General features: G+C 47.0%; 55 protein-coding genes (2 of these 55 cut by a window edge). 25 read left to right on the top strand and 30 right to left on the bottom strand.

Translation table 11 applies throughout. The features are described 5' to 3' along the window. Nucleotides 1-157 carry the end of a class I SAM-dependent methyltransferase gene (locus FE296_RS12755; protein WP_150365133.1) on the top strand. Its footprint begins 611 nt before the window's first position, so the window shows 157 of its 768 coding nt (coding positions 612-768); the start codon falls outside the window, past its left edge; its stop codon occupies nt 155-157. Between the two features lie 273 nt (nt 158-430). Here the strand turns inward: FE296_RS12755 and FE296_RS12760 are convergent, their stop codons facing one another. Together FE296_RS12760 and FE296_RS12765 are read right to left on the bottom strand one after the other, a co-directional pair. Next, nucleotides 431-1,465, bottom strand: coding sequence for an NADH:flavin oxidoreductase/NADH oxidase (locus FE296_RS12760; protein WP_150365134.1), 1,035 nt, complete (start codon nt 1,463-1,465; stop codon nt 431-433). A 48-nt stretch (nt 1,466-1,513) separates the two neighbouring features. Continuing rightward, complete coding sequence (locus FE296_RS12765) at nt 1,514-1,705, bottom strand: tautomerase family protein (RefSeq protein ID WP_017691642.1); 192 nt, start codon at nt 1,703-1,705, stop codon at nt 1,514-1,516. A 411-nt stretch (nt 1,706-2,116) separates the two neighbouring features. Between FE296_RS12765 and pepT the strand changes: the two genes are divergently transcribed. Next, nucleotides 2,117-3,355: a peptidase T gene (pepT, locus tag FE296_RS12770; protein ID WP_124116752.1), complete on the top strand. Its 1,239-nt coding sequence runs from the start codon at nt 2,117-2,119 to the stop codon at nt 3,353-3,355. Between the two features lie 137 nt (nt 3,356-3,492). Here the strand turns inward: pepT and FE296_RS12775 are convergent, their stop codons facing one another. Continuing rightward, nucleotides 3,493-4,185 carry a Crp/Fnr family transcriptional regulator gene (locus FE296_RS12775; protein WP_150365135.1) on the bottom strand — a complete coding sequence of 231 codons (693 nt, stop codon included), beginning with the start codon at nt 4,183-4,185 and terminating at the stop codon, nt 3,493-3,495. Between the two features lie 664 nt (nt 4,186-4,849). On the opposite strand from FE296_RS12775, the gene FE296_RS34025 reads away from it, so the two are divergent. Further along, nucleotides 4,850-5,308, top strand: coding sequence for a methyl-accepting chemotaxis protein (locus FE296_RS34025; RefSeq protein WP_223868868.1), 459 nt, complete (start codon nt 4,850-4,852; stop codon nt 5,306-5,308). A gap of 149 nt (nt 5,309-5,457) precedes the next feature. Here the strand turns inward: FE296_RS34025 and FE296_RS12785 are convergent, their stop codons facing one another. Then, a complete protein-coding gene (locus FE296_RS12785) occupies nt 5,458-6,894 on the bottom strand; it encodes an alanine/glycine:cation symporter family protein (protein ID WP_150365136.1) in 1,437 nt (478 codons plus the stop codon). A 330-nt stretch (nt 6,895-7,224) separates the two neighbouring features. Between FE296_RS12785 and FE296_RS12790 the strand changes: the two genes are divergently transcribed. Continuing rightward, entirely contained in the window at nt 7,225-8,154 is a 930-nt protein-coding gene (locus tag FE296_RS12790) for a response regulator (RefSeq protein ID WP_124116756.1), read from the top strand. Between the two features lie 173 nt (nt 8,155-8,327). Here FE296_RS12790 and FE296_RS12795 read toward each other — a convergent pair whose 3' ends face one another. Next, the gene (locus FE296_RS12795) at nt 8,328-8,504 is read right to left on the bottom strand and encodes an aspartyl-phosphate phosphatase Spo0E family protein (protein ID WP_124116757.1); all 177 of its coding nucleotides are present in this window, start codon (nt 8,502-8,504) and stop codon (nt 8,328-8,330) included. 435 nt (nt 8,505-8,939) lie between these two features. Here FE296_RS12795 and FE296_RS12800 point away from each other — a divergent pair, with 435 nt between their 5' ends. Further along, on the top strand, nt 8,940-9,563 hold the full coding sequence (locus tag FE296_RS12800; protein WP_150365137.1) for an acetate uptake transporter: 624 nt from the start codon (nt 8,940-8,942) through the stop codon (nt 9,561-9,563). A gap of 211 nt (nt 9,564-9,774) precedes the next feature. Next, nucleotides 9,775-10,287 (top strand): acyl-CoA thioesterase, encoded by a 513-nt coding sequence (locus FE296_RS12805; RefSeq protein ID WP_124116913.1) that lies wholly within the window; start codon nt 9,775-9,777, stop codon nt 10,285-10,287. A gap of 41 nt (nt 10,288-10,328) precedes the next feature. On the opposite strand, the gene FE296_RS12810 is transcribed toward FE296_RS12805, so the two are convergent. Then, entirely contained in the window at nt 10,329-11,405 is a 1,077-nt protein-coding gene (locus FE296_RS12810; RefSeq protein ID WP_150365138.1) for an anthranilate phosphoribosyltransferase, read from the bottom strand. Nucleotides 11,406-11,423: 18 nt separating this feature from the next. After that, complete coding sequence (locus FE296_RS12815) at nt 11,424-12,017, bottom strand: ANTAR domain-containing response regulator (RefSeq protein WP_150365139.1); 594 nt, start codon at nt 12,015-12,017, stop codon at nt 11,424-11,426. A 589-nt stretch (nt 12,018-12,606) separates the two neighbouring features. Here FE296_RS12815 and nirB point away from each other — a divergent pair. From nirB to cobA, 4 genes are read left to right on the top strand one after another with little or no spacing between them, the layout of a single operon-like run. Further along, nucleotides 12,607-15,048 carry a nitrite reductase large subunit NirB gene (gene nirB / locus FE296_RS12820; protein WP_150365140.1) on the top strand — a complete coding sequence of 814 codons (2,442 nt, stop codon included), beginning with the start codon at nt 12,607-12,609 and terminating at the stop codon, nt 15,046-15,048. A gap of 16 nt (nt 15,049-15,064) precedes the next feature. Continuing rightward, nucleotides 15,065-15,382 carry a nitrite reductase small subunit NirD gene (nirD, locus tag FE296_RS12825; protein ID WP_036612155.1) on the top strand — a complete coding sequence of 106 codons (318 nt, stop codon included), beginning with the start codon at nt 15,065-15,067 and terminating at the stop codon, nt 15,380-15,382. A 37-nt stretch (nt 15,383-15,419) separates the two neighbouring features. Continuing rightward, complete coding sequence (locus tag FE296_RS12830; RefSeq protein WP_150365141.1) at nt 15,420-16,301, top strand: formate/nitrite transporter family protein; 882 nt, start codon at nt 15,420-15,422, stop codon at nt 16,299-16,301. Continuing rightward, nucleotides 16,298-17,068, top strand: coding sequence for a uroporphyrinogen-III C-methyltransferase (gene cobA, locus FE296_RS12835; RefSeq protein ID WP_150365142.1), 771 nt, complete (start codon nt 16,298-16,300; stop codon nt 17,066-17,068). Before FE296_RS12830 ends, cobA begins: the two co-directional genes overlap by 4 nt. A gap of 9 nt (nt 17,069-17,077) precedes the next feature. Here the strand turns inward: cobA and FE296_RS12840 are convergent, their stop codons facing one another. Beyond that, on the bottom strand, nt 17,078-17,716 hold the full coding sequence (locus FE296_RS12840; RefSeq protein ID WP_091012478.1) for a TetR/AcrR family transcriptional regulator: 639 nt from the start codon (nt 17,714-17,716) through the stop codon (nt 17,078-17,080). 195 nt (nt 17,717-17,911) lie between these two features. On the opposite strand from FE296_RS12840, the gene FE296_RS12845 reads away from it, so the two are divergent. Beyond that, nucleotides 17,912-18,679, top strand: coding sequence for an SDR family NAD(P)-dependent oxidoreductase (locus tag FE296_RS12845; protein ID WP_150365143.1), 768 nt, complete (start codon nt 17,912-17,914; stop codon nt 18,677-18,679). A gap of 434 nt (nt 18,680-19,113) precedes the next feature. On the opposite strand, the gene FE296_RS12850 is transcribed toward FE296_RS12845, so the two are convergent. The 3 genes from FE296_RS12850 to FE296_RS12860 form a co-directional block, all read right to left on the bottom strand. Further along, nucleotides 19,114-19,368 (bottom strand): hypothetical protein, encoded by a 255-nt coding sequence (locus FE296_RS12850; RefSeq protein ID WP_150365218.1) that lies wholly within the window; start codon nt 19,366-19,368, stop codon nt 19,114-19,116. Between the two features lie 158 nt (nt 19,369-19,526). Beyond that, a complete protein-coding gene (locus FE296_RS12855; RefSeq protein WP_150365144.1) occupies nt 19,527-20,879 on the bottom strand; it encodes a sensor histidine kinase in 1,353 nt (450 codons plus the stop codon). Then, nucleotides 20,879-21,556, bottom strand: a complete 678-nt coding sequence (locus FE296_RS12860; protein WP_150365220.1) for a response regulator transcription factor — start codon at nt 21,554-21,556, stop codon at nt 20,879-20,881. The genes FE296_RS12855 and FE296_RS12860 overlap by 1 nt, the downstream gene beginning before the upstream one ends. A gap of 483 nt (nt 21,557-22,039) precedes the next feature. On the opposite strand from FE296_RS12860, the gene FE296_RS12865 reads away from it, so the two are divergent. Genes FE296_RS12865 through FE296_RS12875 form a run of 3 tightly spaced genes read left to right on the top strand, consistent with a single transcriptional unit; the run spans nt 22,040 to nt 25,858 of the window. Beyond that, nucleotides 22,040-22,864, top strand: a complete 825-nt coding sequence (locus FE296_RS12865; protein WP_150365222.1) for a polyphosphate polymerase domain-containing protein — start codon at nt 22,040-22,042, stop codon at nt 22,862-22,864. After that, on the top strand, nt 22,857-23,537 hold the full coding sequence (locus FE296_RS12870) for a DUF4956 domain-containing protein (protein ID WP_100528189.1): 681 nt from the start codon (nt 22,857-22,859) through the stop codon (nt 23,535-23,537). The genes FE296_RS12865 and FE296_RS12870 overlap by 8 nt, the downstream gene beginning before the upstream one ends. A 38-nt stretch (nt 23,538-23,575) precedes the next feature. Next, complete coding sequence (locus FE296_RS12875; RefSeq protein WP_150365223.1) at nt 23,576-25,858, top strand: carbohydrate-binding domain-containing protein; 2,283 nt, start codon at nt 23,576-23,578, stop codon at nt 25,856-25,858. Between the two features lie 174 nt (nt 25,859-26,032). On the opposite strand, the gene FE296_RS12880 is transcribed toward FE296_RS12875, so the two are convergent. Further along, entirely contained in the window at nt 26,033-26,611 is a 579-nt protein-coding gene (locus FE296_RS12880) for a class I SAM-dependent methyltransferase (protein WP_150365145.1), read from the bottom strand. A gap of 26 nt (nt 26,612-26,637) precedes the next feature. Further along, a complete protein-coding gene (locus FE296_RS12885) occupies nt 26,638-27,309 on the bottom strand; it encodes an FHA domain-containing protein (RefSeq protein WP_150365146.1) in 672 nt (223 codons plus the stop codon). A gap of 225 nt (nt 27,310-27,534) precedes the next feature. Here FE296_RS12885 and FE296_RS32730 point away from each other — a divergent pair, with 225 nt between their 5' ends. Further along, nucleotides 27,535-27,690, top strand: a complete 156-nt coding sequence (locus FE296_RS32730) for a hypothetical protein (protein ID WP_190945196.1) — start codon at nt 27,535-27,537, stop codon at nt 27,688-27,690. A 337-nt stretch (nt 27,691-28,027) separates the two neighbouring features. Here the strand turns inward: FE296_RS32730 and FE296_RS12890 are convergent, their stop codons facing one another. Beyond that, the gene (locus FE296_RS12890) at nt 28,028-28,816 is read right to left on the bottom strand and encodes a DNA-binding protein (RefSeq protein ID WP_150365147.1); all 789 of its coding nucleotides are present in this window, start codon (nt 28,814-28,816) and stop codon (nt 28,028-28,030) included. A 321-nt stretch (nt 28,817-29,137) separates the two neighbouring features. Between FE296_RS12890 and FE296_RS33330 the strand changes: the two genes are divergently transcribed. The 5 genes from FE296_RS33330 to FE296_RS12915 all read left to right on the top strand — a co-directional run bounded on the left by FE296_RS33330 (nt 29,138) and on the right by FE296_RS12915 (nt 32,010). Further along, a complete protein-coding gene (locus FE296_RS33330) occupies nt 29,138-29,854 on the top strand; it encodes a hypothetical protein (RefSeq protein WP_223868862.1) in 717 nt (238 codons plus the stop codon). A 9-nt stretch (nt 29,855-29,863) separates the two neighbouring features. Further along, nucleotides 29,864-30,064 carry a hypothetical protein gene (locus tag FE296_RS12900; RefSeq protein WP_150365148.1) on the top strand — a complete coding sequence of 67 codons (201 nt, stop codon included), beginning with the start codon at nt 29,864-29,866 and terminating at the stop codon, nt 30,062-30,064. Between the two features lie 324 nt (nt 30,065-30,388). Beyond that, nucleotides 30,389-30,757: a hypothetical protein gene (locus FE296_RS33335; protein WP_223868863.1), complete on the top strand. Its 369-nt coding sequence runs from the start codon at nt 30,389-30,391 to the stop codon at nt 30,755-30,757. A gap of 377 nt (nt 30,758-31,134) precedes the next feature. Continuing rightward, on the top strand, nt 31,135-31,620 hold the full coding sequence (locus tag FE296_RS12910) for an SMI1/KNR4 family protein (RefSeq protein ID WP_150365149.1): 486 nt from the start codon (nt 31,135-31,137) through the stop codon (nt 31,618-31,620). A gap of 63 nt (nt 31,621-31,683) precedes the next feature. Next, complete coding sequence (locus tag FE296_RS12915; RefSeq protein WP_150365150.1) at nt 31,684-32,010, top strand: hypothetical protein; 327 nt, start codon at nt 31,684-31,686, stop codon at nt 32,008-32,010. Nucleotides 32,011-32,142: 132 nt separating this feature from the next. On the opposite strand, the gene FE296_RS12920 is transcribed toward FE296_RS12915, so the two are convergent. Both FE296_RS12920 and FE296_RS12925 read right to left on the bottom strand, forming a co-directional pair. Continuing rightward, the gene (locus FE296_RS12920) at nt 32,143-34,731 is read right to left on the bottom strand and encodes a DUF2339 domain-containing protein (RefSeq protein ID WP_150365151.1); all 2,589 of its coding nucleotides are present in this window, start codon (nt 34,729-34,731) and stop codon (nt 32,143-32,145) included. Nucleotides 34,732-34,995: 264 nt separating this feature from the next. Next, nucleotides 34,996-36,039, bottom strand: coding sequence for an LCP family protein (locus tag FE296_RS12925; RefSeq protein WP_406881449.1), 1,044 nt, complete (start codon nt 36,037-36,039; stop codon nt 34,996-34,998). 112 nt (nt 36,040-36,151) lie between these two features. On the opposite strand from FE296_RS12925, the gene FE296_RS12930 reads away from it, so the two are divergent. Continuing rightward, nucleotides 36,152-37,126, top strand: a complete 975-nt coding sequence (locus FE296_RS12930; RefSeq protein ID WP_150365229.1) for an aldo/keto reductase — start codon at nt 36,152-36,154, stop codon at nt 37,124-37,126. A 141-nt stretch (nt 37,127-37,267) separates the two neighbouring features. Here the strand turns inward: FE296_RS12930 and FE296_RS12935 are convergent, their stop codons facing one another. The 3 genes from FE296_RS12935 to FE296_RS12945 form a co-directional block, all read right to left on the bottom strand. Further along, a complete protein-coding gene (locus FE296_RS12935; RefSeq protein ID WP_124116772.1) occupies nt 37,268-37,729 on the bottom strand; it encodes a MarR family winged helix-turn-helix transcriptional regulator in 462 nt (153 codons plus the stop codon). A gap of 134 nt (nt 37,730-37,863) precedes the next feature. Next, the gene (locus FE296_RS12940) at nt 37,864-38,541 is read right to left on the bottom strand and encodes a TIGR00266 family protein (RefSeq protein ID WP_017691614.1); all 678 of its coding nucleotides are present in this window, start codon (nt 38,539-38,541) and stop codon (nt 37,864-37,866) included. A gap of 2 nt (nt 38,542-38,543) precedes the next feature. After that, a complete protein-coding gene (locus tag FE296_RS12945; protein ID WP_124116773.1) occupies nt 38,544-38,933 on the bottom strand; it encodes a winged helix-turn-helix transcriptional regulator in 390 nt (129 codons plus the stop codon). 164 nt (nt 38,934-39,097) lie between these two features. Here FE296_RS12945 and FE296_RS12950 point away from each other — a divergent pair, with 164 nt between their 5' ends. After that, nucleotides 39,098-40,312 carry an MFS transporter gene (locus FE296_RS12950; protein WP_150365152.1) on the top strand — a complete coding sequence of 405 codons (1,215 nt, stop codon included), beginning with the start codon at nt 39,098-39,100 and terminating at the stop codon, nt 40,310-40,312. A 192-nt stretch (nt 40,313-40,504) separates the two neighbouring features. After that, nucleotides 40,505-41,362, top strand: a complete 858-nt coding sequence (locus FE296_RS12955) for an aldo/keto reductase (RefSeq protein ID WP_150365153.1) — start codon at nt 40,505-40,507, stop codon at nt 41,360-41,362. Between the two features lie 154 nt (nt 41,363-41,516). Here the strand turns inward: FE296_RS12955 and FE296_RS12960 are convergent, their stop codons facing one another. From FE296_RS12960 to FE296_RS13000, 9 genes are all read right to left on the bottom strand, one after another. Continuing rightward, nucleotides 41,517-43,616 (bottom strand): glycosyl hydrolase family 18 protein, encoded by a 2,100-nt coding sequence (locus FE296_RS12960; RefSeq protein ID WP_150365154.1) that lies wholly within the window; start codon nt 43,614-43,616, stop codon nt 41,517-41,519. Beyond that, nucleotides 43,617-45,188: a chitinase gene (locus FE296_RS12965; RefSeq protein WP_150365155.1), complete on the bottom strand. Its 1,572-nt coding sequence runs from the start codon at nt 45,186-45,188 to the stop codon at nt 43,617-43,619. A 385-nt stretch (nt 45,189-45,573) separates the two neighbouring features. Continuing rightward, nucleotides 45,574-46,629, bottom strand: coding sequence for a pectinesterase family protein (locus FE296_RS12970; RefSeq protein ID WP_150365156.1), 1,056 nt, complete (start codon nt 46,627-46,629; stop codon nt 45,574-45,576). After that, entirely contained in the window at nt 46,626-47,738 is a 1,113-nt protein-coding gene (locus FE296_RS12975; protein WP_150365157.1) for a glycoside hydrolase family 88/105 protein, read from the bottom strand. The genes FE296_RS12970 and FE296_RS12975 overlap by 4 nt, the downstream gene beginning before the upstream one ends. Before the next feature lie 71 nt (nt 47,739-47,809). After that, nucleotides 47,810-48,778 (bottom strand): LacI family DNA-binding transcriptional regulator, encoded by a 969-nt coding sequence (locus FE296_RS12980; RefSeq protein ID WP_190945198.1) that lies wholly within the window; start codon nt 48,776-48,778, stop codon nt 47,810-47,812. Between the two features lie 39 nt (nt 48,779-48,817). Continuing rightward, nucleotides 48,818-50,413: an extracellular solute-binding protein gene (locus FE296_RS12985; RefSeq protein ID WP_124116781.1), complete on the bottom strand. Its 1,596-nt coding sequence runs from the start codon at nt 50,411-50,413 to the stop codon at nt 48,818-48,820. A 68-nt stretch (nt 50,414-50,481) separates the two neighbouring features. Beyond that, on the bottom strand, nt 50,482-51,363 hold the full coding sequence (locus FE296_RS12990) for a carbohydrate ABC transporter permease (RefSeq protein ID WP_150365159.1): 882 nt from the start codon (nt 51,361-51,363) through the stop codon (nt 50,482-50,484). A 29-nt stretch (nt 51,364-51,392) separates the two neighbouring features. Beyond that, nucleotides 51,393-52,310, bottom strand: a complete 918-nt coding sequence (locus tag FE296_RS12995; RefSeq protein WP_036612224.1) for an ABC transporter permease — start codon at nt 52,308-52,310, stop codon at nt 51,393-51,395. 280 nt (nt 52,311-52,590) lie between these two features. Next, nucleotides 52,591-53,394, bottom strand: coding sequence for a helix-turn-helix domain-containing protein (locus FE296_RS13000; RefSeq protein ID WP_190945200.1), 804 nt, complete (start codon nt 53,392-53,394; stop codon nt 52,591-52,593). 117 nt (nt 53,395-53,511) lie between these two features. Here FE296_RS13000 and FE296_RS13005 point away from each other — a divergent pair, with 117 nt between their 5' ends. Together FE296_RS13005 and FE296_RS13010 are read left to right on the top strand one after the other, a co-directional pair. Beyond that, nucleotides 53,512-54,735, top strand: a complete 1,224-nt coding sequence (locus FE296_RS13005; protein WP_150365161.1) for an MFS transporter — start codon at nt 53,512-53,514, stop codon at nt 54,733-54,735. A 78-nt stretch (nt 54,736-54,813) separates the two neighbouring features. After that, a complete protein-coding gene (locus FE296_RS13010) occupies nt 54,814-55,596 on the top strand; it encodes an ABC transporter ATP-binding protein (RefSeq protein WP_124116785.1) in 783 nt (260 codons plus the stop codon). A 199-nt stretch (nt 55,597-55,795) separates the two neighbouring features. Here the strand turns inward: FE296_RS13010 and FE296_RS13015 are convergent, their stop codons facing one another. Together FE296_RS13015 and FE296_RS13020 are read right to left on the bottom strand one after the other, a co-directional pair. Further along, nucleotides 55,796-56,524 (bottom strand): class I SAM-dependent methyltransferase, encoded by a 729-nt coding sequence (locus tag FE296_RS13015; RefSeq protein WP_150365162.1) that lies wholly within the window; start codon nt 56,522-56,524, stop codon nt 55,796-55,798. Nucleotides 56,525-56,677: 153 nt separating this feature from the next. Next, on the bottom strand, nt 56,678-57,671 hold the 3' portion of the coding sequence (locus tag FE296_RS13020) for a glycosyltransferase family 2 protein (RefSeq protein ID WP_150365163.1). Its footprint extends 302 nt past the window's final position; 994 of the gene's 1,296 nt are visible here — the last part of the coding sequence; its start codon lies off the right edge, out of view; it ends in the stop codon at nt 56,678-56,680.

Here is a 57,671-nt window from a genome sequence, read left to right on the forward strand (position 1 = left end):
ACAACTCACTCTACGTTGGTACGGCATAGAAGAGTTACGCCTCATTCTCGAAAACATTGGTTTCTCTGACATTAAAGTGTACGCCGACTTTAACCCGGATCAGCCACCCACACAGTCGAATCAAAAATTCGTATATGAAGCAACTCGAAGAGCGTAGTCAACCATCCATAATTGGATGCTATGCTTCCCACTATACAAAATTAGGCCACAGCATAAGGTGTAACCCCTGCTGTGGCCTTTTTTACTATATAAATTTGTCCTAACATTTACACGAAAACGAAGAGGACAGAAATAACATGAAGAAGCGGAGCGTTCGCCTTTATCCTCAGATTTTCACCTTTGAAAAAGTGATTCAAAAAATCTGAGGATAACAGCGATCGGAAGGTTATTCTGTCCTCGGAGTGGCAAGTGTAAATATATTTAGAGCAAATTAGTATCCACGAGAATATTGCTCCGCAATGGCAGCTTGATCCTTGCTGACACCCAGTTCCAGAGCGGCATGGTTCGCCCAGTACGGATCACGCAGCATGCCTCTGCCCACGGCAACCAGATCCGCGTCGCCGTTTCCAATCACCGCCTGAGCCAATGCTGCATCCTCCAGCATACCCACTGCGATGACAGGAACGTTAAGTTCTTCACGGAAGCGACGGGCAAATGGTACCTGATACCCCGGATAGTTCCCCGGTTTCCGCTGTCCCGAAGGTCCTTCGCCACCTGAACTGATATGGAACATGTCTACCCCAGCATCTTGGTAGGCACGAGCGATATTGATGGTGTGGTCGATATCATACCCGCCATCCGCGTATTCGACAGCTGAAACCCGCATAATCAGCGGCATGTCTGCTGGCATTTCTTTTTTCACTGCCCGAATGACTTCAACGCCGAAACGGGACAGATCCTGCCCATATACATCCTCACGATGGTTCATCAGCGGGGAATGGAACTGGTGGATCAGGTATCCGTGTGCGCCATGCAGCTCAATGGTATCCACTCCAGCCTGGACTGCGCGGCGAACACCGTCTGCAAACTTCTGCACCATAGCTTCTACCTCTTCCGTGCTTAACGCACGCGGCTCCTTGTACTTTTCTCCCGGGAATGTGACTACCGAAGGAGCAACCGGCTGCGTTGCATCCTCTGCTTTTCGTCCCGCATGTGCGATCTGAATGGCTACTTTGGAGCCGTAGGCATGGATTCCGTCTACCAGTTTGGTGAAGGCAGGCACATGCTCATCTGACCATATACCCAAGTCATTATCCGTAATACGACCATCCGGATCTACATCGGTCATCTCGATTACAATCAGTCCTGTTCCCCCAACCGCACGGCTCACATAGTGAACCTGATGCCAATCGTTCGGAATGCCGTCCTTCGCAGTGACAGAATATTGGCACATTGGTGCCATGACGACACGGTTATTTAATTGCAGACTCTTGAATTGATAAGGGGAAAATAATTGTTCAGTCATTGATGTTACATCTCCTGTTCCATGATCATGATATATATGAAGCCTTTCTTATTTGTCTAAGTCCGAAAACAGTTTTCCGTTCTTACCGTAATTGTCCTTCTCCAAATCCTCAATGAAGATAAAGACTTTGCTCGGATCAACATCCAGTGTCTCACAAGCCACCTGAGTCATACGTTCAATCAACTGACGTTTCTGCTCGACCGACTTGCCTTCCAGTACCTTAACCGTGATAAATGGCATGTCTAGAACCCATCCTTTCTTCATCATTTATTATGAACCTGACGTATGGAAACACAAGTACGTACATTTTTGTGCCTTGGTACCCTTTTTGATACCTAATCATCCTCCTATTTCCGATCTACCCCATTCTGGAAATGACTGCAAAACATGATATGATAACCATAGAGAACCACAATAATTACTATACCCAATTTACATAAGTTGTGACTAACGGTTACACGATAACGGAGAGGGCAGAAATAACCTGTAGAAGCGGATCGTTCGCCTTTATCCTCAGATTTCACCTTTGTAAAAGTGGATCAAAAAATCTGGGGATAACAGCGATCAGTAGGTTATTCTGGCCTCATAGTGGATCAGTGTAAAACAAGTAGCTCAACTTAAATACTACTCAAGCTAGGGAGAGGTTATTATATGAAAGATATATTAATTCAAAGACTGAGTACTTATGTTCAGATGGATACCCAATCCGATGAAAATAGCGAGACATGCCCTTCCACACCCGGCCAACTGGCCTTGGGCAAACTGCTCGTTGAAGAATGTACCTCCATTGGTCTGCAAGATGTGACGATGGATGAGAATGGTTATGTCATGGCTACACTGCCATCCAATACCGACAAGGATGTTCCCGTAATTGGTTTCCTGGCTCACCTCGATACAGCGACCGACTTTACTGGCAAAAATGTCAAACCACAGGTTATCGATAACTATGATGGTGCTGACATTGTGCTGAACTCGGAGCTGGATGTAGTACTGTCTAACAAGGATTTCCCGGAACTGCACGAGTATAAAGGCCACACCCTGATCACAACCGATGGTACAACGTTGCTTGGTGCAGATAATAAGGCAGGCATTGCCGAGATTATGACCGCGATGGCCTATCTGATTGAACACCCGGAAGTGAAACACGGTAAGATTCGGGTTGCTTTTACCCCGGATGAAGAGATTGGCCGTGGACCGCACAAGTTTGATGTAGCTGCTTTTGGAGCCAAATATGCGTACACGGTCGATGGCGGACCGCTGGGTGAACTGGAATACGAGAGCTTTAACGCAGCTGCCGCTAAAATCACTGTACGAGGCACCAATGTGCATCCCGGAACAGCGAAGGATAAGATGGTGAACTCCCTGAAAATTGCGATGGAATTGAATCGACGCCTGCCTGTGGAGGAAGCTCCTGAATTCACGGACGGTTATGATGGTTTCTACCATCTGTTGTCTCTGGAGGGTGACGTTGAACTGACAAAGATGAGCTACATCATCCGTGATTTCGACCGGGAGAAGTTTGAAGAGCGCAAAACAAATCTATTGAATATCGCGAACGAACTGAAGACCAAGTATGGAGAGAAAAGCATCACGGTTGAATTGAATGACCAGTACTATAACATGCGTGAGAAAATTGAACCCGTACGCCAGATCGTCGACATTGCCCATGAAGCCATGACACGACTGGACATCGAACCTGTTATTCGCCCCATCCGGGGAGGAACAGACGGTTCCCAACTATCCTATATGGGCATGCCAACACCAAATATCTTCACTGGTGGTGAGAACTACCACGGCAAATTTGAATATGTATCGGTAGACAATATGGTGAAGGCCACCCGTGTCATTGTAGAGATCGCTCAATTGTTCGAGCAACGCGGAGATATCTAATTCACTTAAAGTGCAGAGCAAAAAGAGCACCCCTTGGTATATTCGGGAGGGTGCTCTTTGTTGTGCCGTATTGTATTTTGTTGTGTTGCGTTATGTCGCATAGATATTGCAGGCTTGGTCTTTATTTTAAAATGCCATCACTCATATATATTGCCTCCTGCGATGACACGCAACTGTTCAAGATCACAGATCACTAGCTTTCGCTGCACTTTGCGAATAATATTTCGATTACACAGATCTTGAACAACTCTATTAAGATGTCTATAGCTGGTGCCCAGCATATCGGCCAGTTCGGTGAGCTTGGAAGTCTGGATCTCTTCCGAAGAAGACTCGTCCTGGCCCATTGTGGACAACAGATAGCTGGCAAATCGGCTCTCGACCGGATATAACATATTCAGACTCGACAGGTTGGAAAAAGTATACAATTTGTGCGTAACTTGACTCAGCATAAAGTGGAGAAATTTAGGATTCTCTGCATACGAATTCTGGAGAGAGCGGTAGCTGATACCCAGCAGCAGGCTTTTGCTCACAGACTCTACCGTATTCATAGCCTCCTTGCCATTCACCAATTCCAAATCTCCCACAAGCGCAAGTGGTGTACTGAAACGAAGCAACAGAGAATTCCCGTTAGGCAAGGTGGTATAGATCTTGAGCTTGCCCTGCACGAGAAAATACAATCGCTCGGGTCGTTCACCTTTGGCACATATCATCTCGCCCTTCGCAGCCTCAAGTAGTCGCAACTCAGCGAGTGCAGGCTCGTCCAGCACCTGATCCAACCCATTCTCACGAGCGAGTTGCCGCACAAGTCCAAAGTCCATGATTTCTTTCATTCCGACTTCCCCTCCGTTGTCGTATATAACGTATGTAAAAGGACATATGTCCCATAATTAATATACATTCGTACAAATATCTTGATATAAAAATAGTTACAACTAACACTTATATCCAGTAAAACAGTTCAACTGGGAAATATTTTAAAATTTAATCATAAAATGTTCATTCTTTCATGCAAAATGCCGTTCACGAATAGCCATTTCCGTCCGATGAAAGATAGAGCATTCCATAGATCGTTAAAAATAATACATTCAAATATTGAAAGGATGGTCCTCTTCCATGAACGTTGTAGATGCCCTGCTTAAAGTAATGCCTTATATCAGCCTGATCCTTAGAGAACCAGCTAGTTTAACTGTATATGATCACGAAAAGGTATTGGAGGTTATTACCACCGACAAGTTTGACCTTGGTTTTGAAAAAGGAATGCCACTCTTGGAATCGTATCAAAACTTTGCCATCTTAAAAAACGGAAGAGAAGCTACCCTCGCTACTCTCTCTAAGGACGTTTATGGTATCGAACTGGATATTCTGAACATTCCGATCTTTGATGATCACCAGAAAGTTGTTGCTGTTTTCTGTGTATCTTACGACCAATCTAACCAGAACCAACTTGAGGATATTATACAAGAAAATCAAACCATCAATGGTAACCTCGTTGATATGGTGCAGCATGTCGCTGCTCATGCCGAAGAATTGCAAGCAACCAGTGAACAGATCTTGCAGAACACAAGACTTGCTGTTCAGAACTCTTCCCAAATCAACAAAGTAGCCGGGTTCATTCGTGAAATCTCTGAGCAAACCAACTTGCTTGGCCTGAATGCCGCTATTGAAGCCGCTCGTGTTGGTGAAGCTGGTGCCGGCTTCGGTGTGGTTGCTTCGGAAGTTCGCAAACTCTCTGTGGATGCCAAACAAGCTACAAGTGATATCGATACCAGTCTGAGAGATGTACAACTGGTCATCAAACAAATGGAAGTTGAAGTCTCTCAGATTGCAGCCTCTTCACAGGAACAAGCAACGCTTGTATCCTCCTTTACGGATGTGATTGAGCAGCTTAATGAAACAGGCGAGCGAATGAAAGCTCTGTCCGAGCAACTGATTAGCTATTCGGTTAATAAATAAATTATATGTATATCCAGATGGACTTCAACTCGTGTGAAGATACATCTTATATGCAACAAACAGGACTCGGGTTGCCCATGATGGATAATCCAAGTCCTGTTTTTTTGTTATGTCCATTTGTATATAACCAACGGTATTCAGATGAAATCTTAATTGGCTACATGTATTGATTTATCTCCAATAACTTCTTCTTCCGACTGCCAGCATTCCACTTCACCCGGAATGTGAATCCGGTCACGCGTAAAGACGGGGTCACGCCCTTCAGCCTTCTGTTTCTTGTAGTCCTTCAGCGCTTCAAAGGTTACCTTGGATAACATCAGGATGGCAATCAGGTTCACCACCACCATCAGCCCCATGAACAGGTCAGCCAAATCCCACACTAGCTGAACTTTGGCAACTGCGCCAAACACCACCATCACGATGACGCAAATACGGTATACCCACAGCCAAACTTTGTTGGATTTGATAAACTCAATGTTGGTTTCTCCGTAGTAATAATTTCCGATTAGTGTACTGAAGGCAAACAGGAATACCATAACCGCTAGGAATCCCGATGCCCATGAACCAATATGTACACTTAATGCAGCCTGAGTTAACTCAATGCCACCCAGACTGGAGCCTTTGTACACTCCTGATAGCAAAATAATCATGGCGGTGCTTGTACATATCACCAAGGTATCTGTCAGCACGCCAAACGCCTGAATAAGTCCCTGTTTCACCGGATGTGTCGTATCCGCTGTTGCAGCAGCATTCGGGGCACTACCCATGCCTGCCTCATTGGAGAACAATCCGCGTTTCACACCGTTCATCAGTGCAGCGCCCAACGTTCCGCCAGCCACCTGTTCGATGCCGAAGGCACTTTTCACAATTAACGCAATCATGGCCGGAAGCTGGGTAATGTTCGCCAGCACCACAAAAGCCGCCACCCCAATGTACAATACAGCAAGCACAACGACGATGTATTCCGACGCTTTTGCAATACGTTTGACACCGCCCATAATAATTCCTGCAAATACCACAGCCATAATGATCCCTATCGTTAAGCGATCCGTACCAAATGAGTTCTCAAATGCAACGGTAATCGTGTTAGACTGCACCGCATTAAAGACCAAACCAAATGAAAGCGTAATGAGAACGGCAAATAAAATCCCCATCCAGCGTTTGCCCAACCCACGTTCCATATAATATGCAGGACCGCCGCGGAATCCGCCCTTATCCTTCACTTTATAGATCTGAGCCAACGTACTCTCCACAAAACTGGAGGCTGACCCGATAATTGCAATGATCCACATCCAGAATATAGCACCAGGTCCCCCCAGTGCGATAGCCAGTGCAATACCGGTAATATTCCCTGTACCTACACGGGCCGCCATACTAATACAGAACGCCTGAAAAGGTGAAATTTTCCCTGGTTCCTTGCTTTTCGGCTCTAGAAGCACCTTCACCATATCTCCAATCATGCGGAATTGCATGAACCGGGTCTTGGTGGTGAAGTATATACCACATACTACCAATAGTATAATTAACACTTTGGACCATAGAAAATCATTGAAAATGCCGACAATATCTTGTATTGTTTGCTCCATCGGTATGCCCCTTTTTATGATGAATTTCAAGCACAGAGATGAGTCACGTGAAAAGTTTGTACCATTCTGCACAACACTAGCCCCAGACTTTGGGATGTTACTTATACTACAAGGGCATCTACGGAAATCGACAAATACCTACATGCAATTTATACATTTATTTTAAAAATGGGCTTTGATCGCCCAATCATTGTCATTTAACCTGACATGTCAGGTTCTATGCAAGAAGGAAAGGAACGATTACACTGGAACGAGAGTTCATGGCGGACATAACCGCCTTTACCATAGATTTATCAATCACACCATTCGCAGAGAAAGGGAATGACTGACATGCGTTATTTTATCGTGGATGATGATCCTGGCGTTCGTTCCATGTTGATGGATATTATTGAGGATGAAGGCCTTGGCGATATTGCCGGGGAAGCTGAGGACGGAGCACATATTCACGCGGAACTGTTGGAACTGCATAAGGTGGATGTTCTTCTGATTGATCTGCTGATGCCACAACGAGACGGGATTCAGACCGTGCAGGCGCTTGAAGGAAGGTTCGAGGGCAAGATCGTCATGATCTCCCAGATCGAGTCGAAAAATATGATCGGCGAGGCCTATTCGCTAGGCATTGAATATTATATTACGAAGCCGATTAACCGGTTAGAGATTCTATCTGTTCTGCGGCTGGTGAGCGAAAGGCTTCGAATGCAGCAATCCATCGCTGATATTCAGCGGACATTGCAGGGATTGTCCGGTTTGAATTCTACCGAACGTGCTGCTGCTCCGGTTCCGGACAAAACAATTACGACTGCAGGACATTTCCTGCTGTCCGAGATGGGCATGATCGGCGAAGCGGGCAGCAGGGATCTGCTGGACATGCTGGAATATCTGGAGCAGGTAGAGACAGATGAGCATAAGCTGTCCCCTTATACGTTCCCGTCTCTCAAAGACATCTTTCAGAACGTAGCGATACGCAAGCTGGGAGAGAACGCCACACTTGCAGAGATTAACAAGGAGATCAAGGCATCGGAACAACGTGTTCGCAGGGCCATCTTCCAGACGCTGAGCCATGTGGTTTCTCTGGGATTAACCGATTATACACATCCCAAGTTCGAGAACTATGCATCCAAATTTTTTGATTTTACCGAAATTCGCAAGAAAATGCTGGAGCTGCAAAACAATGTGGAGCCTTCCTTGTCCCAGACACGCATTAATACAAAAAAGTTCGTACAGGTATTATATTTGGAAGCCAAACGGTTGCTGCATTAAACAGATGCATGATGGATACGATACAAAAACAAACGGGCATGAATATTACGCCGGTAGGATACCGCCTCTTCAACTGAGGCTGTCCATACCGGCTATATTCATGCCCGTCTGTACGATCAAGCGTTACAATCTATGTGATTTGTTCCATGTATAGAATTAAAATCGCTTTGGGTTCAGACCCGTGAATGGTTTCGGCTAATTCGGTTATACTCATTAATCAATTCGTCCAATGCCATAGACTGCCGAATCACATCGGGATGCCCAAGACCACCTTTGTTATGCTCTACCAGCATATGAAGGTTATGTCTGGCCTTTTCTATTTTAATTTTCAAATCCAAACTCATAACCATGACCCCTGATACCTCCTTATTCTGTGAACCATTTTAGTTTTTCCTGTCAATCTATAGTTGGATTAACATATGGCATGGGAGACAAGGATGTTTTGTATTCTTCTCCAAATTTTGATAAAGATTATTCTATCATACAAGAGCTTATCCGAAAATGGCTGATATGACGCAATTTTAGTGGTATTATCGAGGGTTGGATTTTAGCGTCTGGCCCCATCATTCACCGCCAGAACGGATTGTGTCGTAAATGTGTATATTGAAAAAACCAAAAGTCTATTGGTTCAAAAGGTAATAAAATCCCTTTCCATAATGGGGTCATTCAGGTACAATAGGGCGATGTGTGTGTCCGGACCCGGCGGATACAAATGATGTAATTTAGAGGACGGCCAACGACGGCCATTGATCCTGATTTGATATTATTGGAGGCTTATCATCACCATGCAGACCGATTCACAGACTAAAGTCAAAATTGTTAACGCCGATCCCAGCGCAATGGGATTATTTGGGTTGGCTATCGTAACCCTGGTCGCTTCTTCCCAAAAGCTTGGCATTACAGAAGGACTTAGCTACGCTATTCCTTGGGCGATCTTCCTGGGTGCTTTTGCCCAGCTATTCGCATGTATTCAAGATTCCAAACGCAACAATACCTTTGGCACAACGGCTTTTGGCGCGTACGCATTCTTCTGGTTTGCCATGGCTGCCAACTGGATGATCAAAATGGGCGTATTTGGCTCCACTCTCGCTGAACAGGCCGATGGCAAGCAGCTCGGATTTGCTTTTGCCGGATACCTCGTATTCACCCTGTTCATGACGATCGGTGCGATTGAAGCGAATAAAGTATTGCTTATCATCTTCATTCTGATTGACTTCCTGTTCCTTGGTTTGACCTTTGACGCTTTCGGCGTAGCTCCTCACATTTTCCACACCATTGCAGCATACGCTGAAATGGCTATCGGAATTGTGTCCCTGTATGGTACAGGTGCTTCGGTACTGAACGCTCACTTCGGTTATGCGTTCTTGCCGATCGGCAAACCGTCCGGCATTTTCAAACCCAAGGCTTAATATACAGCAGTAAACCGCCAGCGCGCCGGTCCGCGCCTGGCGGTTTTTTTGCAGTCCAAACTTCATTTGAATATGTATCTGACCGACACCTATACTAGGGATAATAGATCAGAAATAGACCCTGCAACACCTGAAATGAAATGTCACAGCAGCCATACTGTAAGGAGGAAAAAACATGAGAGAGATACCGAAACCTACGGAGATGGATCAGGTGGAGAAAAAATATGTACGCGAAACACGTTGTTTCAAGACGGCAAGGGTGTTCCCAACCGATGTCAACAATCATAATACGCTATTCGGTGGCAAGCTGATGTCCTACATCGATGATATTGCATCCATCGCCGCTTCCAAGCTATGCCGGGTCAATACTGTAACAGCTTCAACCGACTCTGTCGATTTCCTGTATCCGATTAACCCAACAGATTCCGTTACACTTGAATCGTTCGCGTCCTGGACAGGACGAAGTTCCATGGAGATTTTTGTGAAAGTGATTCGAGAGGATCTGAAGACCGGAGAGAAGAAAATTGCAGCGACTGCATTTCTGACCTTTGTGGCCCTGGACGAAAATAATCGCAAACTGATCGTACCCCGCATTATCCCGGAGACGGAAGAAGAGAAGAAACTATACGAGACCGCTCCGGATCGGGCGGCCATGCGGAAAAGACGGCGGGAAGAGAGCAAGAAATTCGCTGACTTCCTGACCGTTACTTATCCTTGGGAATAAAAACACGCTTAACCATTACAAGATTGAACACCAGCATTACATTATCTGGACGATGCCGGATAGATGGACACTGCTCTGCTATCCGGCAGTTCACCACCCATGGAGACACACCACTGCTGATAGATGCGATACGCTGCACCACTCTCCAGCAAGCCCTGACACGTGTATATGCCCTCTTCGATGGAATTGACACGCCCCGCCGCATACAAGCGGAAACCTCCATTTAACAAGACCTGATTCACAAAAGCAATATGACCATCACCGCTTAACACACTTTCCGCCACTTCAAGCTGCTTCGCAGCCGTCCAGACCAGTTGCGGCACGGGCATATCCAGTTCATAGGCTGCCGGATCAACCAATTCCAGCTTCATATCGCCGTCTTCCACGGCGTATACGCGGGTTGGCCGATCAATATACAGGTCCTCAGAACCTTCCATCCCCTGTACAACATAAGCACGACGATAGTTAAACCGGGTGAGCAACTTCGCAATCCGATCCAGAAAGGTATTATGAAACACACCAAACACCAAATACGGTGAATGGTTATAATCAATCAGTTTCTCTGCTGTGTTAAACACCGTTCGAAAACCCAACTCTTCCCGTAACGGACGAAGCTTACGAAGAGGTGCGCACCAATCCTCGGAGGACACGTACATGACACCCGAACGCAATGCAGCGCTCCTGGCATCTTCCCGATCCATCTTGTGTGTCTCAATACCCACTTCCTTCAAAAGTACCGACAACGTGACGCCCCACTTGGGTGGTAAAGGATCACTCCCGTGCAAAGTCACCGGCAACCCGGCCGCCGCGAGTGCAAATGCAACCGGAAACGTGGCCATGAACGACTTTGTCCGTCCATCATAAGGACCCGCGCAGTCCAATCCATCCTGAAATATGGAGAAACGTTCCGCACTGTTACGACATGCATGAACAAAAGCTTCCAGTTCCTCAACGTTTTCCATTTTCATTCGTTCAGCCATTAGAAACGCAGCCGTCTGGGCAGGGGAAACCTCCTGTTTCAAGATTTTCTCTGCAACGGTCAGTGCTTCTGTATAATTCAGATCACGCGAGCCTCGTTTCCCACGTCCGACCTCTCGGAGTATCTGAGACATATCCATGGAGAATCCTCCTTCCAATTAAGACTGGAGCAGTTGATGGGCCTTCACAATCGCTGTGGCTACATCGACCATCCGTTTGCGTTCATCCATCGCTTTCTTGCGTAATAGGTCATAGGCTTCGGCCTCCGAGATCTGCTTCAGATCACTAAGAATAGCCTTCGCCATATCAATCCACTTCCGATCCTCCAGCCTGGATTGCAACTGCTTCCGTTCCTGCTCCCACTGTTTGCGTTCCATGTAGCGCCGGGCTGCAAAGTGAAGAGTCCAGTGAATCTCGGGCCCAGTCATGGATGGTGTAATTATTCCATCAAATGAAGTTTCGACCTCGCAGGATTCTGCGGAGGAAGAGGCTGTATCTGGCGCGCACCACCAAAGCAGCGGTGAATCCGACTTCCCCTTTCCCAGGCAGTTCACCCAGTACTCCACATCATCCAGCGACAGATGCAAGATGGACGCTTCGGCCGCACGAGCTAGCTTCACCGCTTCCGCTTCACTGCCCGCCACCTGTACATGGTACCCGTTTGCTCCCAGCAGCCTCTCCGGTGTCAGAGGGATTGCATCGGATGAGGCGGCTATCGTTGGTTGAACACGGATGACCAATAAAGATCGCATGATGGATCAATCCCTCCCTATTGCATATAATCAGAGTCCACAAAATTCAAGACGTTAATACATGAAAGCAATAAACATGTTATATTACCTAACAAAAATTAAGTAGTGATGATTATGCGTCTTATTTTTAACATTAGAATGATCTTTTCATGCCTCATCATGTTGCAATAAAAAAGGGTAAAGCACTATACGTGGCACCTTTTCTACAATATTTATTGTATCTAGCGCACTAAGTTTATCTAAATCCTTCAAACTAAGAAGATATACTCGTGAAACTTCGTCGTCCATTCGATATTCCAATAAACTCATGTAAACATAATTAACTTTAAATTTCAAATACTTTTTTATGTTAACTATCTTGACATGGTCAGATCGATCTTTTATAGTTAAGCCATAACAACTCCATATTTGAATCGATCACAGTTACAACGGCGTAGCTGGTTGAAACGGCAATGAAGCCTGTTTTGCAATCTCGGAGCAAGGGATGCGTATGTATATGCGCAGTCCTCCGAGGCATAACAGGCTTTTTCGATTTTAGAGACAAGGTTTTGAGGCAGTTTGCAGAATGGACCTAAGGGGGCTAATCATAATGAGTACAACGAAAAAACTGGTGCTGGTCGGCAATGGCATGGCGGGAATCCGCACAATCGAACATATCCTTAAGCTTGCTCCACACGCTTATGAAATTACAGTCTTCGGCGCAGAGCCGCATCCCAACTACAACCGGATCATGTTATCTTCTGTACTGGCTGGCGGAACATCCATCGAAGATATCGTAATCAATGAGTGGAGCTGGTACGAAGATAACGGCATTCGGGTGTACCCGGGTGACCCGGTCGTTCAGATCGATCCCAAGCGCAAAGAAGTTGTATCTCAAAATGGTGTACGCGCAACCTATGATGAGCTGATTATGGCAACCGGTTCACAAGCGTTCATCCTCCCTCTTCCCGGCGCTAACAAGGAAGGCGTTATCGGATTCCGCGATATTAAAGACTGCGAGACCATGATGGCAGCATCACAAAAGTATCGCAAAGCTGCCGTTATTGGAGGCGGATTGCTAGGACTGGAAGCAGCACGGGGGCTGCTCAATCTGGGCATGGATGTCACGGTCATCCATATTAACGGTCATCTGATGGACCGGAACCTGGATCTCCCGGCAGGACTGATGCTCCAGCGGGAGCTTGAAGAGCAAGGTATGAAGTTCCTTTTGAACAAACATACCGAAGAAATCACAGGCAAACATCGAGTAAAGGCCATTCGTTTCACGGATCAGACCGTACTTGAAGCTGACCTGGTTGTCATGGCTGTCGGGATTCGCCCTCAGATTGAACTGGCTCGGAATGCCGGCCTCGATGTCAATCGTGGTGTCATCGTAGATGATTATATGCATACCAGCATTCCTGGTATCTCTGCCGTCGGCGAATGTGCAGAACACCGCGGTATTGCCTATGGACTGGTTGCTCCATTATATGAACAAGGTATGGTGCTCGCAAAACGTCTGGCTGGTGCGGCAACCGAAGGATACGCAGGTTCGGTCACGTCCACGAAGCTCAAAGTATCTGGTGTGGACGTATTCTCTGCCGGACAATTCAAAGACGCTGCAGATACGCGCAGCATTCGCATTCAGGATGACGTTGATGGTGTGTACAAAAAGATGGTGATTAAGGATGGGCAGCTCATTGGAGCTGTATTGTTCGGGGATACCACGGATGGCGCATCGCTGTTTTCTCTCATTAAGAGTGGTGAGAACATCAGTGGTCGGGAGAAAGAAATTTTGCTCGGTGTACCTTCCGGTGGTTCAGACTCGAGTCCATCTGTCGCAGAACGCATGGCAAGTATGCCAGATGACGAGATCGTCTGTGGGTGTAACGGTGTTACCAAAGCTTCCATCGGGGACGCTGTTCTGAATAAAGGCTGTAATACACTCGGTGCAATCAAATCCTGTACCAAAGCTTCCGCTTCTTGCGGTGGATGTAAACCGATTATCGAAAACCTGCTCACGTATTATGCCGGTGATAATGTAGGTGAACAGACCAAAGAAGGCATATGTGGTTGTACATCCTATGATCGGGATGAGATTGTTGCACAGATCAAGGAAATGGGACTCAAAAGCGTCAAGGAAGTTATGAACGTTCTCGGTTGGGATGAGCCGGAAGGCTGCTCCAAGTGTCGCCCTTCCCTCAACTATTATCTCGGTATGATCTGGCCGGCAGAATACACGGATGAGCGTGTATCCAAATTCACCAATGAACGTTATCACGCCAATATCCAGAAGGACGGTACCTACTCCGTTATTCCACGGATCTATGGTGGTGTCACTTCCCCGGCGGAATTGATCAAGATTGCAACTGTCGCAGAGAAATATGATGTGCCGTTGGTGAAATTCACGGGTGGACAACGACTGGATCTGCTCGGTGTACAGAAGGAGAACCTGCCGAAGATCTGGGAGGAACTCGATATGCCTTCGGGTTTTGGTTATGGCAAGGCGCTTCGTACAGTGAAGACTTGTGTTGGTAATACATTCTGCCGATTCGGCACACAGGATTCCATTGAGATGGGTATTCGTCTGGAGAAAAAACTCGACAAGATGGTAGCTCCAGCCAAAGTGAAACTCGCTGTCTCCGGATGCCCGCGGAACTGTGCTGAAGCGACCATCAAGGATCTCGGTGTTGTCGCCATTGATGGTGCTTGGGAGATTCATGTTGGCGGTAACGCAGGAGTCAAGGTTCGTGCAGCCGAGTTGCTCTGTACGGTGAAGACCGATGCGGAAGTGGAAGAGTGGACTTACTCTTACCTGCAATATTATAGAGAGAATGCAAAATGGAATGAGAGAACAGCGGCATGGATTGAACGGGTAGGTCTGGATCATGTGAAAGAAGCATTGGCGGATCGGGATGTACGTCTCGCTCTGGTTGAACGTCTGGAAGTTACACTGGGTCACACGGTTGATCCTTGGAAAGAAATCATTCAAGACGAGAAATTGCGTAAAAACTTCACCCCACTGTCCGGTGCCGAGCCGGTAACCCACTAGAAGAGGAGGAACAGCGATGAACAAATTCCGGATTGGACACCTTGCAGATATTGATGAAAAGGGAGCACGGACCTTCCTGATACAAGATACCGAAATTGCAGTCTTCAAACTGAGCGACGGAAGTCTGCACGCCGTCGAGAATCGCTGCCCTCACAAGGGCGGCAAGTTGTCGGAAGGCATGGTGTGCGGGACAGCAGTTCATTGTCCTTTGCATGATTGGAAGATTGATCTGCGTAACGGTAAGGTACACGAGCCGGATGAAGGCTGCTTGAATACCTACAAAACAGAAGTGGACGGCAACAGTGGAGAAATCTTCATCACAATTGCGGGTTAAAGGCTACAGATACCCTGACATCAAGGAGGCGTGCGCTATGGATTTTGTTAAACCTGCAGAAGTGCTGCAATCGATGGTCGAAGCTGGTGAGAGCAAAGCCAGAATGAATCGGGTACAGATGCTGATCCGCGGTTTTCTGGCAGGGGCTATCCTTGCCTTTGCAACCACATTGGCATATACAGCTGTATCTCAAACTTCCGTTGGTTTGGCAGGTGCACTGATATTCCCGGCTGGATTTGTCATCATTATTCTGCTGGGTCTCGAATTGGTGACAGGAAACTTTGCGATGCTTCCACTCGCAGTGTTGAAACGCAGAATTACATGGATGGATATGCTCCGAAATTATTTCTGGGTGATCACAGGACATCTGCTCGGATGTGCATTCTATGCTCTGTTATACGGCTTGACCATTACCAAGATGGGTACGGATATGAGCAACCCTCTAATTCAAACGCTAATCCAGACCAGTGAAACCAAAACATTGGGATATCAGCATTTGGGCGGAGCAGGCATTGTTCTGGTGATCATCAAGGCCATTCTATGTAACTGGATGGTCACACTCGGGGCAGTGATGGCAATGACGTCCACTTCTACACTGGGTAAAATCGTAGCGATGTGGCTGCCCATTACGATATTTTTCGCTCAGGGATTTGAGCATGCTGTGGTAAATATGTTTGTCATTCCGGCAGGCATGATGCTCGGCGCACAGGTGAGTGTCGCTGACTGGTGGCTGTGGAATCAGATCCCGGTGTTGGTGGGTAACCTCATTGGCGGAGCTGTATTTACAGGCCTTGGTCTATATGCTGCCCATCACTGGGGGAAACCGGTGAAGCTATCAACCAAACTGGCAACCATTCAGGGTGGTCGTTCAGCATTGGCAAGTTCAGATGTGGCACCGAAATTGGGGACACGATCATGAGCCGGGGCCTGGTTAGTATTGTTGGCGCTGGTCCTGGAGATCCGGATCTGATAACGGTAAAAGCTCTGAAACGTATTCAGTCCGCAGATGTCATTATGTATGATCGGCTTGTGAATGATCAATTGCTCGCTGAGGCTCGCGAAGGAGCACTCCGCATCTACTGCGGCAAGGCCCCCGGCCTGCACTCCATGAGTCAGGAGATGATTGGACGGATGCTGGCTGCACATGCAGCGGAAGGCAAACAAGTTGTACGACTCAAGGGTGGTGATCCGTTTATCTTTGGCCGTGGTGGTGAGGAAGCGCTTGTGCTGGCGGAAGCAGGGATTGCATTTGAGATTATTCCTGGCATCACTTCAGCTGTAGGTACATCCGCTTCATCCCTTATTCCGTTAACCCATCGCGGGGTTGCTTCATCCTTCGCATGTGTCACGGGAACCGGCAGTGACGGAAGTGTATCTTCGGTACGCTGGGACCTGCTAGCCCATAGCGTGGATACACTGGTCATCTACATGGGCATTAGCCAACTCCCCCAGATTCAACATGAATTGCTTCACCATGGCAAAAGTGGACACACCCCTGCGGCTCTAATCGAACGGGGAACCACTTCGGAGGAACGTATTATTACCGGCACACTTGCCGAACTCCATTCCCTCGCCCTGTCACATCAAGTGAATAACCCGGCATTAATTATGGTCGGAGAGTCCGTCCTGATCCGCGAACAACTGCTTCAGATGCAACAGGCCGCGAACGCCTCCATGACCGGATAATCCGGGACTTTAATCCAACAGCATACGCTCGTGAATAGTCCGACCCTTCTGCCCTGGTTCAATCAGCAGACGGGTCGGTTTGATGTTAATCAGCGCCGTAAGTTGCTCTCCCATATAATGCGCAGAATATTTGAATCCAATCTCCGCCCAATGCATGATTACGCCTACAGTTGCAGATACCAGATAACTTAACATGATGTCGTAATTAATCGTCCACTCACTATCCTCGGTCACCAATACAAAATCTTCGGTTAGATACGTTCTAAACATATTGCACAGCCGGGAACCCATATCCGAATGCATCGTTATTAATGCACGAAAGATATCCTGATGGGCTTCAATATATTCGAATACAGGCATCGTGGATGGCAGCAACACAGTCATGTCCACTTCCTTGAGCTGTGCGTATGGTTCTGCATAAGCTCGCCCCACTCCCTGCATGAAATCATCCAGAATGAACTGCAACAACTCCGGTTTGCCGGGAAAATGCAAATAGAAGGTTCCACGGTTGTAATCCGCCCGCTCCGTAATGTCCCGAATGGTTAAAGCGTCTGCTCCCTTCTCCAATATCAAAGAAACCGCCGCAGCGATGATCGCATCCTGTGTTCTTCGTGCTCTCCGGTCCTGAGGATGTTCAATGATCAACATTCTCGCCTCCTTTGTTCATTATTGTAATATAAATAAACACCGCTTACACCTCTGTCCGATAGCTGACATATGCGCTGTCAATGATTATTGTCACATTGCTATGTATATCTTAACATTGAGACAGGAAAGATAGACGACAGGTTGAAACTTTTTTTGAGAAATACCTGCCAATAATGAATAAGGAGCGAATATATCATGAGTACAACGTATACACATACAGCCGTAATTACAGGAGCAGCCGGAGGCATTGGTAAAGAATTGGCACGCCGCCTTGCAGAGCGAAAAATCAACTTGGTTCTGGTGGACCTGAATGAAGAAGCCATTCAACAGACGATTACTGATCTGAACCTCGACAAAGAGCACGTAATCGCCGTAAAAGCGAACGTATCCCAAGAAGCAGACGTGAAAAACTATGTGCAAAAAGCATTGGATGCTTTTGGCCGAATCGATTATTTTGCCAACAATGCCGGAATTGAAGGTCCAACAGGGCTGATCGAAGACCTGAGTGTTGAAGCACTGGATACGGTCTATAACGTCAACATTCGTGGAGTATTCCTGGGTCTGCAAAATGTCATTCCGGTGATGAAAAAACAAAAATCCGGTGCGATTCTCAATACCTCTTCCCTTGCGGGTCTGATGGGTGCACCTGCTGTGTCTCCATATATTATGTCCAAACATGCCGTAGTTGGTCTCACGCGTACCGCTGCAAATGAATTGGCACCTTATAATATTCGGGTTAACGCTGTATTGCCAGGCACAATCAACACACGCATGATGCGCCAGATCGAAGCAAATTCCGGTAATGTGGAAGATTATCAATCAGCAACCGTGTCCAGCATTCCAATGGGCCGTTACGGTGAACCGGAAGAAGTTGCTGCGGTAATGAACTTCCTGTTGTCCGAAGAAGCATCCTATGTAACAGCTTCCCTCTACACTGTAGATGGCGGCATGATGGGTCAATAAGAAACTGTAAACTGTAGGAGTTATACCGACAAGTATCCCCCAAGGGATGCCTGGTCGCTACAATCTAAAAAAAGACCTCAACACCACAGTAACGTGGAGTTGAGGTCTTTTTTACAGTACGATACTTAGACTTAAACTTAGCATGTTGAAGGCTGCGCATATGAAATGTTACTTTTGGAACAGCCATTTAACGCCTCGCCGTTGCCCTTGTGATCACTCACGCTAACGAACCCAGAACACCTTATTTCGGCTAAAAGTGCTTATTCCCCGAACTAACGAATCTCAGACACGCTTATTCCGCGGAAATGCTTTAACTGCATGGGAAAGTCCTAAAATTCAGAGAATAACACGTCTCAGATTCGTTACATTCCCAAACGAGCGAGAAATACCCGTATAAGGCGTGTCAGGTTCGTTAGATTTTGCCTACGCTTAACTTAATCGACGTATCCCGCGTGACCCTTGTCCATCAAGTAGTCCATCTCAGCATCCAAAATGCTTTCCACGGTCAGCTCATCCAGCTTCACATCTTTGCGACCAAGGATGTAGTCAGCCAGATCATCGCCGTCAATATCCACATCGTTACCTTTGGCATTTTCGTGCGCCTTGTTGATGTACGCTTGCTCATGCTTCAGCACAAGAGCGATGTTCGCTTGGCTTGCCTTCGTTTTATCTGCAATATATTGCATCATTTCTTGTTCATTAATTGCGTTTGTTTCTGCCACATTCAGTCATCTCCTTGATTCATACATACTGTTGCCATTGTAGCATAGGTTAACCCATTACAGGCAGAACTTATGCCTGAACGCCGCGGCACTTTGCATATATCCCAAGAGGTAATCACTCTATCCTATGATAATCGCACGTAAAATGTAGCGCCCTCTCCGACTACACTTCGAGCGTACAGCTCTCCTTTGTGTTGATCCACAATAGAACGAGCAATCGCCAGCCCCAGACCATGCCCACCATGTTTGCGTGCTCTTGACGAATCGGTACGGTAGAATCGATCGAAGATTCGATCCAGATGTTCCGGTGCAATGCCTTCCCCTGTGTTGGACACGGCCAGCATAACATCATTATTTTGTCTCTGGAGCGTAACGTTAACAGATCCTTTGGGACCGGAATACTTCACAGCATTATCGAGCAGGATCAGAATGACCTGTTTGATCTGCTCACTGTTCCCATGAACCGTAAGATTCGGCTCAATGTTGTAGTCGAGGGAAATGTTTTTCTCAAAAATAACTGCTTCCATCGGCAAAATAATACTCTCTACTGCATCGCTCATATTAAACTTCGCATGAATCATCGTGGAGCGTGAGTCATCCATCTGTGTCAGATAGAGCAGATCATTCGTAAGTCCGGTCATACGCTCGGTTTCCGACTTGATATAGTGAAGCCACTTCGCCTGGTTTGCTATGGTATCCTCCTGATTCGCAAGCAGTACGTCGGTATTGGTATTGATGATCGCCAGAGGTGTCTTCAGCTCATGTGAAGCATCACCGATGAATTGTTTTTGCTTCTCAAATGCTTCTCTGACTGGTGCAATGGAACGATTGGCAAAATAACGGCTCAGGAAGTAGATCACAACCAACATGACCAGTCCGACAACAGCAAATGTATAGATCAGATTCGTCAGAATACCCTGTTGTGCCGTCACATCAATAAATACGATCATGTGCCCGTCACCGCTCGGATCAACCACATAGGCCCAGTCCGTTCCATCCAGCGCAAATTGTCCAGTCTGCCGTTCCGTCTCACCAACTTTATTCTGGTTAACCTTTTGCAACGCCTCGGTGTAGAACGTATCTTCCATATCAAATCGGGAATGCGTATCCGTAATCTTCCACTGGTCATCCGTCTTAATCATGAACGACACGGAACGGGCCGGAGGTGAGTTGGGATCACCTCCCGGGCCTCCATTATCACCATTCATGGCATTGGAAGGTAGCGAATCTGAACCGGGACCTGAAGCACCTGTATTAGAACTTGAACCTGATCCAGAACCCTGCCCTTCCCCGCGCGGCATCTTGGATGAATTATAAGGACCATGATAGAAATCAGACACCTTGTACAACTCCATATTTGTCTCACGTTGCACATTCTGATATGTAATCGTATAGATCGTCGCAAATGCCACCAGCATCATAATCGATATGGACACCAGATTCACGATCAGGAATCGATTCCGGAGTTTCTTGAACATCAGGACGTCACCTCAAGCACATACCCCACACCCCGAATCGTGTTAATGCGGACGGCAGAGTTCAGGAAGGTTAATTTTTTGCGCAAAAACGAGATGTACACCTCCACATTGTTATACTCCACTTCCGAATCAAATCCCCATAACTTCTCAATAATCTGCTCTTTGGAGGTAATCGCCTGTTTGCGAGCAATCAACAGTTCCAGTAGTTCATTCTCCTTCAGATTCAGCTTAATCTCCTTACCCTGAACACTCAGCTTCAACTGAGTTGTATTCAGCTCCATGTCGCCAAACTTCAGCCCATCCTCGGGAACCACTTCACCCTTCCGCCGTAAGGCTGCACGAATACGGGCCAGCAGTTCCTCTGTGGCAAAAGGCTTGGCGATATAATCGTCGGCACCATAATCAAGTCCTGTGACTTTGTCCGATAGTTCACCCTTGGCAGTAAGCAGAATGACAGGCGTATGATTGCCTTCACTGCGAAGTTTCTTCAGGACGGTGATCCCGTCCATTTCCGGCATCATGATGTCGAGTAGTAACAGGTCGTAGATACCGCTCTGCGCATAATCGAGTCCTGATCTGCCGTCGTGGACCATATCCACGGAGTAGTTGTTTTTTTTCAAAATCTGCGATACAGCCTCTGCCAAATGAACCTCATCTTCCGCAATTAATATTCTCATCATCTATTCATTCCTCTGCTTGAATTATTCATCTTCATGAACGCTGTATGGTATCACCCATTCTATCAATTAAACCTTGAATCAATCTTAATATTTTTTTTGGACAGCAACTATATAAACTGAACAAAAGAATATTTACACTTGCCACTACGATGACAGAATAACCTTCCAATCGCTGTTATTCCCAGATTTTTTTTGATTCCCTTTTGAGAGGTGAAAATCCAGGGATAAAGGCGAAGCATATGCTTCCGATGCAGCTTTCTTTCAGAAAGCCTTTAGCTCCGCTTTTTCAGGTTATTTCTGTCCTCTCCGTTCTCGTGTAAATGTTTAGTTCAATTTTTATATTATAGGAAGGTAAAAAAATGTTAAAGCAATGTAAACCATTTAAGATTCATTCAAGGTTGGCCCTCTAAGATACAGACATGGAAGCAATACACGATGGAACAAAACATACAACCCACCAACGAAAGGACTGAATCCCACATGGCAATTGAAGTATTCAACCGATATGAGAGCAAGTATCTTCTGACGGATGAGCAATACGCACACTTCTACAATGACCTGCTGAAATACATGGAGCTGGATGCCTACAACAAGAAACACGAGTATTACTCCATCAGCAACCTGTACTTCGACACTCCGCAGGATTCGCTGATTCGCGCCAGTCTCTCCAAACCAAAATACAAGGAGAAGCTGAGACTGCGGGCATATGGAATACCTGAAGAGAATGCCAAAGTGTATCTGGAGATCAAAAAGAAAGTCTTCGGCCTGGTGAACAAGCGCAGAACCGCCTTGAAGCTGGATGAAGCGTACGAATTCGTTCGTTCAGGACAGGCACCGGAGCTGGCAGATTATATGAACAAACAGGTTGTGGAAGAGATCAAATACTTCCTTCGCGTATACGATCTTGAACCGAAAGTGTATCTGGCGTATGAACGCAAAGCACTCTTTGACAAGAACAGCCGGGATCTCCGCATTACCTTTGACACCAACATTCGCAGCCGCAGATACGATCTGAAGCTGGAACAGGGAGATTACGGTGAACCGCTCGTGAAGGACGGTCGATGGCTGATGGAAGTGAAAGCCGAGAAAACCGTTCCGCTGTGGCTGTCGCAACTGCTCTGTGAGCATGGTCTCTACCGCACCGGATTTTCGAAATACGGCAACGAGTTCAGACATCTGGTGAGAACAACCAACCTGAATTACCAGTCGGAGCGCATTCTTGTACCAGGCACCGATTTCAACCCATTCATAGAAAAAGAACAAGATAAAACGATTATAGAAAGAGAGCGTGTCCTATATGCTTGATTCACTATTCAGTTCCGCCCTTACCGATACCAACCTGACGTTTAACAACGCAGTCATCACCATTGGTCTTGCCATCATTCTGGGGTTAATCATCAGCCTTACCTATATGAAGACTAACCAGAGCACATACTCCCAGAGCTTCACCCTAACGATGGTCGTCCTGCCCGTCATTGTCGCCATCATCATCCTGCTCATCGGCAGCAATATCGCTAGAGCATTCAGCTTGGCAGGCGCCTTCTCAATTATTCGTTTCCGCAGTGCCCCTGGTGATCCAAAGGATATTGCTTATGTATTGTTCACGATGGCTTCCGGTCTTGCCTGTGGTGTAGGCGCTTTTGGATACGCGGTTCTGTTCACCATTATCCTGTGTGTACTGATGTTTGTCCTGAGTCGCTTCAACTTCGGCGGCAAGAAAAGTCAGCTGAAAACGCTGAAAGTCACCATTCCTGAGAATTTGAGCTATGAAGAAGCGCTTAATGAAGTGTTCCATACATTTAATGTACCTTTTGACCTGAAAAAGATCAGAACGACCGAGCTCGGCAGTCTGTATGAGCTGGTCTACAGTGTAACCATTCACGAAAGTGTTAGCCAAAAGGAATTCCTTGATGCCATCCGCACACGGAACGGCAACCTGGATATCTCGTTAACCATGAGTCCAACAACGGAATATTAATTCTTAATTCGAAGGGAACGATCTATATGAAGAAAAACATGATAACAGGCAGCAAACTTTGGTCCATCGCCATGATTACCAGCCTACTCGCCGCATGCAGTTCACCTGCAACCACAAGCACAACCGCCAATGCCGCAACGTCAACGACAGGAACAACCAAAACGGTATCGGTCAGCGAGCAAACTTCTGTAAAATATGCAGATCTGGTCTCTCTGGATGCTGACGATACCAACATTAGCTGGAGCGAGGCAGATTCCACAGCGATTAAGTTGAACGGCACAACGGCAACGGTAACCGGTTCGGGAGCCAAAGCAGCCAATGGCTCAGTAACAATTACGGAAGCAGGTACTTATGTACTTAGCGGTGAGCTAACCGACGGTCAGATCGTGGTCAACGTTGCCGATAAGGGCACCGTACATCTCGTATTAAACGGAGCTACGATCCATGATAATGACAGTGCAGCGATCTATATTCAGAAGGCCGGTAAAGCGGTGATTACACTCGAAAAAGGAACCAAGAATACCGTTTCCGATGGTAAAACGTATGTGTACGCCGACGCTACGACAGACGAGCCGGATGCTGCGATCTTCAGCAAAGCGGATCTTACGTTCAACGGTGCAGGTCAATTGACCGTCACAGGTAACTATAATGAAGGGATCACGAGTAAGGATGATCTGAAGATCATCAGCGGTAACATCCGTGTCAAAGCGGCTGATGACGGCATCAAGGGTAAAGACATGGTCGCTATTCAAGCGGGTACGATCACGATTGAAGCCGAAGGTGACGGCATCAAATCCACCAATGACACGGATACCACCAAAGGTTTCGTTGCCATCGCAGGAGGTACCTTCGATATTCAAAGTGGTAACGACGGTATTCAGGCCGAAACCGCACTCGTTACGGATGGCGGCACATACAACATTGTGACTGCTGGCGGTAGCGCCAATGCACCAGCCAAAGTCGAAGAAGGTCCATTTGGCGGCGGCGGTGGCGGATGGGGTGGCGGAACACCTCCAACCGATATGGGCACACCACCAGATGGCGAACCTCCTGCAGATATGCCGGAGATGCCTAATAACAGCGGGACCAATGCAGGTGCTAATACAAACGGCGCAACATCCAGCTCTGCCAATACAACAGCAACTGCGAATACCGATACCAATGCCGATGCGGACACTGCTACAACAGCAACCGAGTCCACAAGTGCCAAAGCACTCAAGGCAGGTACAGACCTTACGGTGAATGGCGGTACGTATACCATTGATTCCATGGATGACTCCCTGCACAGCAACAATAACGTGACAGTTAACGACGGAACATTCAACATTGAATCCGGTGATGACGGCATTCATGCCGATCAGGAGCTGACGATTAACGGCGGAACCATCACGATTGCGAAGAGCTATGAAGGACTTGAAGGTGCAATCATCACCCTGAACGATGGCGATGTGGATGTAACAGCATCCGATGATGGTGTTAATGCTGCAGGTGGCGAGACGGAAACGGCGGCTAGTACAGATCGTGCTACTACTGCAACCGATGCTGCTACGGCTTCCAACATCTCTGTAACTGAAACGACGGGCACAACATCGACTACCGATCAGGCATCCCAAGGTACAGCTACTACGCAGCAAGGACGTGGACCGGGCGGTATGGGAGCAGCATCGAGCAATAACGAGTTCCACATTAATGGCGGTACACTTACTGTGAACGCTGGTGGTGACGGACTGGATTCCAATGGTTCCATTAACATGACTGGTGGTACGGTTATTGTAAACGGCCCAACGGATAACGGTAACGGAGCATTGGATTATGACGGTACATTCGAGATCAGTGGTGGATACCTCGTGGCTGCCGGAAGCTCTGGCATGGCACAAGGAACATCCGATGCGTCTACGCAAAATACCATTGTGATGACATTCCCTTCAACGCAAAAAGCTGGAACACTTGTCCATGTACAAGATAGCGAAGGCAACAACATTCTGACGTTCGCTCCGGCAAAAGATTATCAAACTGTGGTTGTCAGCTCACCGGATCTTGCAAAAGATGGTTCATACGTGATTTACTCCGGTGGTACGTCTACAGGTAAAGCGGTGGATGGGCTCTACACAGACGGTACTTACAGTGGCGGAACACAAGTGGTTGCATTCCAATCGACCAGCAATGTAACTTGGGTGAATGAATCTGGTGTAACTACAGCCAATTCAGGTATGGGTGGTCCAGGAGGAGGTCGTGGTCAAGGCGGCTTCGGAGGCGGTAGAAATCGGACGCAATCCGGTACAACCTCCGAGAGCACAGGCACTACGGATTCTGCAAAATAATCATGATGTCCTGAGCCATAGCGCATAACTCGCTTCTCAGGCGCAGGCGAAACAAAAAAAGGCTCCGAATTCACTTCCACAGTGAGTTCGGAGCCTTTTTCGTTATTCTTCTGGCACTAGGATTACAGGGAATTACAGTCCTCTGCCCAAGGGGAGTCAAAGCAATCCTTTTCCTCAAAAGCTATACACATACACCTTGGTGCGCAGAGCATCCCGACATGTAATGGTGCGTAGCGGTTCCTTACCCGGGAGGGCAAAACAGACGCTAATCACCTTGGCACCCGGCGGAAGCTCCCGACTGAACTTGTCCAGAAGCCGGGTCATGGCTCCTGGAAACAGATAACAGATTACACAATCTGCATGTTCATAGGAACTGGTGTAGATATCCCCGCGCATGAAGCTCAGCCTGCCCTTGAGAGAGTGCTTGTTCCCCTTCGCTCGACGTAAGCGAACACTGAGATAGGCAATCATTTGAGACGACCATAAGGGAATGACTGAATTCTCAATTCCAGTCAGCCTTTTACCAGGGCAATGCCTTACAACATCCAGCCCCAGTGTGCCCCATCCGGAACCTGCTTCAAGCACGTCACCGTACCCGGGTATACGATTCACCTCTTGAATGACCACCTGCCTGACGCTACTAGATGTGGGCATCGGTGAAATCCCGTTTTTCCAACTGACCAGTACGATGGATATGACACCTATTAATGTCACCACGGCAATCAGCCATGGAATCAGGTATATGATGAACATGAACTCATCCCTTTGTTATCACTCATTCATTCCGGCACATGAGACTTCATATATACACCCTTTTTATAAACGGACTTAATGGTAAAGTGTACACCCAACTTGCGATTCGTCCGATAGATTAAGGAGTTAATCTCGTCAATCCCTACCGCTTCACTCTCCAGCATGCTCCGCTCAGGCCATACCTGAGCCACAATCTGCTCTCGGGTCACAAAATGGTCCAGTTGACTATACAGCAGCTTGAACAGCTGATACTCCTTCTTGGACAGCGGAATCTCCACTTCACCGATCTGCACGGTTTGCAGGTGATCCTGCAAGCGTACACCCTCACCCAGCAGATCCGAAACCCGATATTCCCTCGTCTCTCCAAGATCACCTTCAGCGCGAAGCTGAATCAAGCCGTTGACGAGCGTCAGGCTGTCTCCTTCACCAAACGGATATTTCTCATAGGGAACGAGGCGCTGCCCGTTCAGTTCGGTTCCATTTTTGCTATCCAGATCTTCGATCCATAGCTGTTGCTGTACATCATAATGAATGCGGCAATGCCACTTCGATATCATCTGATTATAAACAGACAAGTCCAATTCACTACCGCCTGTGTAACGTCCCACCGTAATGGAGCGACCCTGGCTTACGTAAGCGAACGAGCCGTCACTTTCCTGCCCTGGCGTACGAATGACGATTTTTGCCGTCTCCCGCATATTATTCTCCCACCTTCAAACTCGGTCTCTATATACATCTCGTTAACAATAATGATAAATTCATCAGATTTGTTCCATTGTTTGCACCGCTATAGTTCAATATAGTGGTATACAGGAACGATTTATGTTCGGTTCTACTAACTCTACTATACCAGACGTTGTGCTTTTTTTCTCATGACGGCCGGATGTCTACTTTAGATCATTCAACAAGAGAGGTACCTTCCCATGAACAAAAAAAACATTTTCATATACGTATTGTTCGCCTTCGCTCTGTCCTTGACATTAACCGTGCTCTCCCGTATGAATGATGATGGCGGAGAACCACTGAAAGGCACCTCGGCTGCCGAAACCTCGTGGTTACAAATGAAGATCCAGCCCTAAGTCTACTCTATTATAACGCGATCTCCACGCAAAACGTTTCACGAATGTCATATTAGGCTATGGCACAGATGATATTTGATGCAGGGTTGTCCGACTTAATCAATGTAATATCAAAAAAGGCCCCCGATTGCTGATTTACAGCAGTCAGAAGCCTTATTTTGGATCGAAAAAAAGAACCAAATCTTCGAAAATTAAGAACAGGTTCTTTTGCTTTAACAATATAATTAGTAGCCAGAGCCGTGGTTATTCGTAGTAAAAGTTGTTGTTGTGTTAGTACCAACAAAGGAGATGAATGCAAAGCTACACATGACAGCTAATATAAGCATAGTTCTTTTCATTAGAAATAGCTCCTTTTAATATATTTTTGAATTGGTTTACCTGATTCTCTGAGTGTTTCGAATAAAGCACAAGACTTACGAAAACCCGCTTCAAGATCTATTTTACAAGAAACTGAAATTCCTCTAATTAATGCATCTATTGCATCACTTTTATTCAAAGGCATCTTGTATAGTGCAAGACAATACATATAGTGAACAAACAGACTTACATTCTCAGCTTCTTCAAGCATGGCAAATGATTCATTATAGGGAAGTATCCTATCGAGATACTCATCTATTTGCCAGCCATGTGCAATAGCTGCTTCCAATATGGTAATACATTCTGGAATAATCTCTTCAGGATGGTCTAGCAGGAAAGTAATATATTCATCTAGCACCTCTCTGTGGCCCATCAAAATATGGACAGAGTACCTATTTGCTTTTGCAAACATCCGGAAATCTTCCACTACAATTAAACCGTCTGCATCTAGCCCAATAAACCAGCCAAGCTCTTGGTACTTATCAATGCATTCCAGTGACTCGTAGTACTGTTCCAGCTTTTGTAGCGCAAGACCCTTGAGTAAGTGCGATATGCCAAAGTAGTAAACTAGAGGCCTGTTGATGCTAAGCCGCTTTTTCTTGCTTTTTGCTTTAAGAAATTGCACCTGTGTGTATGTATCTTGAGCACATGAATACAGATGATCGGCAATATGCAAAACGCGCTCGAACTGTTCAGTTTTGTATGCCATCTGTATCATCTGCACAAGGTAATCTAAGCTTGTTATATTTTGAATTTGTAAGTCACCCACTACCCATTCCTCTTTATTCCATTTTTAAACCCCATTATATTCCTGATTATTCCAATGTCAATAAAAAATCACAGGATAACATTAACGTCACAATTCGACGAATTAGTTTATGAGAAGAATGCCGAAATTTGATTTCTTATGTCTATTTATTTACCCTTAGAATCATTTTTACTTATAAGGATTATATTGTATTGATTTTGAATATTAATCCAAATATAGTTATATTATGAATCGAAGTAGGAGGTGCAAATTGTACATTAATGGATTCTGCTATGATCTACTGTTCTATGGGTAAAAATACTATTATAAGGAGATGTATTTATGAAGAAACCGATTACGTTGAAGGCGAAAAAGATCTTTTTGCCAGTATTAATGATTTTGGCTATTTTTTGTTTAAGTTTATCTCCAAATTTGAGAGTTGCAGCACAAGCGGATAACAGCAATGTTGCTGTAGTTATAGGTAATAAAGCCAAGGAGTTAATAAATGCAACGCTACATGGAGTAGAAGAAGGTGAAGTTGAGCATATCGCCCCTGTCTCTGCTTTTGATTTGGAAAAATCGAGTGTGTACACGGTTGGCGGTGGAGTTACGGTTGTGACAGTTCCTTTGCATGGTGATTACAGCCTTCCTAGTAACGTAACAGTATTCTTCGATGAGGATAATACCGTATTGCAGACAAATGAAATGTTGGTGACCAAGAATGAGGCAGGAAACTTCCGAGTTGAGACGTATTTGAATGGATCAGTTGTTAAATCCGTGGACACTGACAGACCTTATATCACAGATGAAGAAATGCTTGCAGAAGAGCCAGTTAACTCTGGAGTGCAACCAAATAGTGTAGGCGCAGTGGCAGGTTGTCTTGGAGCAGTACTTGGAATTGGTGGTACGGCGGCTTATATTATTGCGGTCGCATGTGGGGGTTCTTGTGCAGTACCGACACCAGTGACTGCTCCGATATGTGCTGCATGTATTGGTGCATATGCAGTTCTTGGTGGTGGTGCTATCGCTGGGGCAGTAGCTTGTTTCAATTACCTGTGAGGTGATTTGATGAACAAGATTTTAGCGATCTCGGTTTTGGGGATGGGTTTAACTGGTGCCGTTTTAATCATCTCAGTTGCTCTGTTGTTTAACTCTCCAATAGGCAATGTGTTGAAGATGGTTACCGCTGCTTCAGCAGCATCGTTTATTGTATTTGCTGTCTCGGCTTTGGTATTTCGTCGGAGATTAGATGATGAAAAAAGAGAGTAATATAGGGTTATTATTTACCGTAAATTGTTTGTCTAATGAACCGCCGACAATCGTTGGCGGTTTTCACGTATAAAGTTGTCACTGAATGATATGAAAATAGTTTTAAATCGATCTGACAGAATAACATATAATACGTAAAAACGAATACCGCAGGCGTCGAGGTATCTAAAAAGGACGGGGAGATTCCCTATCTTAGAGGGTACATTTTATTCTTTATACAACATAAATTTAACTTAAATTATAAATAATGTTAATTCTATGTCATTCATGGTTTCATGTGCTCTGATATAATTTCTGCTAGGTCTACGAAAGGAGATCTTACGGTTGAAAAAAGAGCTTGGTGTATTGATGGTGTTGAGTGTCGTTTTGCTTTCAGGATGTGGATCAGATAAGCCTGAAACAGTTTCGCAAGGAGCGGGTGATTCTCCCAGTAAACAAGTAACAACACATCCGGAACAAAATGCTGACGAATATTGTAATTTAGAAAGTAAAAGTTTAGACAGTGAAACTGAAAAATATTTCTATGGAACTTGGAACGTTGAGAAGCTTTTAGGATTTGCAAATTCATATAATGATGCCTCAGAATATCCAACAGGTCAAAAATTTATTGGTGATGAAATAATCATCAAAAAAGACTTATTTTCATCAAAAGGAATTAAAAAAAAAACTACAGTAAATATCAGACTGAACTAAGAAACCCATTATATGAGTTTACAGCGACATGCAATAATTCAGATTCTTTTTATAGATTATATAAATTAGATATTCCAAACTTAAATAAAAATGATGTCGTAAAAGTAATAGGTGTAAGTAACCCTTCTACAAAAATTAGTATACCTGTAAGTTTAAGTTTTTTTGTTGTTAATAACGAGAGGCTTATCTTGTTATCAGAGGCAACTATCTTTGAGCTTAAGAAAATCTCGGATAAAATGAATTAAGGTTATGTAATTAGTTTCATGCTAATATCCAGGAGAGGTTCCCTATAATTGATTCTGAAAATTCCTGTGAATATAATTTTCAAACCAGAAAGGGCCTTGGACAGCTCCAGTTCTTTTGAGGAGGCTATGTAAATGTTAATTAAAGTATATAAGGAATGGTCGGACCAAAATAATGGTCGAATTGAAATACTTGCTCCTACTGGGAAAATGACTGTTATGAATAAATTCAAACCAGGTGCATCTGAAGATAAAATTAAAGAGTTTTCGGAATTACCTCCAGATTACATAAGCTTTTTACAATTATGTAATGGAGCGTCCTTGTTTGAAGACCCTGAATATGGCGGGGAGAGCCTCTTATATTCAGCCCAAGATGTTATACATTACAATGAAGCATCAGATAATAAGATTGTGGTCGCCAATATTCTTGATGATCGAATTTTAATCGATTTAGAACGTTGGCGCTCTCAGGATCAAGATTACTTGCTGCTTTGTGAGAGTTTAAATCCTGTGGAACACGCACGCCGATTTCACTGTAATTTTAAAACATGGTTAGATCGCTTTCTAATCTCTCAGGGTGAGAAGTTCTGGTATTGGAAGACAGAACGTAGCTTTGAATAATAAAAAGAAATTTTCTTCAGTTAGGCTGCTATTAAAGGCGTCCCCTTTAACGGAGGTGTGAGTATGCTCGATGAAAGAGAGATTCAAATTAAGGAGAGGATACAAGAAAGGTACGATATTACGGAGCAAATATATTCAGCTTGGTTTACTGAAAATCCCGCGATGCTTTTACCGATAAATAGATTCTACCAAAAGGAAAACATAGAAAAGTACAGGGCCATCTCATATCTGCTAGACAGAGGATATATCGTTGCACAGCCCGTAAAGAATGATCCGGAGACAATTGCAGTAACTATAACCCCTGACGGGATAGACTACTATGAGCAAGGGTATCTTAATGGAAAAGCAAACGGCTTTCAAGTCGTCGAAGAGATTAAGAACACGAAGTAAAGAATTGTGGAAGGCCTCTGGATTTGAAACACTCCCAGAGGCCTTCCATTTAGTTCAATTGAAAACATACACCAGCAATAACGCAGTCCAAACCTCCCCAACACATCATGGGCTGGAAGTATAATTATTATATCAATCTTGTTCCTCTTTCGGCACAGTCGGCTCATCGTCAAGCTTCACTGTCTCTCTGGACTGTATTTCCTCCATCCGACTCGACACCTTCTGATACAGGTAAGAGATGCCAAGCAGCAACACACCAAAGCTGAAGTAGGCAAAGATTTTGCTGCCCGAGGTAAGCATACCCACATCGTAGAACACCATTTTACCGGTGGCGAACAACGTTAGGCCAAGGCCCAAACGCCGAATCATGACATATTTTCTACGGAATCCATAGGCAATATAGAGAATCGCCAGCAGCAGATAGATCAGGCTGAACATCAGCCCCACATCACCCCACTGGAACTGGATCGTCAGGAATACGGTGATGACACCTAGCAGATATACCCCTGCGATAACCGGGTACCATTCAATGCTCTTGAACTGCCCGCGGATGCCTGCAATCAGCAGATCCCTTCCTGCAAAGAATACCCCTACGTTAAAGATAATTAGCACCAGCAAACCAACAATCTCTGCCGCTGTATGCTGCTGAACTTCCGGCTGAAGCGCTGGCATGGTTAAGGTGACAGCCAGTGCAATACAGCAACCAATGGCATGCAGGAAAGTGGTATACATCTGTACGTATTGATCACGCAACAACTTCACTTTGCTCAATCCATAGGCCAATGCAATGGTCAGCGCTGCAAACATGAGCATCTTGTAGAACATGTATAACAGGAACGTCCCATCCACAGCTCTGGTATACAATTCATTCGATTCATACAGCACGTATAACCACAGATTGGCGAGTGTCACATACTTGAATCCGTTCAGTAAGCCCAGCTCCAGCGGGCTGTAGTTGAATCTCTCCCTGGCAGATGAGCTGCTGTGAACTGCCCAGGCATAATACAGTGTAATCAGCAGGGTCCCCAGCGTGATGATGGAATATTTTAACATAAAGTAAGAACGTTCCCCGATGAAGAATAGCGCCAGCAGGTCATAGTACACGAAAGTGATTAGACATAGTAGCACAATACCCCATCCGGCCCGTTCCACCGACTTGAACCGCTTCAGATGTCCAAGCGTAACCAGCAGAACACCTTCAATTAACCAGCCCATCGATAACCACTTGGCCCCGAACTGGAACGGAATAATCAGAATGGCAAAGGTCAGGGAAGTGATATAGAAGAGCAGAATGGTCTGTTTCTCCTGAGCCATATTGCGCTGAACGAATCGTGCGAGACCAAGATATACCAGGCAGAAGATTAATGCCAACAAGCCCTGAGCATCATTCCAATTCGCCACATCGAATAACACATATAACATCAGACAGCTGATACTCGTATTCATGGCCAGCAGAGCAAAATCCCACCAGGTTAACTTCATTCGGTGTTTGAACGGATATGCCAGTGTAATGCCCAGATATAATGCAAACGTCACAATGGAATACAACATGCCAATCTTCTCACTTGGCGACAGCCACAAGAGGATAAGCATGGATGGTGTGTTAAACAGGAAACTGATATAGTGCACTACCGGCCATCGTTTGCCAAACGAAATGAACACAATAATGCCGTTTAAGAGCAGCAGATAGATCATGGCTACATAGACAGCAGTGCCCTCAAGCCCAAACGAGAACATGTAGGAGAATAGCGGAAGATATCCACCTACCAGACCCAGTGAACAGATGGTCTTCGACTGATACCTTAGGGACAACAATACGGAGATTGCCGAAACCAATACAGACAGGGCAAGTCCCGTATATAACCCGATAATATGCAGCAAAAAGTAACTATAGAAGATGGAGCCGAACAAGACGGAGATCCCACCGCCAAGCAGGCCCATCGCAAACGTCTGCTTTTTACGGCGGAACAGCCACTCTCCTCCAGCAAGCATCAGAGCACCAAGCAGGAAAAAGGCTCCGCTCTTCATCTCGTCATTAAACCAGGTCGAGTACGAGTATCGGAACGCTGCTCCAACCCCCAGAATGAGGAGCAGGATGGCTACTTTGTTGATCCAGCTGAGTCCAATCTTCATCTCCATGCGATTCTGCTTGATCCGCCGTTGAATCGTCTCTTCGCTCAACCCTTCTTCCGCCATCTGCTCATATCCACGTGCCATGTGCCCACGCAGAGCCTCTTCTCTCTCCCGTACGGCTCGTCTGTGCGATTCAATGCGCTCATTCACCTCTGCCGCAAGGGATGCAATTCTCTCCTTCACCTCGTGGGAATCCTCTTGCAACTCCTGTGCCGCCTGGTTGTACAGCGCGTTCAGGTTGGACTTCGTTCGATGTTCATGGAACGCAATTCGATCATTATGTACTGCTGTTTTCCCTTGAAAATAGGTCTCCATCTTCTCCCGAGATACCCGGATCAGATTGAGCTTCTCATCCAGCATCTGCTCAGATAACGCCATGCGAAGACGTGCATTCTCTTCTTCCATCTTGCGCGAGCGAAGTTCAAGCTGGCGCAACTTGAGCTTGTGGGCTTCATACTGTTCCTGTAACTGTTCATTCTGAACGATCAGGTCATCGGACTGGTATTCCTGGAGCAAGGCTTGATACTCCTTGGCCAGCTGTTTCTGCTGCTCCTGAACCTGGTGAAGCCGATCCTTAAAATCCTTCATGAGCTTCCTCCGTTGGTTGATGTTTAATTTTTTCCCTATATTTTACTATATGTATGCCATAAAAAGAGGTTTAAACATTAGATATATCCGTGCAATATTTCATCCAAAGGATCTCAAACGCAAAAAAAAAGCCGGAAAGCATACGCTACTCCCGACTTATATTCATATACATACACCTTGGCATTACAGGTAAATCTGGCACACGCTCTGATCCATTCTCGGTGTTGGCGGATTGCATAACTTCTCCATCACAAGAATCGAGGTTCAGGCCGCGTCACTCGTCTCCGATTGTTCGGCTGACTCGGGTTCAATAATCTCGGTCGCATCCGGGTCCAGCCAACTGGCGATCATGCCACGCACATATTGCAGATCGTCCTCCGACAGATCATAGAACCATACGCCACTGCGCATTGCACCTTCCCCCTTCAGCATATAGTTGCTGATCGTAGGTGCACTGTCTTTCATATATAAGGACTCGGCAAACTTAACGATGAAGTCCGAGGTCATGTTGGTTGTAAAATTCGATCCGGCAATCTGGATGACATCCGGGATCTTGGTCAGATTTTTGACCTCCAGCGCACGATTCATGAAGGCACTTAAGAAAATCCGGTGGCGCATCGTCCGATTGAAATCGGAATCTTCCCGGTAACGCACATAACCAAGCGCTTCTTCACCGCTATAGATCGGTTTGTTGGCTTCAACGAACAGTTTCTCATGCGCTTTTGATTTGTTCTCGATGTTTTTCTTGATCGGCAGTTCAACACCGCCCACCGCATCAACAATGTCCTTGAGCCCGTTGAAGTTAATTGCGGCATAGAAATCCACTTTGTTCCCGAGCAAATTCTCCACCGTATCCATCGCCATCTTGGCTTCACCATGGGCATATGCTGAATTGATCTTTGACTTCACATCCCGGCCGACAATCTCGGTATAGGAATCACGTGGAATGGACAGCAGCAGCACTTTATTGTCTTCTGGACGCACGACGGAATAGATGATGGTATCCGAACGGCTTGGTTCGTTATCCCGTTGGTCAATACCCAGCAGCAACAATGAGAACGGGTCCGTATGTTCCACGACAGGGGCATCCTTATCGCCAGCTGGTACAAAGGAATCATCCAAGGCTTCCTTCACCGTACCTGAGGCGAACATATTAAAGGCAAACACAACGAGTTGCTTTTGATAGATAAATCCGAGTCCTCCGAGCACTAGCAGCACACTAAGGGTGATAATCAACGGTTTCTTCCATTTCTTCTTCGTTTTCTTCGGCTTCCGTCTTGTTAAATGTGCAGCACTGTTTTCCATCATATCTCCTTTAATAACGGGTTCTTAGAATCATTTAACTATATTAATAACACGTTTTCAATAGATTACGTTATAATCTGCATTACATAAATGAATAGAGAAGGAGCGATGAATGATGGAATATCGACGTTTGGGCAATAGTGGTTTGCGTGTGTCGGCACTGGGGCTCGGCACCAATGCGTTTGGCAAACGCGCGGATGAAGCAGCTTCTACCCGCATTATTCATGCAGCGATGGATCAGGGCATCAACTTTATCGATACCGCCAATATCTACGCAGGTACGGAATCAGAACGCATCATTGGACAGGCTCTCACAGGTCGTCGGGAAAACGCGGTGCTTGCTACCAAGGCCGGATTACCCCGGCATGATGGTCCCCATGGGCGCGGTTCCTCCCGCTACCATCTGCAACAAGAGCTGGATCATAGCCTGCGGCGTCTGCAAACGGATTATGTGGATCTGTACCAGATCCATACCTTTGATCCGCATACACCGCTGGATGAGACACTCCGTACATTGGATGATATGGTCACTTCCGGCAAAGTCCGTTACATCGGAGCCTCCAACTACGCAGCCTGGGAGCTGATGAAAGCTTTAGGCATCAGTGAACAGAAAGATTATGTGCGCTACATCTCCACCCAAACCAGCTACTCCCTGGCAGACCGTACGCCTGAACTGGAATTGGTACCGATGTGTCTGGATCAGGGTGTAGGCATTATCCCGTATTTCCCGCTCGCAGGCGGTATTCTGACGGGTAAATATAACGGACAGGCCAGCGTACCTTCTGGCTCCAGAGCAGACACCGACCCGTCCTTCAATCGTTTTCTGCTGGAGCATAATCTCCAACTGAGTGAACAAGTGAGTGCCAAAGCTGCTTCATACGGGTGTTCCCCAAGTGTGCTGTCTCTCGCTTGGCTACTGACACGTCCGGCTGTATCCACAGTCATTGTTGGCGCTACAGGCACCGAACAGCTGGAGCATAATCTGGCTAGTCTGGACATGTCACTGCCCGATGAGCTGTTGGCCGATCTGGATCAGATCAGTGACTCTTTCCGTCGCCGCGAGCCGTTTGCGTCCTATCGAATCGATTGAGTAACCGAAATAGACCTCCCGACAAGATGAAGTCAGGAGGTCTATTGTATTTTACAGAGGTGCTATAATTATTAATAATCAGAAAATTTCCAATTCCACTACAATCTGTAGTTTAATAAAATAAAAAAATCTTATTATGGATTAGCCCTCTGTTTTTTGGCGAAGAAACTCCTGCATGATCTGCATATACTCTTCCTTACGATCATCCAAAGTTTCAAAAAAAGCCTTGTCCGATTCCTCAACCAGATGAATTCCCTCCACAGCCAATCGGGTTCCCTCTTCCGTTGTTGTGATAATATTGGCACGCGTATCTGTCTGATGACGAGCGCGGGTAATTAATCCCCTTTTTTCAAGCGCACGTAGAACCTGAGAAGTCACGTTAACATCCACCTTGGCAAACTGAGCAATTTGAACCTGAGTAACTCCCTTGCCTTCCTCATCGTGTTCATTGAGCCATAAACAGGCGTGCAATAATACAAATTGAGGTTGTGTCAGTTCGAGGGGCTCCAGCACCCTGCGTACTTCCTTTTGCCACATGGCTGTAACTTGCCATAACAGATATCCCGGGCTTTCTTGTGCATTTTTATACCGTGAGCTTGTCATCTCATACCTCCATGATGTGCGACCTTATGCAACAGAATATGTACCCGTCAGTCAATGAAGTAAATCCATTATTCATATAACGATGATGGAAACATATCCGTTGCAACTCTGTGTGTTCTTTCTCAAAAAAATAATTAGCGCGCAGGGATAAACTGCTTCACCCATTGTCCGAATCCTTGCGGATTGCGGCTCTGTATAAGAATGGTTCCTTCTCCCCGGAACCGACATACCAGTCCTTCTCCACTTGTAACACTGGATAACCAACCCTGTGAAGCTTTCTCAATACGGTAATCTACATAATGAGGCCATGCCACCAAATGGGCGTTATCCACGATCATTTCTTCACCTGCTGCCAGATTAATCGCATGGATGGCACCATAGGAAGACAGAAATACGGTTCCACGTCCGCTGATCTCAATAATGAAGAAACCTTCTCCCGAAAAGAGACCTTTTTTCAGGTTTTGCATTTTGGTATTCACCTGAATGCCCTCGGTTCCTGCCAGAAATCCGTCTTTCTGCACATAGAGTGAATAGGAACCGTCCAATTCAACAGCTTCTACATCGCCCATACTGGAAGGTGAGAGCAGAATCTCTGCCGACCCGCCCGCAGCCGTCAGTTCCTGAAAGAAAAACTTCTCCCCGCTCAGCATCCTACCGAACCCGGCAAACATCCCACCTTCTGCTGAACCCTTTAGTTCAACCGTAGGAGTCATGGATACCATCGCACCACTCTCGGCCTTGAACCGCTCTCCCCGCTGCAAATGTACCTTGAGCATCGCAAAAGCACCATCATATAAAATCTCATAGTTCACGGTTACACCAACTCCCTATTGTCAGAGTTAAAATCATTGAGTCCATTATCTTCCAGAACTGCTGATTTGTCTCCGTATTCCTTCACAATATGTTGATCTCCCCAATTACAGAGCGCATTGAGAATCGGTTCAAGACTTCTCCCGTAATCACTCAATTCGTATTCTACTTTGGGAGGGACCTGATTATATACGATTCGGTTTACGATTCCGTCGTTTTCAAGCTCTCTCAGTTGCTGTGTTAACATTTTCTGTGTAATTGCGGGCATAATACGCTTGAGATCACTGGTTCGTCTTTTCCCATGTGTCAGATGACAGAGAATGACGCATTTCCACTTGCCACCGATCACTTCTAAGGTCGCTTCAACCGAGATGTTATATTTTTTTCTTACCATAACTTGCTTCCTCCCTGATGAATTGGATTACATCCGTTGCATGCTGTATAGGCACCAAAAAGTACGTAGGGTACTAAAAAGTACGTACTATTCAATCTATACCGAATAACTCATAATAGCATTTGCCGGTACGTAAATCTACATTCGGGGGAGTTGAGCAAGAAATGTTACAAGATTCAAAACGCAGCACGTGGGCACTGCTAGCACTGGCCATTAGTGCATTCGCAATCGGTACCACAGAGTTTATCAGCGTTGGGCTACTGCCCCTTATTGCAGATGACCTGGGCATTTCCGTAACTACAGCGGGACTGACCGTTACTTTATATGCATTAGGCGTTACCTTTGGGGCTCCTGTTCTGACTTCACTGACGTCTACCATATCACGTAAAACGCTATTGCTTGCCATCATGATTGTATTCATTGCGGGTAACACGATGGCTGCACTATCGACAGGCATCACCATGTTACTCATTGCACGAGTAGTATCCGCTCTGGCACACGGGGTGTTCATGTCCATTGGCTCCACGATTGCAGCCGATCTGGTGCCTGCCAACCGTAGGGCGAGTGCTATTGCCATCATGTTCTCCGGTCTTACCATTGCCACAGTAACCGGTGTACCTCTCGGTACACTCATTGGTCAACATTGGGGCTGGCGCGCTGCCTTTATCCTGATTGTTGTGGTTGGCATCGTTGCAATGATCGGGAACCTGATACTCGTGCCATCCACGTTGAAGCGAGGAACACGGACAGCATTTCGAGATCAGCTGAAGCTGGTTACAGGTGGACGCTTGCTGCTTGCTTTTGCCATCACTGCCGTTGGGTACGGAGGGACATTTGTTGTGTTTACGTATCTGTCCCCGTTGTTGCATGATATTAGCGGTTATTCTGAGAAAACAGTAGCGTTCATTCTGTTGTTGTACGGAATAGCCATCGCTGTTGGCAACATCATCGGCGGCAGAGCAGCCAATCGCAACCCACTCAAGGCGCTCTTCTACATGTTCATCATTCAGACCATCATTCTCGGTGTGATGTACTTCACCGTTCCGTTTAAGTTGGCAGCACTGCTCACCATTATGGGTATGGGACTACTTGCCTTCATGAATGTGCCTGGTCTTCAGATGTACGTTGTAACTTTGGCTGAACGATATGCACCACAGGCCAAGGATGTAGCCTCAGCCTTTAATATCGCCGCATTTAATGCAGGCATTGCCATAGGTGCCTATTTGGGTGGAGTGATTAATGACTCCATTGGTTTGATTCACACGACATGGGTCGGAGCCTTGATGGTTCTCGTAGCTGTGATCCTGACCGCGTGGGCTAAAATGCTGGAAAGCAAGGATCAACATGGGTCCGTCAACATGGAGAAAGCTTCATTCTAATTTCCATTCCCACCAAGGGTCTAACTCTTATATATCAGTTCCAGCCTTCGAGGGGAACCGGTTTCAATTGTATTTTATTATACTATATACGTTGAACCCAATTTGATCTACTATGATTTAATTTTGTATGATAAAACAACAAAAATTCAGCTTAATATGACTGATTTTTACACAATTTAAGGAGGAAATCTCATGACAACAGCTCAAACTGCACAACATTTACAATCCACAGTAACTCTGCATAACGGTGTTTCTATGCCTTGGTTCGGACTTGGCGTATTTAAGGTAGAAGAAGGATCTGAACTGATTGAAGCCGTGAAAAATGCGATTAAACATGGATACCGCAGCATTGATACTGCTGCAATATACGGCAATGAAGCCGGTGTGGGCCAAGCGATTGCAGAAGCTTTGCAAGAAAACAACCTGAAACGCGAAGAACTGTTTGTTACATCTAAAGTATGGAATGCAGACCTCGGATATGAAGAGACACTTGCTGCTTTTGATACAACATTGAACAAACTGGGACTGGAATACCTGGACCTGTATCTCATTCACTGGCCTAAGGCCGGCAAATACAAAGCAGCCTGGAAAGCAATCGAGGAACTGTACGCAGCCGGCCGTATTAAGGCCATTGGTGTGAGTAACTTCCAGATTCATCATCTCGAAGACCTGATGCAGGATGCCAAAGTGAAACCGATGATCAATCAAGTGGAATACCACCCTCGCCTGACTCAGGTTGAGCTTAAGGATTTCTGTGAAAAGAATGGTATCCAGCTTGAAGCTTGGTCGCCTCTGATGCAAGGTCAGCTGTTGGACAACCCAGTGCTCACGGCGATTGCTTCAGCCAAAGGCAAATCGGTTGCACAAGTCATCCTGCGTTGGGATCTGCAAAATGGAGTCATTACCATTCCGAAGTCCACCAAGGAAAACCGGATTATTGAGAACTCCTCCATCTTCGACTTTGAACTTTCAAATGAAGAGATGGATCAGATCAGTGCTCTGAACGAAGATGTACGCGTTGGACCTGATCCGGACAACTTCGATTTCTAATGAATAACCTTTTTGGAGACTGCTTTGTTTGACATAACATAACGAAAAACCACCGGACCAGGAGCCGGTGGTTTTTCGTTATATTCTCTTCCCTGTAGCCAAGACCTGCTAAAACTGCACGTTTCAATTCAAAATGTGGTAATCCATTTTTTAACTATTGAACCTGCCACAATGCAGGGACATTGGATGGTTCCCACCCAGACAAGGAAGTGTGGGACTGCAAACATTTATACGTCTTTCCGCTATAGGTGACCAGCTGTCCTACAGTATAGGCTGTATTCGCCTGCCAGGCGGAAACGCCCGGATTTGTCGTTCCTGCTGTTGTTTTCACGGTCACTTCATTGCTCGCAGCAGAACCATTACCCGCCGCATCCTTTGCTTTTACCGTAAATGTATACGAGGTATCCGCTGCAAGCCCGCTGATCGTTGCTGTCGTTCCGGTCACGGATGTCGCCAGAGCCGCTCCATTGTACACATCATAACCCGTTACACCCACGTTATCCGTGGATGCCGCCCAGCTCAGCGTTATGCTGGATGTTGTTTGCGCCGTTGATGCCAGGTTCGTCGGTGCAGTTGGCGCTTGCGTATCACCTCCCGGTTGAGTCGTAGTGCTCACGGTTACAACATTACTGGCTGCAGACAGATTGCCTGCCGCATCTTTTGCTTTGATCGTGAAAGTATAAGAAGTACCTGCGGGAAGTCCACTGATCGTTGCTGTTGTTCCTGTGACGGATGTTGCAAGATTACTGCCATGATAGACGTTATAACCGGTAACCCCTACATTATCCGTTGAAGCATTCCAAGCCAGTGTCACCGAGTTTGCCGTCACGCCTGTCGAACGGGCATTACCGGGTACGCTTGGCGCCGTCGTATCTGCTGGAGGCACTGTACCTCCGGTAGGCAGATCTGCTTTCAGTTTATTTTGGAGTGTTTTGTTCCGGTCACCGCTAAGTTCCCAGAACATCGCTCCGCCAAGTCCTTTGCTCTTGATATAAGCGGTTTTATATCCAATAGACTCCGCATCGTCATAGCTAATAAAACGCTTGTTGGTCGCATTATAGAGATATGGCACCTTGGCTGTGTCATTCCAGTAACGCGTATACCCGTTTTTGTTAATGTAATTAGTCTCCAGATCGTAGAAATCAAAGGAGCCTGCTTCCCAAGTTCCAACGGAAGAACCTCCCGCGCAGGTTTGATACTGGCCATTTCCCGTCTGTGCGCATCCATCCCAGCCGCGGCCGTAGAATGGAACACCAAGCACAAGTTTGGCGGCTGGTACGCCAGCATTCAAATGCCCTTGTGCTCCGGCAGCCACATTAAATGTATTGGCATCCGGCACCCCAGCAGCTGATGCCGCAGGGTCATAGTTCAACGGCGCATTATGTGCGCTGACTTTTTGCCAGGCCCCGTTAAAATCGTATGTCATAATGTTAATCCAATCAACGATGGAAGCTATATTGGCAAGCTCAGTATTTGCAGCATAGGTCGTCGACGCTCCGCTTGCAATCGTAAGCAGATACTTCTTGCCGTCCACAGCTCCGGCAGCATCCAGCTTCTCACGGATTTTGCTCAGAAGCAGTGTGTAATTTTGCTTATCCTCAGGACGTTTGCTGTTACCATCCAGCCCGCCTGATACCGGGTACTCCCAATCCAGATCCACCCCGTCAAAATTGTATTTGCGCAGGAAGTCGACAGCAGAGTTTGCAAATACCTCTCGCGTTGCAGCAGTCGCAGCTACATCGGAGAAGCGGTTGGACCATGTCCATCCTCCCACGGAGATGATTGTCTTCAGGCTAGGATTGATCTGTTTCAGCTTGTTAAGCTGATTGATATTGCCTGCAATGGGCTGATCCCACGTATCCCCTGCAAATGTCTTGCCGGTATCAATCCATGGATCGCCAAGCACGATCGTGCCATTCGGTACATTGATTGTCTGGCTCTTCTCATTCTGACACGTCCAGGTCACCGGGTTAGGGCCCGAAGGGTCCGGATTTCCATGAACACCATTCCAGCAAATATCGGCAAAAGCATAGTTGATATGCGTGACTTTGGTTGGGTCGATATCCGTTACATTATAGTTTCTCCCATACGCAGCCCAGGACGGGTAGTAACCAACAATTTTATAAGAATCTGCAGCTGACGCCGTAGCGGGTTGAAGCACAAAAGAAGGAACAATGATGGATAAGAGCAGGGATAGACCCAGTAAAAACGTTGCAGTCTTCTTGAAAGCAGTGTGTCTATTGAAAGGTATCATCTAATACACAACCTCCTTTGTCGTTTGCGTACCCAGCCCGTTCAGGAACGGACGATGTGCGCTCGAAAACTGGTTATTTGTATATGCGTCCCAGTTGATTGACCAGGTCATAATCCCTTTTATCCCCGCATAGCCCGCAGGCTGGCGCAAAGTATAGGAACCGCCGTACGACACACCTTTGATCAAATAATTCAACGCCTTCTGCAGTTCGGCTGGCGTGGTATACCCGCCCCCGGCAGCCTGTTGGGAGGCCGGTACGCCGATCGCAATCTGGTCCGGTCGCAGGGCACTAAAGAACGGGCCTGAGCTGCCGCCTACATGAAAGCCTTGAAGCAGCATCTCCGCCATGGCCACATGGAAATCAGCTGTTCCTTGCGCGTAAGAGCGTCCATCCAGCCCCACCATGGAGCCCGTGTTATAGTGCTGCACATGAAGCAGGGTCAGGTCATTACGCAAGGCATGGATGACTGGCAGGTAAGCTCCCCAAGGGCCGCCGTAGCTCAGATATCCACCCTGTACATAGGCCGTCTCCGGCGCAGCCGTCAGGATGAAATTGGCGCCGAAGTGTGACTTAACCGCTTTCACGCCTTGGATGAGGTTAACAATTTTCGGTGTAGTTGGACTACGGAAATCGGTATCCCCTGCATTCAGAGACAGGGAGCTTCCTTCCAGATCGATATCTAGACCATTGAAACCATACGTGGAAATGATTGATTTTAACGAATCTTCGAACTGCTGTCTCTTGGTCGCGTCGGTGAGCTCAATGGTACCGTTGGCTCCCCCCATGGAAAGCAGTACTTTTTTCCCCTGGCTTTGCAGATAGGCAATATCGGATTTGAATTCGGCTACCGTTGCATTGTATGGAGTAAAAGCAAGTGTTCCGCTGCCATGTGAAATCGGTTCGGCAAAGGAGACATTAATGACGTCATAGGCTGTTGATACGTTACGAAGTCTGATATTCGTTGAACCATTATCGAAGTTGTGCCAGTAGCCGATCAGCCATTTGCTGCCGGTTGGCCCAGGATTGGAAGAACCGTTGGAAGTTGTTACACTGAGGGAGGTGCTCGCAGCGGATATATTGCCTGCGGCATCTTTGGCTTTTACCGTAAAAGCATAAGTCGTGCTGGCTGTCAGTCCCGTGACTACAGCTGTTGTAGTTGAAGTACTTGTCACAAGAACGCCGTTCCGGTACACTTCATACCCCGCTACGCCCACATTATCCGTGGATGCATTCCAGGAAAGACTCACGGAGGTGTTCGTGATGGAGGATGAAGTCAGACCCGCAGGAACAGAAGGTGGTGCCGTATCTGGCGTTGGCGTTTCCCCTCCCGAACCTTCCCCGACGTATTTCCACAACGCGGGCACAACAGAGGGCTCCCATCCGGTCAACGCCGTGTGGGCCTGAATACACTCATAATCTTTATTTTGATATGTTACGAGGTCTCCTTTCTTGTATGCAGTGCCTGCCTGCCACTGGGCGGCGGCATCGGCTCTCGGTGCAAACCACGAAATAAGTAGAAGAAATGTCAAAGCAAATGTAATGACCGGGCGGAATCGAACAGCTTGATTCAAGCAAAATCCCTCCTGTACTAAGGATACGTTCACCTTGCAAACAAAAGCTTTAATAGTCCACCTGCATCTGATCTGTGATCGATTAGAGCCAGCCTCGTTCAGCCATCTGATGTTGCTTGTCACTTCACTCCCTTCCCTTACCAAAATGGACCTTCCCTCTCATGTTCTTTTTTGGCAGGTACCATCCAAATTTTACAGGGAATTTACAGATCCTCACCCTGTATTTAATCAGTAAAACGCAAAAGAGATAAGGGATAAAATAGTTCTATTGGGGGCGAAAAATGTAATATAGCGCACAAAAAAGGTTTTCGTTCAAGTCCTTAGGAGACTTGAACGAAAACCTGCGTTATATATTGCGCAGAGAAGAGCGCATATCTTACTGCCGCTACTCCCCTCTCCCTTCAAAAGGCTGCCATGAATCCACGCCGGACAGAATCAGAGGTACAGTGTACTCGGCCGCTTCCTGTTCGGTCAGTATTTTGGCCCAAGGCACACGATCAGAAGCACATCCGGCACCAGGCCCGGCGCTGTTGTATTCCGCATACTGAACGGTCTGCTCTGCATCTGTCTTGTTCCAGTTGTGCCATCCCTCCCGCTTCACATGAGCGCCGATCCAGCAGTTCAGAAAACAGACTTTGGCATGATGACGCCACGGTCTGCCCAGATACACCGACTGCGGCGGAGCATTGCTGGTCAGATCACAGTCCAGAAACACATAGCCGTAACGCACATCCTCCGGCGTAGAGGCTGCGGTAATCCAACCGTTCACTTGTCCATCCGCAGCCTCCGCTTCAGTCAGACGATTCTTCGTAAAGATCTCGCAGCCCTTAAATACCACCGTAGCCGAGCCAAAAATAAAATCGATATCACCTTCAATGTAACAGTCCTCGAAATACTGCCGCAGCTTACGCCGCTCGGCACCATCGCGTGGCCCGCCAAAGTAACTGCGATCCATGGGCTGCTCCGGCAGCGGGCCGGTGAAAATCGTGTCCTGGTGACCGATCAAACGACAGCGGCGAAAGGCCGCCCGGTCTCCATCCACATAAACGGCCAGCGCCTGACCAACCTGCTTGCCCGGCCCGGCAGCATTTACGAAGGAAATCCCCTCTGCCGTGAAATCATCAGCACCAATGAAAGCCGTATAGGAATGAAACGTATGATATGGCGACCCGTCCGGGAACTTCTTGAGTGCATAATCATCATACGTAATGATTGTCTGCTCCGCCCCGTCACCAATCAGATGGATGCCCGGCTTCTCCATATGCAGCTTCTCATGATACACACCAGCCTTCACGCGAATCGGGGCGTTTCCGATACCATTCTCCGGCAGCGCATCAACTGCAGCCTGGATCGTCACATAATCCCCCGTCCCGTCTGAAGCAACAGTCAAACAGGGAGCTGATGATTCCATTGCTGTAGTCGGCAATCTCTGCTGCGTCATGGCAATCGCTCCATTTCCAGCGCTGCCAGCAGAAGCGGAGCCACACCCATAAAGGAATCGCTTACAACCGCTTCGCTTACATAGTAGTTGTACGAGCCATCCCGATCCAGGCTTAGTCCTGCGCCATGACAGATCCCGTTTAACCGAACGCCGTCAGCTGTCTCCTCCACCAATCTGGAGGACAGTCCCTGCCATCCCTTCTCCGCCGCAGCTCTGAAATGCGGCTCCAGATATCTCAGCCGTACACCCTTCGCAAGTGCATATACAAACATGCTTGACCCGGATGCTTCCAGATAGTTGCCTTTGCGGAAGCCCTGATCCAGCACCTGAAACCATAACCCGCTCTCCTGCTCCTGCACGCGTACCAAAGCATGACACATCCGTTCGAAGATACCGATGATGGTTCCGCGCTTTGGATGATTCACGGGAAAATGCTCCACGCTGTCTACAATCGCCATGGCATACCAGCCCATCGCCCGGCTCCAGAAGTGTGGCGAACACCCTGTCGATGAATCTGCCCAGACCTGTTCCTTCGATTCATCCCAGCCATGATAGAGCAGTCCGGTCCGCGGATCACGGGTCTGGCGTTCGATCAGCAGAATCTGATGTGCTACTTCATCCCATAACTCGGGATGATGAAATGTCTTTGCATACTCGGACAGAAAGGGAGACGACATATACAGGCCGTCCAGCCACATCTGGAATGGATAGATTTTTTTGTGCCAGAAACCGCCCTCCGACGTGCGGGGTTGCCCTGCGAGCTGTGCTGCCAGGAGATGAGCCGCTTCTGCGTAACGCCGATCTTCAGCACCATCCAGTAATGCAAACAGGTTTTTCCCCTGATTAATCTGATCCAGATTATATTCTTCCAAAGTATAGGTGCCAATAGAGCCATCCGGCTGGATATACAGGTCCATATGTTTTTTCATAAAATCAACATACTCTTGTTTGCCATAATGCTGCCCGGTTCGTGCCATCGCCATTAATGTCATGCCTTCCACGTATGCCCATCGTCCCGAAGGGAACGCATGATAACCGTCCCCGTCACATTGCTGGATGATCGTTGCTGCAATTCGCTCAGACCAGGATAACTGCGTCTGTACCTGCATAAGCAATTCCTCCTTGAATGTTGTACTTACCTAATACATGTATGACTAACGGATAACCGCTTCACTCTTGCTTATTGTCGGCACATTGCCGTTGAATTGCGAAGGTTCAACTTGGGCTGGATGACTACCGGAACGTCGACCTGTTCATCACGCATCAACGATACAATCAGCTCTGCTGCCTGCACAGCCAGTTCATCCAGAGACGGGCCAATTGTCGTCAAGGCTACTTCGGCATACTGCATATCCGGCAGATCATCATACCCGATTAACGAGATATCGCGTGGGACGCTGTAACCTGCCTCAAGCAAAGCCCGAAGTGCACCTCGGGTGACCAGGTTGTTCAGCCCAATAAAAGCTGTCGGGGACTCCGGCCCAAACGCATGATTACGTATGGCAAAATATCCGTCTTCCCAGGAGGAATACGCTGGCAGCACATGGTCTTCATTAAAAGCCAGACCCGTACGCTGCAACGCTTCCCGGTATCCCTCCAGTTTAATATTCTGCGAGTTGCCGATGAACCCGATTCGGCTGTGCCCCAGCGATTTCAGATGCTCTACTGCTTTGAACAGTCCTTCTTTGCGGTCAATCTTGATATAAGGAGAGTTCGGCGCTTCATCTGTACCCAGCACAAAACATGGCATGTTGAGAGTCGCGAACTTTTTCCAGAACATCTCCCGATTGTCCAGTGCATAGTCCCACAGAATACATCCGTCCACACGCAGCTGGCTGAAGACATCCACACCATCATCCGCTACAACCAGGATCATCTGATATCCCCGCTTCTTCAGCTCGGTGTGCAGACGGCCGGAGATGTTCGAGAATAACGGATTGCTCAGTTCATCCAGCACAAAGCCGATGATATTGCTTCTGCCGGTGGAGAGCTGCCGGGCCAGCATATTTTTCCGATATTGATGTTTCTCCGCGACCGCAAGCACCTTCTGCTTCGTAGCCGGTTTGATTCGGGGATCATCATTCAGCGCCTTGGATACCGTGCTATAGCTCACCCCCGCCAGTTTGGCAATGTCTTTAATGGTTATCAAAATCAATCAACACCTCTCATACGCCTGAAACCCTATTTCCTATTTCTGTGCAGCCTTATAACGATCATATTGTGCCTGTCTGCCCGCAATAACCTGCTCTATATTCATCTTCTTCAACGTCTCAATATAACTGTCAAACTGATCCAGACTGGCATCACCGCTAATAAACTTGAAGTTCATCTCTTCCACATATGTGGTGATGTCAGGCATCGCCATGCTCTCCACGCTCGCTTCATCCGGCAGGGCATAGACAAACGGGAACGGTTCACGGACATACGGCTCCAGTTCCTTATCCATCTTCGCATGCCAAGGGGCCACGACGGAATCGGCAGAATCGGTCGATTGAATGTTCGGCAGATTCACCGGACCGATGCCGAGCTTCTGAATGTATTCATTGTCCTTGCCCTTGTCCGTAAATGTCTTTACGCCGTTCTCTTCCGTATACGTGTCATCCTTGATGCCCCACGTATAATACGTCTGTGCCTCTTCACTTACGGCATAGTCCAGGAAACGGAAAGCAAGTTCCGGATTTTTGCTATCGCGTGTGATGCCAAAGATGCCACTCACTGGTGTACGTCCTACATAGAACTGATCCCCATGCGGTCCTTTCAGTGGTAAAATGCCTTTGATGATTGGCTCTTCCGGATTGTAATCCTTGAACAACGGACTGTAGACCATCGACATATACCAGCTAAAATTAAACGTTGCTCCCGTCACATCCTGAGAGATACGCGACGTGACCTGATCACTCGTGGTACTCGCATAATCCACCCCAAGCAGACCTTCCTTGTACAGTCCATTTAAATAGGTCAGGTATTCCTTGTATGCCGGCTCATAATAGCTGAAATGCACCTTGCCCTGATCGTCTGCATAGAATTGATTGGACAGATCAAGTCCAAATGCCGGGCCAAAGGCCATGGACACAAATTTCGCTTCCATGGACAGCGGAATCTCATCGGCTTTTCCGTTGCCGTTCGGGTCGTCTGTCTTAAACTTGCGCAGCATCGCCGTAAACTCATCCAACGTGGTCGGCTCGCTTAATCCAAGCTTATCAAGCCAGCGCACATTGACCATAAATACCGGCATGTAGTTGCGGGTTAGCGTCTGCTGCGGGACATAATACATTTTACCATCTGGCGTGGTTAAACTGGCTTTGACCGAAGGCGACTTTTCATATATTTTTTTGAGATTCACGCCGTATTTCTCCACCAGATCATTAATCGGAATGAATAGACCGCTGTTGATGTACTTCATCAGTTGATCCTGATCCGGCAGGTACACGATATCGGGCAAGCCGGTACCGGCAGCCAGTCTCGGATTTACGGCATCCGCATAGTTCTGCGGCGGAATCAGATCCCAATCCACCGTCACACCAGCGTTACTCTCAATTTTCTTAACGATGGCTGCGGTGGACAAGTCTACATTGGTCGTCCAAGCGTTGGTGCCGAGAATAGACAACTTGGCATCCGATTGATCCGTCACCGGCCCTGCTCCGGTATAATTGAAGGCTGGCTCCGAACTGGACGGGGTGCTCCCCGCATCGGTTCCCGCCCCTGTTCCGCCGCTACATCCCGCCATGCTGATTGCCAGTATCGCTGCGATCACACTTTTTCTTCCTGCCCCTTTAAATCTCATCCATCATTCCTCCTTGGTAAGAACCTTTTTGAAATCCCTTGAATGACATGACACTTAAGTAATAAAAGCTATCCTTTCACGGCTCCGAGGGTAATCCCCTTAACGAAGTACCGTTGGATAAACGGGTAGATCGTAACAATAGGCAGAATGCTGACCACAATGGATACATAACGGACCTGAAGCGTCGATACCGCAAGCGCACCGGATGTCATCGTACCGCCCATCTTCTGCATCACTTCCGGCGAAGCCATGATCAGCACTCTTCGCAGGAACATCTGTAAGGGCTGCATATCCTGTTTGCCCAGATATAATAGGGCCGAGAAAAAGTTGTTCCAGTGGAATACCGCATAGTACAGCGTGAGCACAGCCAGTGTTGGCTTGATGATTGGAACCGCCAGACGATACAGCATCGTCATCTCGTTAGCCCCGTCTATACTGGCACTTTCGAAAATTTCATTCGGAATGCCTTCGAACGCCGAGCGGCAGATCATGACGTTAAACGTAATCACCAGCACAGGCAGCACCATGACCCAGCGAGTGTTGTACAGCCCAAGCGAGGTAATCAGCATGTAGACCGGAATGAGTCCACCCGAGAAATACATGGTGAAGGCGATGAAAAAGTTCAGCTTGCGACGCAAGAAAAACTGCTGCCTGGATAATGGAAACGCGGCAAGACATGTTGCCACAATATTCAACAGTGTGCCTACCACGGTGTACCAGAGGGTGTTGTAGAACGAAATCCATAACTCCTTGTATTGCAGTACCATTTGGTAACCTGACAGGGTAAAGCCGACGGGCCACAATACAACTTTTTGTTTGTCGATGGCATCCACCGAGCTGAATGAAATGCTGATGACGTACAGAAAGGGATACAACGTGACAACAACCGCCAGTATGGTCAGCAGGTAGACACATCCGTAGAACAAACGGTCACTTCTCGATTTTTGCATACAGGTCTCCTTTGGTCCGGGTTATAGTCTTACCAGAGTGACATCTTGGTCAGGCGGCGGGTCATGGAATTGGCAGCAAACACAAGCACAAAAGTGATAATGGAGTTAAACAGGCCGACTGCTGTGGCGAAGCCGTAATTCTGGCCCTCAATCCCCATCCGGTATACATAGGTGGACAGGACATCCGCCGTTTCGTAGGTGGCTCCGTTGTAGAGCAGATATACTTTCTCGAAGCCTACGCTCATAATGCCGCCAAGCGACAGAAGCAGAAGAATGACAATGGTTGGTTTGATACTGGGAAGGGTCAGGTGCCAGAGCTCCTGGAATTTGTTGACGCCGTCAATTTTGCCGGAATCATACATCTCGGGGTCGATCCCCATAATGGCTGCAATGTAGATGATGGAGCTGAAGCCAAAGCTCTGCCAGATGTCGGAACTTGTGAAGATGGTACGGAACCAGCTGGCATCCATCATGAAGTTCACTTTTTCCATGCCAAGACTCGCGATGAGGGTATTCACGATACCATCTGTTGGTGACAGGAAGTTAATGATCATGCCGGCTACAACGACAGTGGAGATGAAATGAGGAAGGTAGGTAACCGTCTGGGCGAATCGCTTGAATGTTCGGTTCTTGATCTCTACGATGCAGACCGCGAACAGAATGGGGATCGAGAATCCGAACAGGAGTGGCAGAAATGCAAGCAAGAACGTGTTGCGCAGCAGTCGCCAGAAGTAAATGGAATTCACGAACTGTTCGAACCAGCGCAGCCCCACCCATTCCCCGCTGAGCATGCCCTGACCTGGCAAGAAATTGCGAAATGCCAACAACACGCCAGGCATCGGAAGGTACATGAAGATGAGGTAATACAGGAAGATAGGTGAAAACATCAGCAGTAAATACTTATCTCTTCTGATCAGGCTGAACAGCGTAGACATACGTTTTTTCAATGTGAAACACTCCCCTTCGCCACATAATTACAACGTTTGAATTTTTGAATAAAAGTGAACTGTCATTTCACTGACGTATTTGGTATTCATCCCATCCACCTTTAGTAACAAACTTGCCATAAACATAATTACAACGTTGTAATTTTAAATTAAATGTATACGCTTACATAAACTTTTTCCCATCTTAGCAAAGTCTCCTTTGTTTGGCAACAACAAAAATCAGTGACATGCTGTAACGCACTAAATACAGCCTCGCATACGCGAGACTGCCCGTTAAAATCTACACGTGATTCCGATATTCCATCGGTGTCATAACATACACTCGCTGAAAGGCTCTGTAAAACTGACTGACGCTGGAAAATCCCAGTTCATAACTGATTGTGGTTACTGAATCTGTTGTATGGCGGAGCCTCCTGGACGCTTCTTCTACGCGCAAATTCAGCAGATATTGATATGGTGTTGATCCCGTAAGAGCCTTGAAAGAACGCATGAAATGATACCGGCTCTGATGCGCGACCGTGGCCATCGAATCAATATCCATTGGGCCTGTATAGGCACTGTGAATGTAATCCAGCACTCGTTGGAGATGAGGGTCCATACATGGACCATTATCTGCAATCGCTTTACCATTTTTCTGACCCGTCAACATGCGTTTTAGATACGTCTCGATCGCCATTTCTGTTTCCTGCACTTGCAGCATTTCGGGCACATCATCTAACAAAATGGAATTCCAGCCACGAAACAGACTGCTGATCTCCGTTGGATCAAAAGTATGGGTGGGTCGAAACTCAGCTTGTCCGCCACTAATCTCCGCACCTTCTAAACTACCTAAAGGCGGCTTACGGAACTTGATCACAATGACTGCCGAATCCGAACCTATTTCAAAATAATGCTCGGTCTGGGGATGAGCAATAATCCCCTTGCCTGCGTTCAGAGGGTATGCGTGCCGTTCCTGTACCAGATGACATTGGCCTCTGACCGGCAACGTTAGCTGATACCAGTCATCATGCACATGAGGTTCATTCGCGAACCCTCCGGTAGCTTTCCATAATTCCAACCCATTTAACGTCATGTTTAATTCCATCGTTTCCTCACCTGCTGACATTATAGCAAATCGTGCTCACTTTCCAAGCACTTTTCACAAAGACAATGCCTGACCGTATCTTTTATCATAGAAAAAAATAATTCGAGGTGATCTCCCATGGCTCAGGCCACTTTAAGCAAAATGCAAATCAACTCTTCCGCCAATTGGGCACTCGCCGGAGTCAGCTTCGCCCATTTGCTGAATGATGCAATGCAGACCGTAGTTCCATCTGCTTTTCCGCTGTTTCAGCAAACCATGCAGCTCAGTTTCGCCCAGATGGGCTGGATTGCCTTCACTCTGAATATTACCGCATCCGTCCTTCAGCCCCTGGTCGGTTATATGTCAGATCGCAAACCCATGCCGATTCTGCTTCCCGGAGGCATGTTATTCTCCCTGATCGGTGTGCTCGGCTTAGCCTTGTCTTCCGAGTTATGGATGCTGCTTGTTTCTGCAGCATTGATTGGCATAGGCTCATCCATCCTCCACCCCGAGTCCTCACGCGTGGCTCATATGGCAGCCGGCCGTGGACGTGGAATGGCGCAGTCAATATTCCAGGTTGGAGGCAACACAGGGCAGGCCATTGCTCCATTACTGGTCGCCTTCATCCTGTTGCCACATGGGCAGCGTAGTTTTCTATGGCTGATGGGCTTTGCCCTGATCGGCATCTTCATTCAGTCTTTTGTCAGTCGTTGGTACAGAGATAAGCTTGCCGAGACTCGCATTCGTCAGCAACGCCCTCTAAAATCAAGCGGCGCAGAGCCAGCAGCTCGGCCTGTGAGCAGGGGATTCATCGCTTTTACAATGGGAATTCTCATCCTGCTGCTGTTTTCCAAATTCGTATATATTGCAGGCATGACCGGGTACTACGCCTTCTATTATGCCGAGGCATATGACTTGCCTCTCTCCCAGGCACAGATCTGTCTGTTTATTTTGCAATTTGCAGGTATGGTTGGAACCTTGCTCGGCGGCCCACTCGCTGATCGCTACGGACGCAAACCGATGATCTGGTTCTCCATTGCAGGCACTGCACCATTTTCCCTGTTGTTGCCTTATGCGGGCCCCGTCTTGTCCATGGTATTGTGCGGAATGATTGGACTAATCCTGATGTCCGGCTTCAGCGTCATCATTGTCTATGCACAGGAGCTGCTTCCTCGTCATATTGGAACGGTATCCGGATTGTTTTTCGGCCTGTCGTTCGGCATGGCTGGACTTGGCTCGGTTGTGTTAGGTTCCTTAATTGACGTGACCAGCATTTCGTTTGTTATCAAGTTATGTTCGTTTTTGCCACTGCTTGGTGTGTGTGCTGTATTTCTGCGCAAGGACCAACCAAGAACAGCGTGATAACCGTTGAAACCTCACTGATTTTGTGACTACAATACACCTAGGACACTCGAGGATAACAGAAGGAAGGAATAACGCATGATTATTGATGTACAGCATGTCACTTGGAAAAGGGGACCCCTTACCCTGCTGAACGATGTGAGCTGGCAGGTTAATGATGGTGAACACTGGGCGTTGCTTGGCCTGAATGGCTCCGGCAAAACAACACTCCTGAACATGATCACCGGGTATCTCTGGCCGACCGAAGGCAAGATATCCGTGCTAGGCCATGAATATGGTGATGTGGATCTGCGACAGCTTCGCAAATCCATCGGCTGGGTCAGTTCATCTTTGCAAGAGAAACTGCATGGCACAGACCGCACACAATATGTCGTAATCAGCGGCAAACATGCCACCATTGGCTTGTATGACAAGCTATCGGATGATGATCTGGATCAGGCACAGGAATTGATGCAAACGCTGGGCTGTAAGCATCTGTGGGATCGTGAATATCGCACCTGTTCTCAAGGGGAGAAACAGAAACTTCTTATTGCCCGAGCACTCATGGCCAATCCGCGCGTACTCATTCTGGACGAGCCTTGCAATGGACTGGATCTGTTCTCAAGAGAGCGATTGCTGGATAGCATTCGTGAATTATCACAGCGTCCAGATACCCCTTCACTCATCTATGTCACTCATCATACCGAGGAAATATTACCTGTCTTTAGTCACAGCCTTTTGCTGCGCCGGGGCGAAGTCGTCCGTAGTGGATTAACTGGCGATCTGATGAATACGGAAGTGCTTAGCGACTTCTTCGAGGCACCTGTGGAAGTTGATCGGCATGGAGAACGTGTCTATGTCAGAGCAGCGGCGGATTCATAAGCGCAGGGTTATACACAACAAACGTAACATAGGTGTAGAAACATAACAGTAAAAGCCCAATATCTTATCCACATGTGGATAGATTTTGGGCTTTTCACTGCTATATCTAGTGTTATCCACCGTTTTCTGTGTAGAACTTTCTAATTTATGAGTATAACTTAGTTATGTCCTTCTATTTATCTATACGCTTTATCACTATCTATTTCCGGGCACTTAAAAACAGAAACAATGGAATACGCTGCCTTCGTAGATAGGTTTCCTCGTTTACAAAATAAGCACGTTGTGGTGCTGACTCGCGCAAATGTTCTACACGGAACCCCGCCCGCTGCAATGCCATGTAATACGATTCAATGGAACGATGCATTTTTTTCACAGAACCGCCCAGCCACTGCTGCTCACGGAATCCTTCTACAAAATACTGATCAACCACCCAATCCGTTCGTGTCCCGGAAGGTTGCAGTGTGGACGTGATCACAGGATGTTCTACCGAGAATACAAATGTCCCGTTCTCTTTCAACGTATTGTATATGTTGCGGAACAGGCTCTCCACATCCTCAATATAGTGAACAGCCAGTCTCGATATCACCAGATCGTACGTCCCGGCAGGGTAGGTCCAATCTTCCATGAATGCTTGCTCAATCCGGGCATTCAATCCTTTTACGGATTCGTTAGCCGCCTGAATCATATTCACAGAACCTTCAATTCCCGTATACGTCGCACCTTCGCACTCCCTGCCCAGCAATTCTGCGGCGAACCTTGCATCCCCGCAACCGAGGTCCAGTATATTCTTGCCGGTTACATCTCCGATCAACTCCAGCATCACCGGCTTCTCCAATGTATCATTGGCGTTCTCCTGCCACTTGCGACGTTCCATATACTTCTCAAAGTTCGCCTCATCATCGTAAAAGTCTGATCCTCTGTCCTTCATTCGGTGACCCTCCATTTCGGATAAGCATGATCCTCTTTACAGCCTGTATGAGTATACAGAATATGGATGTGTCTGGCTATAACAAAAAAAGCTGTTGTCTGGAGTTATCCAGCAAACAGCCTTTCTGCCATACACTTCTACAATTTTCGCCGCTTAGCCAAAACGTTCTGTTTTGTACCATTTGCTCTCGCGTTTCCGAATCTTGTCCATAATCAAGGAGTAGAATGCCTTGATCGAGATCAGGATGAACAGTTGTGCATACGTGAAGTAGGATACACAGGCATAGATGAAATTGCGAGTATTGCTCTGTCCAATATCTGCGGCAAGTGCCAGATTGATCTGCAACACGTAAATAAAGTACATGAGTGCCCAACCAATTACAAGGAAGACATATGCATCGCCGGCAAACTGGAACGGTGAACTAACCTCCGGTTTAAATATGGCAATGACCCGATAAACCAGATTCACGAGAAATATAATATCCGATACAATGATCGCAAGCATAAACCAGAAATAACTGACGGCATAATAGATGACCAGCAACTTATTACGCCAACTGGAACGGTTAAACAGGTTATGAATATTATCCAGTACCACCTGGTAGTTCCCCTTGGCCCAGCGTTCGCGCTGCTTCATATATACACTAAGCTGTTCCGGCTCCTGCTGATAGGCTTCCGCTTGCGGCGCCAGTGCCACAAACTGTCCGCGATTCAAAATCTCGAATGATAGTGCCGTATCTTCTGTAATGGCTGTCACGTCCCAGCCGCCAATCTCCCGGATCAACTCGGTTTTGATAATGTAATTCGTTCCTGGAATGGAACCCAGCTGGAACAATTCCCATAGTCCTGTGTGATACACTCGTTGCGAAGTGATAATCTCCAGGTTGATGCATTTGGAGAGGAAATTCTGTCCTCTGTTGCGTGCTTTGTTTCTGCCAAAAACCACGCCATATTGTTCAGGGTTCTCAAGTGATTTTTGCGCCAAAAACATTAATGAATTCCGTTCAGGTGCGGCATCTGCATCGAAGATACAGATCCAATCACCCGTGGCTATGTCCAGTCCGTCATTTAATGCCCCGGACTTGCCACCTGTTCCTTTACGCTCCATTACTGTCACATTGCGATGCATATAACTGGTCTGACTGAGG

Source organism: Paenibacillus sp. UASWS1643, from assembly GCF_008693195.1.
Lineage (GTDB): Bacteria > Bacillota > Bacilli > Paenibacillales > Paenibacillaceae > Paenibacillus > Paenibacillus amylolyticus_B.

Coding starts and splice junctions, on each gene's coding strand:
- FE296_RS12760 (WP_150365134.1), bottom strand. CDS start 1,465: ATGACTGAACAATTATTTTCCCCTTATCAATTCAAGAGTCTGCAATTA.
- FE296_RS12765 (WP_017691642.1), bottom strand. CDS start 1,705: ATGCCATTTATCACGGTTAAGGTACTGGAAGGCAAGTCGGTCGAGCAG.
- pepT (WP_124116752.1), top strand. CDS start 2,117: ATGAAAGATATATTAATTCAAAGACTGAGTACTTATGTTCAGATGGAT.
- FE296_RS12775 (WP_150365135.1), bottom strand. CDS start 4,185: ATGAAAGAAATCATGGACTTTGGACTTGTGCGGCAACTCGCTCGTGAG.
- FE296_RS34025 (WP_223868868.1), top strand. CDS start 4,850: ATGGTGCAGCATGTCGCTGCTCATGCCGAAGAATTGCAAGCAACCAGT.
- FE296_RS12785 (WP_150365136.1), bottom strand. CDS start 6,894: ATGGAGCAAACAATACAAGATATTGTCGGCATTTTCAATGATTTTCTA.
- FE296_RS12790 (WP_124116756.1), top strand. CDS start 7,225: ATGCGTTATTTTATCGTGGATGATGATCCTGGCGTTCGTTCCATGTTG.
- FE296_RS12795 (WP_124116757.1), bottom strand. CDS start 8,504: ATGGTTATGAGTTTGGATTTGAAAATTAAAATAGAAAAGGCCAGACAT.
- FE296_RS12800 (WP_150365137.1), top strand. CDS start 8,940: ATGCAGACCGATTCACAGACTAAAGTCAAAATTGTTAACGCCGATCCC.
- FE296_RS12810 (WP_150365138.1), bottom strand. CDS start 11,405: ATGGATATGTCTCAGATACTCCGAGAGGTCGGACGTGGGAAACGAGGC.
- FE296_RS12815 (WP_150365139.1), bottom strand. CDS start 12,017: ATGCGATCTTTATTGGTCATCCGTGTTCAACCAACGATAGCCGCCTCA.
- nirB (WP_150365140.1), top strand. CDS start 12,607: ATGAGTACAACGAAAAAACTGGTGCTGGTCGGCAATGGCATGGCGGGA.
- nirD (WP_036612155.1), top strand. CDS start 15,065: ATGAACAAATTCCGGATTGGACACCTTGCAGATATTGATGAAAAGGGA.
- FE296_RS12830 (WP_150365141.1), top strand. CDS start 15,420: ATGGATTTTGTTAAACCTGCAGAAGTGCTGCAATCGATGGTCGAAGCT.
- cobA (WP_150365142.1), top strand. CDS start 16,298: ATGAGCCGGGGCCTGGTTAGTATTGTTGGCGCTGGTCCTGGAGATCCG.
- FE296_RS12840 (WP_091012478.1), bottom strand. CDS start 17,716: ATGTTGATCATTGAACATCCTCAGGACCGGAGAGCACGAAGAACACAG.
- FE296_RS12845 (WP_150365143.1), top strand. CDS start 17,912: ATGAGTACAACGTATACACATACAGCCGTAATTACAGGAGCAGCCGGA.
- FE296_RS12850 (WP_150365218.1), bottom strand. CDS start 19,368: ATGATGCAATATATTGCAGATAAAACGAAGGCAAGCCAAGCGAACATC.
- FE296_RS12855 (WP_150365144.1), bottom strand. CDS start 20,879: ATGTTCAAGAAACTCCGGAATCGATTCCTGATCGTGAATCTGGTGTCC.
- FE296_RS12860 (WP_150365220.1), bottom strand. CDS start 21,556: ATGAGAATATTAATTGCGGAAGATGAGGTTCATTTGGCAGAGGCTGTA.
- FE296_RS12865 (WP_150365222.1), top strand. CDS start 22,040: ATGGCAATTGAAGTATTCAACCGATATGAGAGCAAGTATCTTCTGACG.
- FE296_RS12870 (WP_100528189.1), top strand. CDS start 22,857: ATGCTTGATTCACTATTCAGTTCCGCCCTTACCGATACCAACCTGACG.
- FE296_RS12875 (WP_150365223.1), top strand. CDS start 23,576: ATGATAACAGGCAGCAAACTTTGGTCCATCGCCATGATTACCAGCCTA.
- FE296_RS12880 (WP_150365145.1), bottom strand. CDS start 26,611: ATGTTCATCATATACCTGATTCCATGGCTGATTGCCGTGGTGACATTA.
- FE296_RS12885 (WP_150365146.1), bottom strand. CDS start 27,309: ATGCGGGAGACGGCAAAAATCGTCATTCGTACGCCAGGGCAGGAAAGT.
- FE296_RS32730 (WP_190945196.1), top strand. CDS start 27,535: ATGAACAAAAAAAACATTTTCATATACGTATTGTTCGCCTTCGCTCTG.
- FE296_RS33330 (WP_223868862.1), top strand. CDS start 29,138: ATGAAGAAACCGATTACGTTGAAGGCGAAAAAGATCTTTTTGCCAGTA.
- FE296_RS12900 (WP_150365148.1), top strand. CDS start 29,864: ATGAACAAGATTTTAGCGATCTCGGTTTTGGGGATGGGTTTAACTGGT.
- FE296_RS12910 (WP_150365149.1), top strand. CDS start 31,135: ATGTTAATTAAAGTATATAAGGAATGGTCGGACCAAAATAATGGTCGA.
- FE296_RS12915 (WP_150365150.1), top strand. CDS start 31,684: ATGCTCGATGAAAGAGAGATTCAAATTAAGGAGAGGATACAAGAAAGG.
- FE296_RS12920 (WP_150365151.1), bottom strand. CDS start 34,731: ATGAAGGATTTTAAGGATCGGCTTCACCAGGTTCAGGAGCAGCAGAAA.
- FE296_RS12925 (WP_406881449.1), bottom strand. CDS start 36,039: ATGATGGAAAACAGTGCTGCACATTTAACAAGACGGAAGCCGAAGAAA.
- FE296_RS12930 (WP_150365229.1), top strand. CDS start 36,152: ATGGAATATCGACGTTTGGGCAATAGTGGTTTGCGTGTGTCGGCACTG.
- FE296_RS12935 (WP_124116772.1), bottom strand. CDS start 37,729: ATGACAAGCTCACGGTATAAAAATGCACAAGAAAGCCCGGGATATCTG.
- FE296_RS12945 (WP_124116773.1), bottom strand. CDS start 38,933: ATGGTAAGAAAAAAATATAACATCTCGGTTGAAGCGACCTTAGAAGTG.
- FE296_RS12950 (WP_150365152.1), top strand. CDS start 39,098: ATGTTACAAGATTCAAAACGCAGCACGTGGGCACTGCTAGCACTGGCC.
- FE296_RS12955 (WP_150365153.1), top strand. CDS start 40,505: ATGACAACAGCTCAAACTGCACAACATTTACAATCCACAGTAACTCTG.
- FE296_RS12960 (WP_150365154.1), bottom strand. CDS start 43,616: ATGATACCTTTCAATAGACACACTGCTTTCAAGAAGACTGCAACGTTT.
- FE296_RS12970 (WP_150365156.1), bottom strand. CDS start 46,629: ATGACGCAGCAGAGATTGCCGACTACAGCAATGGAATCATCAGCTCCC.
- FE296_RS12975 (WP_150365157.1), bottom strand. CDS start 47,738: ATGCAGGTACAGACGCAGTTATCCTGGTCTGAGCGAATTGCAGCAACG.
- FE296_RS12985 (WP_124116781.1), bottom strand. CDS start 50,413: ATGAGATTTAAAGGGGCAGGAAGAAAAAGTGTGATCGCAGCGATACTG.
- FE296_RS12990 (WP_150365159.1), bottom strand. CDS start 51,363: ATGCAAAAATCGAGAAGTGACCGTTTGTTCTACGGATGTGTCTACCTG.
- FE296_RS13000 (WP_190945200.1), bottom strand. CDS start 53,394: ATGGAATTAAACATGACGTTAAATGGGTTGGAATTATGGAAAGCTACC.
- FE296_RS13005 (WP_150365161.1), top strand. CDS start 53,512: ATGGCTCAGGCCACTTTAAGCAAAATGCAAATCAACTCTTCCGCCAAT.
- FE296_RS13010 (WP_124116785.1), top strand. CDS start 54,814: ATGATTATTGATGTACAGCATGTCACTTGGAAAAGGGGACCCCTTACC.
- FE296_RS13015 (WP_150365162.1), bottom strand. CDS start 56,524: ATGAAGGACAGAGGATCAGACTTTTACGATGATGAGGCGAACTTTGAG.